This is a genomic window from Solimonas marina, from assembly GCF_012241385.1.
GTDB lineage: Bacteria > Pseudomonadota > Gammaproteobacteria > Nevskiales > Nevskiaceae > Solimonas > Solimonas marina.
Window position 1 is genome coordinate 113615 of the sequence record NZ_JAAVXB010000001.1, and the last position, 57671, is coordinate 171285.

Below are 57671 nucleotides of genomic sequence, written 5' to 3' on the forward strand. Positions count from 1 at the left end.
GGCTGGCGAAATCCTCTTCGCGATCGGCGCGCACGAAGTAATGCGCGCGCGCACCCGCGCGCTGCTTCCAGGCCAGCACCGGGCCGGCCGGCATACCGGCAGCGCGAACGATGACGAGGTCGACGGTCGCACGCGTGCCGCTGCTTTGCAGCGCCTCGAGCATCGCGCCATGCGGCTCGCGCTCGGCAGCGTCGATCACCAGCAGCACGCGATCGGCCTGGCGCATACAGCGCCGCGCCCAGGGCTGCGAGCCGGCATCGGCGAGGTAGACGGGCTGCACACCGCGCGCCTCGAGTACGTTCAGATATTCGATCAACCGCCGCGCCGCGTGCGCGTCGGCGCGCATCGCCTCGCGGTCGTCGGCATTGAAGGCCTGCTCGATCGTGCGCAGATCGACCAGCTGGGTCTCGCCGAGGCTGGACAAGGTCTCGACCAGGCGTTCGGCGACGAGACGCGCAGGGGCCGACGGCGTCGCCGCGACCACGGCAAGACTGTTGCGTTCGTTGACGGTCGCCGCGTGCGGCGCGACGCTGGCGTTCTGCCGCAGGCGGCGCGTAATCAAGCGCGTCAGGCGCAGCAGAGCATCCGGAAACGGCCGTAGCGCATCGAGCATCGCCGATGTCGGCAGACGCACGAGCACGCTGTCGCGGACCGCATAGACGTCGGCCGAATGCCGCTCACCGAGCACCGCACCGATCTCGCCGGTCGGCTGCAAGCGCGTGATGACGTCGGTGACGCGCCCATCGGCCAGCACCGCGCGCAGCCGGCCGGTGGCAACGATGAAGATGTGATCGGAGTCCTCGCCCTGCGCGAAAACCCGCTCACCGCTGGGCACGTCGACCAGCGTCGCATCGCCGGCCAGCGCGTCGAGCGCGCCGTCGTCGACGCCGGCGAACAGGGGGCACTGACCGAGAATCTCGCGGGCATTCATCCTGCGCCGGAGTCTAGTCCCGTGCCCCGGAAATATCGAAACACCACAGCGCGCTAGCGGTGCAGCCACCAGGCGCCGGCCGCGAGCAGCGCCACCAGCAGCAAGGCCCAGTGCCACCACGGCCGTCCGGGCGCACGTTCGACGCCGAGCCGCGCGTCGATGTGCGCGTCGAGCAGCGCCAGATTGCGGCGGTTGGACTTGAAGACGAAGTCGGCCAGATCGCCGGCCACCGGCACCAACCCCAGGAGCGCGTCGAACACGACATTGCCGACCATGCGCGCCAGCAGCGGCCGCGGCGCGCGCAGCCGCGCGGCCTCGATGACGAACCAGCTGCCGAGCACCGCGCCGGCAACGTCGCCAATGCCGGGAATCAGGCCGATCAGCGCCTCGACACCGATCTGCCACCGCGTTCCAGGGACGCCGATGCCGCTGTCGAGCCAGGTCGCGTAACGACGCAACCGAGCGCGTGTAGCGTGCAAGCGGGCCGGGTCGATCGCCGAACCGGGACCGGACCCGGCCGCTTCCGGTAAACTTTTTCCATTCATGGCGGGATGCGCGCCTGCGCACCGTATCGGCAAGGCACGGGCAGAGCCGCCCGCGACAGCAATTGTATTGAAGGAATCGCATGCGCGCTCTGTTGAACAGCGCTTTGTATAGCCTGGTCTGGTGGCTGTTCCGCCCGTTCAACGGGCTGGTCCGCTACAAGACCGCGCCGCACGCACTGCGCGACACGCTGAAGATCGACCCGACCAAACCGGTCGTCTACATTCTCGCCCAGCGCTCCTGGGTCGACATGTTCGTGCTCGCGCGGATTTGCCGTGAGCACGTGCTGCCACCGCCGAATCGCACCGGGTCGAACTTCCCGACCGTCGAGCGCGCCGGCGTGGTCTACATGGACGCCCTGCTCGAAACGCGAATGCGGCCGACCGCACTGACGCGGCTGATCGAAACCGGCATCGCGACCAAGAACTTCGACGCGCAGATGGTGCCGATCTCGATCTTCTGGGGGCGCGATCCGGGCAAGGAAACCAGCCTGTGGAAGCTGCTGTTCGCCGATAGCGTGCAAGCCGGCCGCGTCCAGAAATTCTTCATCATGCTGTTCAACGGCCGTAACGTGCTGGCCAACTTCGGCCTGCCGTTTTCGTTCCGAGAATACGTCGAGCGCACGCCCGAAGCGTCGATCGCGATCCGCAAACTGACGCGCGTCCTGCACTTCCATTTCCTGCGCGCGCGAACGGCCGCCCTGGGGCCGACGCTGCTGCGCCGCGGCGTCGTCATCGACGGCCTGCTCAACACCGAGAACGTGCTTCGCGCGATCGAACATGGTGCCGGCAAGCACGGCATGACGCGCGACAAGGCACGGGCCCACGCGCGCAAGTGCGCTGAAGAAATCGCCGCCAATTATTCGACGACGAGCATCAATTTCCTCGAACGCTTCCTCAACATCGTCGTCTTCAAGCGCGTGTTCGCCGGCATCGATGTGCAGGGCCTGGAACGCGTGCGCGAATTGGCGCAGCAGTACGAGTTGGTGTTCATGCCGTCGCACCGCTCGCACGCCGATTATCTGTTGGTCAGCTATTCGCTGTATCAGGCCGGCATCGCGCCGCCGCACATCGCAGCCGGCGTCAATCTGAACTTCTGGCCGGTCGGCAGTCTGCTGCGCCGCTGCGGCGCGTTCTACCTGCGCCGCAGCTTCTCCGGCGATCAGATCTACACCGCGGTGTTCCGCGCCTATGTTGCGGCGCTGATCCGCCGCGGCTACTCGATCGAATTCTTCCCCGAAGGCGGCCGCAGCCGCACCGGGCGCCTGCTGCAGCCGAAGACCGGCCTACTGTCGATGGTCGTCGAAGCCGGTCTGCGCCAGGACATTCGCCGCGTCGCCTTGATGCCGGTCTACATCGGCTACGACCGCGTCTGGGAAGTCGGCAGCTACACCAAGGAACTGCGCGGCGGCGCCAAGACCAAGGAATCGGCCGAAGGACTGCTCAAAGCCGGCAAGATTCTCGGCAAATCCTACGGCAAGCCGTACATCAATTTCGGCGAGCCGCTGGTGCTGCAGTCGTACGCGGACACGCATCTGCCGGGGTGGCGCGAAGCCGTCGCGCAAGACAGCGAGCAGATGCCGGCGGCGTTCAAGGATTTCGTCGCCAAGCTCGCGCTCGAAAACAGCCGCCGCATCAATGCCGCGGCGATCGCCAACCCGTCGGGTCTGGCGGCACTGGCGCTGCTGGCGTCGCCGCAGCGCGTCGTCGCGCACGACGAATTCGTCGAACAGATCGGTTCGCTGATCTGGCTGCTCAAGGGCGGACCGGGCGGCGAACAGCGCTACATCCCGCTGACCGCACCGCAGGCGGTCGTCGAATGGAGCAGCCCGATCGGTCAGATCGCCCGGGTTCCGCATCCGTGGGGCGATCTGCACGGCGTTACCGCCCGCGATGCCGTGGCGCTGACCTACAACCGCAACAACATCCAACACCTGTTCGCGATTCCGTCGCTGATCGCCAACCTGTTCCGCACGCGCCTGCTGCTGTCCGACGACGCGGTGATCATGGGCGTGCGTGCGCTCTACCCGTTCCTGCGTAACGAATACTTCCTGCGCTGGGAGCCGGAGCAGATCGAAGACGTGGTCAAGCAGTGGATCACGACGATGATCGGCCTAGGCCTGCTGTCACGCGAGAACGATCGCCTGCGCCGCCCGGAGGCCAACCAGCCGGCCTTCTCGACGCTGGCGATGCTCGGCCGCGTGCTCGGCGAAACGCACGAGCGTTATTGCATGACAGCGCTGCTGCTCGCCGAGGAGCGGCGTACGCAGCAGCCGCTCAAGCGCGAGAAGTTCGAAGACGATTGCCGCCTGCTGGCCGAACGCATGGCGATTCTGACCGGCCGCGACGCACCGGAATTCTTCGACAAGGCCTTGTTCAAGGGCTACCTGAACACCTTGATCGAGATCGGCATGGTCAGTGTCGCCGCCGACAAGACCCTGGCAGTGGATGCCCGCATCGACCGCATTGCCGAACGCTCGCAGGAGCTGCTGTCCGACGATGCACGGCAGATGCTGCTGCAGCTGCTGTCGCGCCGCCGGCTCAGCGAGCTGGCCGAAGAACAGGCCGTCGCAGTCGTCGACGAACCGGCGCAGGACGCCCCGGGAAAGCCCTCTCAAGAGCCGCCGGAAAAGCCGCTATAATCGGGCGGACCGGCGCGCTTCGCGCCTTTTTTGCATCCGGACCTTTTACATGAAGAACACTGTTCGCCTTTTGGCTATTAGCCTTGCCGCTGCCGCGTTCGTCGCCGGCTGCGCCAAGAAGGATGATGACAAGTCCGCCGCGTCGGCCGACGCGAAGGGCACCACCGACGCCTCGCTGCAGACCGACGCGCAGAAGTTCGGTTATGCGATCGGCGTTGACCTCGGCAAGTCGCTGCAGCCGGTCAAGGATGATGTCGATGTCGCCGCGCTGAAGGCGGGCCTCGACGATGCGTTCTCCGGCGCCACGCCGAAGATGGACGAAGCGGCGCGTGAAGAGATCAAGAACACCGTCGCCAAGAAGATGCAGGAGCGCCAGATCAAGGAGCGCGCCGAGCAGGCGACCAAGAACAAGGACGAGGGCGAGAAGTTCCTCGAAGAGAACGCCAAGAAGCCGGGCGTGAAGGTCACCAAGTCGGGCCTGCAGTACGAAGTCGAGAAGGAAGGCAAGGGCCCGCACCCGAAGGCCACCGACACCGTCACCGTCAACTACGCCGGCACGCTGATCAATGGCGACGAGTTCGACAGCTCGTACAAGCGCGGCCAGCCGGTCAGCTTCCCGCTGAACAACGTGATCCCGGGCTGGACCGAAGGCGTGCAGCTGATGACGCCGGGCTCGAAGTACAAGTTCTTCATCCCGTCCGACCTCGCCTACGGCGAGCACGGCGCCGGCGTGAAGATCGGCCCGAACCAGGTGCTGATCTTCGAAGTCGAGCTGCTATCGATCGGCAAGGATGACGGCAAGGCCGAGAAGTAAGGCCTGAAGCTCCGCAAAAACGCCGCCTCCGGGCGGCGTTTTTCGTTACAGCGCCTTGCGCAGGCGCAAACCGTCCATGCCGTCGTCGTAGTAACCGCGCATGCGGCAGGCCTCGATATAACCCAGTCGCGCATACAGGGCGCGCGCCGCGGCATTGTCCTCGCGCACTTCCAGCGACACGGTGCGCTTGCGCGCACGCCGCGCGGCCTGCTCGGCGGTTTGCACCAACTGCTGACCGATGCCCTGCCCGCGTGCCTGCGGTTCGACGACCAACGAATAGATGCGGGCCACCGAGGCGCCGCGCCGCGTCAGCAACACCAGGGCGCCCAGCACCGGGGCGCGGCCGTAAACCCAGATCTTTGCACTCGGTCGCCGCAGCAGCCGCAGCAGACCGGCGCGCGTCATGCGATCGCCGGGGAAATGGCGCTCCAGACCGAGAATGTCGTCGACGTCGCGCCGGGTCGCGCGACGCACGGCCGGCGCGACGTCTCTCATCGCGATTGCTCCCGTGTGCGCTGCTCGAGGCGTTTGATGAAGTACGCCATCACCTTGCGATAGATCTCGTCCTTCAGCACCAGATCCTCGACCCCGTGATCGATATTCGGGTTGTCGTTGACTTCGATGACCTTGACGACCTTGCCGAACTGCTTGAGATCGACGCCGTAAAGCCCCTCGCCAACGGCGCGTGCCGCCTGCACCGCGACATTGAGCACGGCGGCCGGCACCTCCTTGACGTCCAGCGTCTCGTGGCCGCCTTCGACGATCGCGCCATTGCCGGCACGCTTGACGACCTGCCAGTGATCCTTGGCCATGTAGTAGCGGCATGCATACAGCGGCTGACCGTCGAGCACACCGACACGCCAGTCGTAATCGGTGGGCTCGTAGGACTGCGCGATGATCAGGTCCGAGCGCTCCAGCATGTCGGCCGCCTTGCGCCGGAATTCGGCCTCGCTCTCGACCTTGATGACGCCTTTCGAGAATTGCGAATCCGGCTGCTTGAGCACGCACGGAAAGCCGAGATCGCGGCCGGCGAGCTTGACATTGCGCGAATGCAGCAACACCGTCTTCGGCTGCGGAATGCGATGGCGCTCCATCAACTGCGCGAGAAACACCTTGTTCGCCGCGCGCAGGATCGACAAAGGATCGTCGACCACGACCAGGCCTTCGCGCGCGGCGCGGCGCGCGAAACGATAGGTGTGATGATTGACGGCCGTGGTTTCGCGAATGAACAGCGCATCGAATTCGGCGACGTGGCCGTAATCGGATTTGTCGATGAATTCGACGTCGAAGCCCAGGTCCTCGGCGGCCTTCTCGAACGACTTCAGCGCCCGCGCGTTCGACGGCGGCTCCTTTTCATCGTCGTTGACGAGGATCGCCAGGTCGTAGCGTGACGACTCGCGGCGACGGCTCGGCGCCCGGCGCCGCGCGAAGTAGTCCTGCGCCGCCTCGTAGAGAAACTCCAGGTGCGAGGCCGGCACTTCGCCGAGCGCGATCGGACCGATGTTGTCGACCCGCCACTCGTCGCCACGATAGCTGAATTTGGCCTGCAGCAACGGCGCCGGAAACTGATTGAACAGCGCGCGCGCCAAGCGCTCGTGGCGCCGCGCCAGCGGCCGCCCGAAGTAGACGTTCATCACGTATTCGGCCGAGCCGATGCGCGCCAGCGATTTCTGGATCAGCTCGTCGATTTCATCATTGAGAATGCGCGACGAGTCGGCGAGCTTGAGGTCCTGGATCGTTGTGATTTCCGGCAGCGGCTTGTGCCCCCGCGCACCCGCCAGCAAGGACACGTAATAGCCGGTGGTCTGATATCCGAACGATCGACAGAGGTTGTAGACGCGCATCTTGCGCGCCCGCGTCAGCTCTTCCTGGGTCAGATAGTCCCAGGCCGTGACGACCTCGAAGCCCGGCACGTGAACCGGCCAGTCGCTGCGTTGATCGACAACGACGATGCCGCTCATGGCGGCGCTCGGCGCGAAGCGCCTTGATGAGGCAGAGGGTCTTCGGACGGCTCGGGCATGCGCGCTGCGCTTTGTCTTTGTTGATCGCGGCGCATCCTAGGAGGCTGTGCGACCGAAACGCAAGCGGCTTCGACTTCGCCGCGCGGCCACCGCCCGCGCGGCCGGTTGCGGCCGGCATTTGTTACGCTGGCAAACCTGTTCCAGCCGGTCGCCGTCTCCATGACTTTCGCTGTCGCCACCCGTCCACAACACGCCCTGCCCTGGCTCGCCGCTGGCCTGCTGTGGAGCGCCGCAGCGATGGCCGCGACCACCGGCAGCGGCGCCGGTGACAAGGCGGCTGCGCCGGACGCCAATATCTATGTCACCCGCGTCACCGGTCATGTCTTCGTGCGTCATCAAGGCGGTGCGACCGACATGCTGTCGGCGCGCGATCCGGTGCTGGCCGGCGACACCCTCGCCAGCGCGCCGGACGGCCGCGGCAGCTTCCGTCTCAATGGCGGCGGCAGCATCGTGATCGGCGGCAAAGCGGCACTGGTCGTCGACAACGACGAAGCGCCGCTGCCACCGGGGCGTTCGACACTGGCGCGCATCCGCCTCGGCGGCGGCGCCGTGCACGTCGACGCGCGCCGTCCCGAACAGGGCGGCGGGCCGGCCGACGTCTACCTGAACCTGCGCTACCTGCAGGCACGTTTCTACGGCACCGATGCCTGGGCACAGGCGACGCCGGCAGGCGACGAAATCTGTGTGATGGCCGGCGCCGCCGAGGTCGATACCCCGAAAGGCCATCAGCGGCTCGACGAACCCGGCAGCTGCCTGCGCTGGACCGCAAGTGGCATGCAACAGCTCAGCGCCGACGATGCCGGCAGCATGGCGCCGCGTCTGCTGCTGACCTCGTTTCCGGACGATTACAACCTGCAGTACGCCGCCGCACAGGCGGTCAAGAACGGCCAGAGCCGGCCGCTGCTCGGCAGCAACGGCGGCGTAATCGCCAGCGCCAAATCCGCAACGCAAACCGCTGCAAGCCCGGCGAAGCCAGCGACGCCGACCATCGAACTCGCCGAAACCGGCAAGCCGATCACCGCGCCGCCCCGCGCCGCCGACGCGAGCGCAGCATCCGCCAACGCTTCGATAGCCCCGGCGACCACGGCGGCGAACGAGACACCGGCAGCGGCCGAAACGACCGGAGCCGTAGTCGCACCGGCCGACGCAGGCTCGGCGCAAGCCGCGGCGGACACCGCCCCCGATGCCGCGCAACAGGGCGCCAAACAGGCCGCCAGCACCGCCACCGCCGGTGAAGCCGCCGCAGGAGCCGCCGGCGCCGGCAGCGCGATGGCGGGTGCTGCGGCCAGTGCGGTCGTGCTGGCCGACCTGCCGAAGGCCGATGATCATGCGACGGCATCGGACACCGATGCTGACCATCACCGCATGGGCGACGCCAAGACGTCCGCGAGCGGCTCGGCTGCGGCGCCAACGGCGAGCACCGCCCCGCAGACCGTGGCGACGGCAGACACGGCAGCCGCCGCGCCGGTTGCGACGCCACCAAGCGCAGGAATCCCTCACGATACGACGTCCGAGGCATCGCCAGACCCAAGCGCTGACACGCCCCATAACGACGGCAAGGAAGCGACATCGAATGCCGCGAGCGCGACTGCCGCCAGCGCCAGCGCCCCGGCCATCGCGAAGGCAACACCAGCAGCCCCAACAATGGACGATGGACAGCCCGTCGCGCCGCAAGACGCGGTGACAGGCACCGAGCCATCCGCATCAATGACCACGCCGGACGGCGATCGCCTTGCCGCTGACACGGCGCCCGCCTCGGCGGCAACGCCTCAGGCGCCGGCGACGCCGCCCATGCGCCCGGATGCGGCGCTGACCGCGACCACCGGAGCCGATACCGGCAGCGTCGTGGCCGATACGACACCGACAGCAGCGGCCGGAACTGACGAGGCGCCACCTGCGGCGACTGCAGCGCAGACAGCATCCGCGAACGCGGCGGACGGCTCGACGTCAGCCGAGACGGATGCCGACACGCAAACACCGGTCCCGGACAGCGCCAGCGACGTTGCCGTACCGCCGAAGACAGCCGACGCCCATACGGAAGCCGAACCCGCCGCCACGGCGAGCACCGCCGCCGCTACTAGCGGCTCGGATACGCCTGCGGTCATTGCCGCCGCGGGCGGTACAGCGACCAGCCTGCCGGGCGCTGTCGCTGACGCGGCGCAAGACGAATCGGCCGAGGCTACGGCCGCAGCGCAGGCGAACGAGACCGCCGACACGGCGCCAAGCGCCTCGCCAGCCGCTGCGCAAGACGCCCCGTCGTCCGTAAGTGCCGCCTCCGGAACTGAAGCGCCCCCTGAAGACGACGCGAACCTCGCCGCGACGACGAACACGCCGTCCAGCGATCGCACGAGCGCGGGTGCCACGCCGCCGGACGCGGCACTCCCTGCGGCAACCGACGCCGCAGACGACACCCACGCAGGAGAAGACGCCGACGCCGAGGGCGCCGAACCCGCGGCGGCGCAAGCAGCCGTCGTGGCGCCTGCGTTCTGGCGCGTCAGCCTCGGTGCCTACATCGATCGCCCGAATGCCGAACGCAGCGCCAAGGTCTGGAAGAAGCGAGGCGTCAGCACCGAGATCGCGCCCATCACGCGCAATGGCCGCACCGATTACCGCGTGCTCTACGGCCGCTACGACACGCCCGCCAAGGCCGAGCAGGCGCTGGCCAAGTTTCGCGCCGAGCCGGGCGCCGAGCACGCCAAGGTCGTCGGCATCGCACCACCACCGAATGCCACGCCGGTGGCACCGGCCGCCGCCGCAACAGCCGTCACCACAAGCGAAGCCGCGGTCACGCAAACCTGGCGCATCGCACTCGGCGCATTCATCGACCGCCGCAATGCCGACCGCGCGGCCGCCAGCTGGAAGCGTCGCCAGCTGCAAACCGACATCGAACCGATCGAATTCAACGACGGCAAGGCGTTCCGCGTCCTGCATGGCCATTACGCCAGCCGCGACGACGCGCAGGCCGCGCTCAAGAAGCTGCGCAGCAACCCCGGCTACGACAAGGCGCGCGTGATCGCGGTGCCCGACGAGCGCTCGTTGCGCTGAGGCCTACCAGGCGCGCTGGTATTGCACCGGCGCGTCAGGCGTCTGCCGCAACTCGAGCGCCGCGCGCCGCGGCCAGTACGGATCGCGCAGCATCTCGCGGGCGAGCAGCACCACGTCGGCCTGGCCGGTGCGGATCACGTGGTCGGCCTGCGCGGGCGCGGTGATCATGCCGACCGCGCCGGTCGCCACGTCGCAGCGCTCACGGATCGTTGCGGCGAGCGGCGTCTGGAAGCCGGCGCCGACCGGAATCTTCGCGCGCGGCAGCGTGCCGCCGCTGGACACGTCGATCAGGTCGACGCCGTCACCCTTGATGGCCTCGACCAGCGCGCAGGACTGATCCAGATCCCAGCCGGCACCGTCGGTTTGCGGGTCCGCCCAGTCGGTCGCCGAAATGCGCAGCCACAGCGGCAGCCGTTCCGGCCAGACCGCGCGTACCGCGGCGATCACACGGCGCAGCAAACGAATCCGGTTGTCGAAGCTGCCGCCGTAGTCGTCGTCGCGGTGGTTCGACAGCGGCGACAGAAACTCGTGCAGCAGATAGCCGTGAGCAGCGTGAATCTCGACGAGCTCGAAGCCGGCCGCCAGCGCGCGCTGCGCCGCCGCAGCGAAATCGGCGACCAGCGCATCGATGCCGACGCCGTCCAGCGCCTGCGGCACGATGCTGTGCTCGTCGAAGGCAAGCGCCGACGGCGCGACGATCGGCAACCAGCCGCCCTGCTCGGGCGCCACCGCACGGCCGCCATCCCACGGCGCCGCACAGCTGGCCTTGCGGCCGGCATGCGCGAGCTGCACGCCAGCCACAGCGCCGGCCTCACGGATGAACGATGTGATCGGCGACCAAGCCGCAACCTGCGCGTCGTTCCATAGACCGGTATCGCCCGGCGAAATGCGCCCGCCGGCCTGCACCGCCGACGCTTCGGCAATGACCGCGCCGGCGCCGCCAACCGCGCGGCTGCCCAGATGCACGAGATGCCACTGATTGGGCACACCGTCCTGCGCCGAGTACTGACACATCGGCGAGACGACGATGCGGTTCTTCAGCGTGACGCCACGCTGGACGAGTGGGGCAAACAAATTCATCGAGGCTCCGGGTCGGGGCGCCATGCGGCGCATCAGTCTGAACAGCGTACTGGAACCCGACAATCGGAACTCAATCCCCCACCTCCGGCGGCATCAGGCCGTAGCGCCACGCATAGCGACAGAGTTCGACGACGTTTCGCGCACCGAGCTTGTCCATCATGCGTGCGCGATGATTCTCCGCGGTCTTGGTGCTGACCCGCATGACCTGCGCACAGCGCCGCGTCGTATAACCCATGAGAATTAAATCGAACAGCTCGCGCTCTCGCGGCGAGAGTTCGTTGAAATATGGGGCTGGCCCAGCCGCACGGCAGGAACAGCAGGCACATGCCGCTGTCGAGGTCAGCGCCGAACGAGCGTCCTCCGCACGCCCGACACCACGGCGTTGCACGATGGATTCGAACACGAGGGCCATGCCACAAACTCAGGGCTTGCCGTCGGCAGGCTCAACCGGCGGTGGTGGGCCGCATTGCGCGAGCAATGCGCGGTCAGCAACCGACTGCGGCGTATCCAGCTCCGCGGCAGCGCACGCGAAGTCACGACGAAACGCTTCGACGCGCCGTACGCGCTCATAGACCGCCGTCGCAATCAAACGCCCCGCCGCCACGTCGCTCGGGAAATGAACGCCACAAACCAGGCGGCTCTCGCCGTAATCCATCCCACGCTGCAGAATCTGTTGAGCACGATTCGGCGCAAGCGCCGCCAAGACCTGCGCCGCCATCCATCCGTAGGCCGAGTGGCCCGAGGGATAGGAGGTTCGCTTGGCGACGTCCGGATCGGCGGTCGGTGCCGAGCTGCGCCCACAGACGCGTTCCAGCGGCAGGCGCTGATAGGGGCGCGCGCGGTGGTAAACCTTCTTCGCGGCGAACGTCGGGATTGCCACCGTTTTCTCGAGCCGGTTCAGCAGACGCACCGTGTATGGCGCATGCACGCGATCGATCGGCCGCCCGAACGCGGCAGAAAATTGTGCGTACAGTGCGTCACCATCCGCTTCCGCTTGCGCCCATCGGGCTGCCGACGTGGTCTGCTGCCGACGCAGGATACCTCTTACATCATCGAGGTCGGGAGGCGAACCTTCAGCCGGGGGGCCGGCAAGCACCAGAAATTTCAGGCCCACTTTGTCGATGTAAGGCGCAAAGGCCTTTCGATCGCTGGCTTCCGGGGTTTCCCAAGCTGGCGAACCGGCTGCCGCCACCCCCGAGATCAGACATATCGCCGCAGCCAGTGTGCGCGCCCGGACGCTCATCGCCCCGCTCCGGTGTTCGAAGCCTGCGAGGCGACATCGGCACCGCGCCCCAGCATGAAGCTCCAGTCCGACAGATACCGTGGAAGGCCGTGATCGTCGCGCGGCGTCGTGTAGTCGTTCGAAACACTGGTGTGTTCGCTACCGGCGCGAGCGGGCGCCAGCGTTGCCAGGCGAATGTGCGTGGCATCAAGGCCGAGCGCATGAAAAGCACGAGCGATGTCATCCGCATGCGGCTCGCGCACGTGATACATCGCATACCAACGGTCGACGGGCGTCACTCCGGTACCCGATAGCCATGGCGCGACACGCTTTTTTCCGTGATCTCCACTCTCGCGGTAGTAATCCCAGGGACTCGAGAACAACACGACGCGCGCGAGTTCGTGACGCTGCGCGATATAGGCTGCCAGGCCGGCGCCCTGCGAATGGCCCGACATCGCAATCCGCGACCAGACCAATTCGCCCACCTGCAGGTAACCGCCCCAGCCTTCGCTGGGATAGCGCTGTGCGAGCATCGACAGCATTGCCCGCAGCCGCGGCACCACGGCTTCGTTCGGCGCATCAGGAATGTCCGCCGTTACGTCATCGCCGAAAGCGCGCTTCTCGCGAAAACGAGCCGAGCAGCTCGGATCGGGGTCATGATGGCAGGCCTGATTGGTCGCCGGCATCGTGTCGTACATGAGGCTGATCGCGCGATAGCCGCTGGCGGCAGCGACCGCCAGCATCGTCTTGCTGCTGTCCGGCGATCCCGTCGTGCCCACGAGAAATACGAACAGGGGTGCGTCGTCGGTGACGGCACGGCGATCGATCATCGCGTAACTGTCGCGCAGGTAGTGCTTGACAGTGGGGTCCGCTTCGTCCGGCGCAACGGCATGAAATACGCGATCGGCGCTGACCGAAACGCCACGCTGCTGCTGCGCGGGCGTCGAGTGTTGCTGCAGCTTCAGATAGCCCTCACTTTGCTCATACGGCGCCACCATCTTCGCTTCAGCGGCGCCAACATAGAGCGTGGCCATCAGTAGCAAGCTACACCGTGCGACCCGCATCTTGAGGGCACGATCAATCATGATCGCCGTGCTCATCTGGAGCATCGTCGAAGGCTTCAATCCCCTTCGGCGCGATACCCTCCGGCGCCTGAGCGGGTTCATAGGTCCCACCGAGCACCTTGTCGACGAACCACTTCATCTGCACGTTGATCTGAAACAGGCGGTGGCGCAGCTCCTTGAAGTTGTGTGGCTCACGCGGCGCCAGATACAGCTGTGTTTCGACACCCAGCGCCTTGAGGCTGCGGTAGAGCATGACCGACTGCGTCCACGGCACCCGCTCGTCGCGCGCGCCTGCGAGGATCAGTACCGGGGTATGCACCTTGTCGAGCCGGCTCAAAGGCGAGTACTCGGTGTACAGATCGCGGCGCGCCTGCGTCCCGTAGGGGGGCGTATCAAACCAGGCTGTGCGCTGATAGCGCGCATCGGATGTCAGATACATCGAGGGCCAGTCGACCGCGCCGGCACCAGACACCGCGGCCTTGAAGCGATGCGTCACGGTCACGAGCCAGTTGGTCATGTGCCCACCTGCACTCCAGCCCATCACACCGAGGCGGTCGGGATCGGCCATTCCACGTGCGACCAGCATGTCGACGCCTGACAAGACGTCCTTGTCCGCGTAGCGGAAATAGCCGCCATCCATACCCTGCATGAAGGTGTCGCCATAACCGCTGCTGCCACGGTAGTTGACGCTGAGCACCATCGCGCCGTGCGCGGCAAGCAACGGCAAGTAGCGTCCGTACGCGAAGATATTGAAGACCTCGCTGGAGTGCGGCCCTCCGTGGTTTTGCACGATCAGCGGATAGCGCGTGCCGGGCTTGTAGCCGATCGGATACGTCAACAAGCCCTCGAGCGCCTGACCGTCCGGCGCCGTCCACTGGACTGCCTCCTGCTTGGGCAGATCGAACCGTTGTGCGAGATCGTCGTATTCGTGCGTCAGCGGCCGAGCCTTCGCCGACGCCCGGGGGTCAAGCTGGTACAGCTCGCCGGGCGATGTTGCGGAGTTCGCCACATAGGCGAGCGTGTGGCCATTACGAGACAGCGACCAGCCGGAGATCGCAAAATCACCGCGCACCAGGGGGCGCAGCCGATCGCCGTGCACATCGACGGCAAACAGCTCGCGGCGGACCCCCGTGGTAGCGACGAAGTAGATTTCACGGCCATCCGCAGACCAATGCGCGCTATCAATGTCGTATGGCAGTCCATGCTGAAGCTCGTGTGGCGCTCCACCGTCGACATCCATCACGAACAGGTTGGCATTGACGGTCGCATAGTGCCCGGCTTCTGCATTGGCCAGAAACAGCAGCTCGCGGCCATCCGGAGCATATTCGATGTCGCTCTCGGCATAGTCGTTGTGCGTCAACTGGCGGGCAGCACCACCGCCATTCAGAGGCTGCAGCCACAGTTCTGACTTCGGTCCGTCGTCGTGCAGCTCCGATGGCGCGCGTCGATAGACGACGCTACGGCCATCAGGGGCAAGCGTAAATGCCTTGACGTCGTAGCCGTCGCCGTGTGTGATCCGCTCGACGCTCCCGTCGGCGACCGTGACGCGCCACAACTCGCGCCGCCGCGTCGGGGTCTCGAACGGCACCATGTCGTCCTTCTGCTTGATGCGCTTCTCGAGATTCTTGTCGAGCGCAACATTCTCGAGGAAATAGATCTGCTTTCCGTCAGCAGACCAGCGCGGGGAAGAAATCGCGTGATGCCGCACCATGACACGCTGGGCGTCGCCGCCGTCAACCGCCATGACGTACAACTGGTCGACTTTGTCACCACCCAATCGCCCGACGAAAGCGAAGAAGCGTCCATCCGGCGACCATGTCAGTTCCTTGGCCGCCGCATTGAGCATATGCTGCCGCCCGCTGCCATCGCTGCCGATTCTCAGCAACTCCCAACGGACATGGTTCTTCTTCCAGTCATCTCTGGACCGCGCGTACAGCACCGTGTGCCCGTCAGGCGAAACCACCGGCGAAGAAAGATGCTGAAGATCGAGAAGATCGACCGCGTTCATCGCCTCTGGCGCAGCCACGACTCGGCCGACATACGCACACGACAAAAGGGAAAGCGACGCCGCGATGACGCGGCAGTGACGATGCGAACGAATGACTTCGAACACGGACAACCTCATGAGCGGAACACGGCGAGGGGGAGCAGGGCTGGAAATCCAGCCCTGCGTCCAGACAGGCATCAAAACTTGGCTTCGAGCCCCAACTGATAGGACAAGCCGCGGACGCCGTAGGTAGCGTTGTAGTTGTACTTGTTGCCGCTATCGGTGCCGTATGGGATGAACGGCCCGTATTGATTGAACACGTTGTTCACGACACCGAATACACGGAACGTGCGATCGCGGCCGAAGCTGTAGCTACCCATGACGTCATGACGCCAGTAAGACGAGAAGTGGTAGTACAGCGGATTGGTGATACCAGCCGATCGGTAATAGGCACCGAGCGTATTGCTGTCGACAGCCGCACCGTAATAGACCGCCGCCCATGACAAGCTCACAGGGCCCTTTGACCAACGAAGCTTGGTGCGCGCGCGATTCTTCGATGAGCCGACCTCGCCGTTGTAGTTGTCTGTTTCCTGCGTCACCGCCCCCTGGTAGGTCTCGTTCAGGTCAATGCGGTGCGAGTAGCTGAACGAAATCTTGAATTTGCCAGGGATGGACAACGACGTCAGACGGAAACCATATGCGAGTGCCGCGTCGATACCAGAAGCGCGCTCCTCGTCAAGATTCTGGTCTTCATTGACGATCTTCGTGATCTGGCCTTCGCTGTCGCGCGTCACTTCGGCACAGAACGCGTTATCGATTCCATTGGGATCGCCGTAGCATTCAGCCAACAGATCCGTGTTGCTAAGCGTATCGATCGCTCCCGCGATGCGGATGTCGTAGTAGTCGACACTCAACTGAAGATCTTTTGCAAATCGTGGCGTCACGACAACGCCTGCCGTCAACGTGTGCGCCGTTTCTTCGTGCAGATCCGCATTTCCGGAATTCGGGGCGTTGACCTCCGAGGACGCTTGCGTGAACGTCGTCGAGTCCTCTAGCGCCGCCGCGATACCCGGATCCATGCGGCAGTTGTCGTCATAACGTCCTGTCGACGTCTGCGTCACGCCGCTGCAAGGGTCGACAATCGTGTCGTAGTCATCGCGCGGCGGCGAATAGAGTTCGGTGGTATTCGGCGCGCGCTGCGCGGTGCTGTATTCGGAGCGGAACCGGATATCCTGGATCGGCGCCCACTGCAGGCCGAGACGGCCAGAGAAAACATTGTTGACGTTGCGTAGGTTGTAGTGCCCGAAACGTCCCGCGACGTCGAATGTCAGCTCATGGGCGAAAGGCAGGTCCTTGAGCAGTGGGAACGATGCTTCGGCAAAGACCTCCTTGGCCTCGATATCACCCGAGTATTCGGGGATGTAGGCGAAGTTGGTCAAGCCCGCCGTCGTTAGCGGATCGACTCGCGTCCGGGTCAGATCGCGATGCAGCTCGAAACCGAAGGCCGACTCGACCGGACCGGCCGGCAGGTCGAACAACGTCCCCGACATCGTGCCCTGAATGTCATCCTGACGGTTGTGCGGGCGATACCAGACGTTGGCACGGACGTAATCAGCAGCCGCATCGGAGATCGAACCGACGCCGAAGATATTGATCGGCACACAACCATCTTCACGCGCGTCGGCATCCGCACATTCGATTGTGCCGTCGCCCGTATTTTCCGAATCAAGCGCGTATGCCATGCGCTGTTCATTGATGCCGTTCCTGCGCACCTGAAAACCCGAATAAGCTCCGTAACCGTAGGTAAGATCCCAGTCCCAGTCATTGAAGACTGTACCCTTGAGGCCCAACCAGCCACGCAGGGTATTTCGCCGGTTGTAAATCTCGAGGTTGCCGACCTCAACCATCCGTCGGCGCCAAGTCACACCCGAACTGGACGAAGATGACGCGATCTCGCTGGGAACATAAGGATTGTCAAGCGAGATGCGGCCCACTTCATATTCGTCATCAACACCATATTCCGACGAATAGCTCATGAAATACGGTTCACGGACCGAATTGGTCTTGACCTGAGAAAACAGCAACTGACTCCAAAGTTGTGTGTCTTCGGTAAGGTCGTAACGTAGTTTCACGGCGGCAGAGAGGTTGTCGGCCGGGGTGATCAGCGTTCCGTCTTTACGATCCTCGTAGCCGTCGGCAGAGGTGTAGTTGGTCTGCAGTCCGCTCTCATCGTAGTAGTACGCACCGCTGTTGAAATAGCCGCCCGCCATGTAGGAGCTGGTATCCGGCGTCGTAACGGTATTGGTGTCCGGGTCGTATTCGAGCGAGCGCATCGCCCAGTTGCGATCCCGAGCGCGCAGGATCATCTGACGTGAATAGTCGAGACCGGCCATCACGTACAGCCGGTTATCAAAAAAATGCTGGCCAGCTCCAAACGAGAAGTTATCGTTGTCGCCACCACCATCCTTGGTACCACCACCGGTTACGCGCGCCTCAAATCCGTCGAGCTTGTCTTCGGTGATGATGTTCACGACGCCCGCGACGGCGTCCGCGCCGTAGACCGCCGACGCGCCACCGGTCGTGATCTCGACACGATCGACGAAATACTTCGGCAGCGAACTGAGGCTGACGGCATTGCGATTGCCTGAATTCGATACCGTCCGGTGACCATCGATCAGCGTCAGCGTACGATTCGAACCTAGACCGCGCAGGCTGATGACACTCAAGCCGTTGTTCTGTGTGTCTTCCTGGCTGGTCGACAGATTGATGCTCTGATCCACGCCGGGAATGTCGCTGAGCGCGTCACCCAGATCGACGTAACCTTCCTCTTGAATCGTCTCGCGGTCCGCTTCCATCACGGGAGTTGGACTGTCGAACGTCGAGCGCTTGAGGCGGCTGCCCGTGACGACGACTTCCTCGATGGGCCCGCCCAGGTATGACTGCTCCTGCGGCATCTGCAGCACGATCACGCCATCTGAGTCGGAGACGATCTTGAGGCCCGTATTGCGGATCAGTTGCTTCAGGGCTTCACGGACATCCATCTCCCCCTTGATCGCCGGGGTTCGAATGCCCTTGAGCTGATCAGCCGGGGCGATGATCTGGATGTCGCCCTGCCGCGCCAATTCCGGAATTGACGTGACCGCTTCCGCCTCCGGCACATTGAAGGCCCGCTGCTGGGCCAGCGCCACGGATGTGATTCCGCCCCAGAGGGCCAGCACCTGCAGCCCCCCAAGGGCCAACCTGTTTCGCTTCTTTGACTGCACAACGCGCTCCCTATGGTTGGATACGGGCACGCAGGCGCCCGGTCAGGAGCTTGATGATCGAATGCGCGAGTTCCGCCACTCGCTCAAGGATTTTTATGCAGCGGAAAGCAAAACAGCGTCGCTGGTGATCTTCAGGTGCAAGTCGTAACTGGTGGCCACCGCGCGCGCAAACCCAGCCGGATTGGTGGCCGAGAACAGCCCTGTCACCGTCCGCGATGCGACGCCCGGATCGTCGATGACGATATGCTGCCGGCTGTAGCGCGCAAATTCCGTCGCCGCCTGCGCCAGCGTCTCTCCCTGAAATGCGATCATGCCGTCGCGCCATGCCAGTTTGCGCTCGGCCTGCGCCGGCCCAACCGGCTGGCGCTGCAAGTCGCCGACACCTCCGATCTGCATCTCGACGTCAGCAGGGACGCGCACATCCTGACGCCCCCCGCCCGGATAGACATCAACCCTGCCAGAACTGACGAGCAGATTGACGCCTCGGCTCCGCTCACTGCGCACATTGAACTTCGCCTCGCCGGCCAGCAGCGAAACCGCACCGATAACGACCTGCAGCGGGATTCCGGCGCGGCGGCTGACGTCGAACATCGCTTCGCCTTGCAGCAACTCCACACGACGGACAGCGCTGGAGAATGCAACCTTGATGCGCGTGGCGGTATTCAGCGTAACGACCGAGCCATCGGCCAGCGGGACACGGCGGACTTCTCCGATCGCCGTCGAATAGCGCCCATCACGCCAGGCAGCAAAGCCGACGCCACCGCCCAGTACCAGTCCGGCCGCCAGCGCCCCACCCACGACAAAGCGCCGTCGTGAGGAGTCAAGCACTTCATCACGAGGTTCATTTGCCTGCAGAAATTGCGCTGGATCGAACTGGGGCCCCAGCGCGGGCGCCCGATCGAAGCTCGCAAATACGGCACGCGCACGCGCGTATGCACCAAAATGGCGCGCATCTGCAGCCAGCCAAGCCTCGAGGTCCGCACTCTGCTCGGCGTTGAGCGAGCCACGATCGAGCCGCGCCACCCAGTCGGCGGCGACCTCGTCAATCGACGGCTTTCCGTTTCTTCCAACCATAGCCACGTTGTTGCTCAAGCCCCTTGTCCGGGTTCTCATCGGCCGCCCCCGCGGCCATGGCCCCCATCAGCAGCCGCAGCCCCTTCGCCACGTGCTTTTCAACCGTATTCTCAGAAATCCCGACACGCGCCGCAATTTCGCGCTGCGACAAGCCCTCAATGCGGCGCAGCATGAAGACTTCGCGGCATTTCGGCGGCAGCTGCGCGATGATCCGTCCGATTCGGCGCAAATCCTGCTGCAGAGACAGCCGTTGTTCTGGCGTCGGATCGCGATCCGGAACGTTGTACTGCTCGATCTCGGAAATGCTCTCGATCGGCACGATACGCGAACGGCGCAGATGCTGAAGCATGATGTTGTTGGCAACCGTGAACATGTACGCGCGCGGATTCTGGATGCCGCTCACATCGTCCATTCCAGCTAACACGGCATAGGTCTCCTGCACGACATCATCGACCTCCATCATCATCGACGAACGTCCGTGCAGCCAGCTTCGCAATGCCGCCTCATGCGGCAGCACCTGCTGCGCGAGCCACGTCGCTCGCGCGTTTGAAACCTGCAACATAGGTTGCGGCCCTCCACTTCGAGTCCGAGCGCATGAGCAATTGCCGTGCCGACTATGCCGGAGCCCGCCGCTACGGTGCGCGAATCTACCGCCTCGGGCCGTCGAAGCGCCAGCCTTTCGTGCGCGTCCTGCATCCCGACGGTATCGGCGGAAACCGACGATGGCGGAAATTCGAGCGTCACGCATCTAAAACCGGAACGGGCTCGCCGACCTCGGGGAAATCGTGCGGCCCGCTGTCCACCGAACTGGCGCCGAAGTCTGCACCAGGAGCAAACCTTTGGGAGTGATGGGTATGAGACGCAGCACCGCCGTGTTCATCGGCATGGCACTAGTGATTCCGCTAGCCGCGGCAAGTCTTTATAAGACGCCGCAGCGCAATGACCGCAGTCCGCGCCTCCAGGCCGCTCGCCAGGCTTCGTCGGGCGAGCCCGCGCGTGCGCTGCAGTACGGCAAGATTCCGCTGCATTTCGAGCCCAATGAAGGTCAGGCGCCGCAGGACGTCCGCTATATCGCCCGTGGCGCAGGCTACGGCCTGTTCCTGAAAGACGACGAAGCCGTCCTCAGCCTGCTTCATCCTGCAGCCGACACGGGCCACCCGACTGCCGGCGCGGTGCTGCGAATGCAACTTGTTGGCGCGCAGAAGGCGAGCAGGCTTGAAGGTGAACAGCCCCTTCGCGGGCAAAGCAATTACTTGCAGGGCGGTAGCGCCGAGCGTTGGCAACACCATGTTGCGCACGTCGGCCGCGTCCACTATTCCAATGTCTACGATGGCGTTGATCTGGTTTATTACGGAAATCAGAACCAGCTCGAATATGACTTTATCGTGGCCCCCGGCAAGTCCCCCCAGGCGATCCGCCTGCACTTTGCTGGAGCCGACCACCTCAGCGTCGACACCGACGGCAATCTGCACATCGCCACCGCCGGCGGCGAACTCGTCGAGCACCAACCGGTCGTCTACCAGCGCCGCGATGGCCGGCGCGAGGCCGTGCAGGGAGCCTTCAGGCTTGAGGGGCGCCAGGATGTCGCCTTCGCGGTCGGGCCTTACGACGACACGCGCGAACTGGTCATCGATCCGACACTCGATTACTCGACCTACCTCGGCGGGGTCGGCACCGGCGCCGACTACGGGCGCGGCATCGCCGTCGACAGTGACGGGGATGCCTATGTTACGGGCTATACCGCATCGACCAACTATCCGACGACCAGCGGCGCCTATCAGGTCAGTGCAGGCGGAGGCAGCTACGATGCTTTCGTCACCAAGGTCGCGCCGGACGGTGAGAGCCTGATTTATTCGACCTATTTCGGCGGCTCTTCCAGTGACTACGGCCGTGCGATCGCCGTCGATACGGAAGGTCAGGCCTATGTCGCGGGCTACACCGCATCAAGCGATTTCCCCATCACTGCCGGCGCCTACCAGACCACATTTGCCGGCGGCAGCTACGACGGCTTCGTCGCCAAGCTGAGCGCCGATGGCTCCAGCCTGGTCTACTCGACCTACATCGGCGGCTCGTCCTCCGATTATCTGCGTGCGATGACGCTGGCGAGCGACGACTCCGTGTATGTCGCCGGTTATACGGGCTCCAGCGACTTTCCGACCACCAGCGGGGCGTACCAAAGTGCGCTCAGTGGCAGCTCAGACGCTGTGATCGCCCACCTGAGCGCAGACGGGGCCAGCCTGGTCGCATCGACGCTGCTGGGCGGTAGCGCCTACGACTATATCTACGACAACTCGATCAAGACCGACGCGGACGGCGCGGTATACGTCACCGGCATCACGTCCTCGACCGACTTTCCGATTTCGAGTGGCGCCTACCAGAGCAGCTACGCCGGCGATTACGACGCCTTTGTTGCCAAACTGAGCAGCGATTTGTCCGCGGTCAGCGAAGCAACTTACTTCGGCGGTAGCGACGAAGACTATGCCTACGCGCTGGCGCTGGACTCATCCGGCGACATCTATATTGGCGGCTATACCGAGAGTTCAGACCTGCCCGTCACTGACGGTGCGTACCAGACCGCGCTCGAGGCCGACAAGGACAGCGACATGTATGTCGCCAAGTTCGAAAAGGACCTTTCGGGGCTGGTCTACTCGACCTACATCGGTGGCGCCAGTTACGACTACCTTTACGGACTGGCCGTCGATGAGTACGGCTACGCCTATGGCGCGGGCTATAGCAATACCAGCGCAACCCCGCTCGTGGCCACCGACGATGCCTACCAAACCAGCATCAGCAGCGGCTACGATATTTTTGCGTTCAAGCTCAGCAAGGACGGCAGTACGCTCAAATACGGCACCTACCTCGGCGGCAACGGCACCGATCGCGCATATGCGCAGGCTTTTGCCAACAATGCGCTTTACGGCACCGGGCAAACCGTCTCGACGGATTTTCCGACGACCGATGGCGCCTACCAGGCCAGCAATGACGACGCCGCCAGCGATTCGCCGAGCTATCTTTACAAGCTGACCTTCCAGCCGATCAGTCTGGCCCCTTACCGGACCGATTTCGGTAGCGTCGGCGTCGAGACCACCAGTGACACGCAGACCATCACGGTATCGAACGCCAGTGAGGCGGCACTGAGTATTGATTCGGTCTCGGTGAGCAGCGGCTTCACTGTCGCCAGCGACAGTTGCACCGGCACGTCGCTGGTCGCGACCGATGACACCAGTGGCGGCGCCAACAGCTGCACACTGGAATTGACGGCAGCACCTGAAGCGCTCGGCAGCAACAGCGGCACGCTGACGGTGACCAGCGGCAGCACGACCGTCACCAGCGCGCTGAGCGCCACGGGCACACCGCTCGAACTGTCATCGCGCAGCATCGATTTCGGCGACCTGGCAGTAGGCGACAGCGCGCAGCAGACCATCACGGTGACCAACAAGGGCGAGTCGGCCGTCAGCATCTCGTCGGTCTCCGTCACCAGCATCTACTCGCAAAGCAGTGACTGCGTGCAGACCCTGGCCGTAGGCAGCAGCTGCACGATCGACGTCAGTGTCAGTCCGACCTCGGCTGGCACATTCAGTAGTGCCGTGACGATCGTCAGCGACAGCGTCTCGAGCCCGGATACGGTGTCCCTCAGCGTGACCGGAACCGGAACCGCCGGAACCGACACCTCCGGCACCGCCGGTGGGGGCGCACTTGGCGGGGGCACATTGCTGATGCTCGGCACCGCCGCGCTGCTGCGCAGACGTCGTCGCCTGCACTAAACGCAGGCCTTGGCAAGACGCCCGTACCAAGCGGTACGGGCGTTTTTTATTGATCGTCGCTGTCAATTCAACATCGGATAGCACTCCATGCCCCATGCCGCCTTACATCTCGGCAGAATCAGTCTGTGTGTCGCGATGCTATCGCTCGCGCGCATCGCTCTGGCGACCGACACATTCGGCTATCAACTACCACCGTCGCCGATTCCGCAGATGCTCGATGCCCCACAGACCCCAGCGGTCGGCCTTGACCGCCAGCACCACCGCCTGGCGATCTATGGCCGTGAAAGCATGCCTTCGATCGCGGCACTTGCCGAACCGGTGCTGCGCTTAGCCGGTCATCGCATCAATCCGCGTAACGACGGCCCTACCGACGCACGCAGCAGCTGGATGAACCAGCTGATCCTCGAGGACATCGCGTCTGGCGCCCGACATGACGTCACACTCCCCTCCGACGCACGCTTTACCAATCCGTCGTGGTCTCCAGACGGCCGCTGGCTGGCACTGACGCTGGACACTGCGCAAGGCCTCGAGCTATGGGTGGTCGATAGCGAGAACAACCGGGCACAGCGTCTGTCCACCGTCATGCTCAACGCAACGCTGGGGCGCGCGTATCAATGGCTGCCGGACAGCTCGGGTCTCGTCGCGCGGACGGTGGTTACCGATCGCGGGCCAGTGCCGGCCGCTCCAACGGCGCCTGAAGGCCCCATCGTTCAGCAAAGCAACGGCGTCTCGGCCGCGACACGCACGTATGAGGATCTGCTGAAAGGCCCATACGACGAGGCGCTATTCGACTATTACTTCACCAGCCAGCTCGCGCGCATCAGCATCGATGGCGGCGTGCAGAAGATCGGCGCGCCGGCCGTCATCGCCGATGTCGACATCTCTCCAGACGGTCGCTATCTACTGATCGCCAGTCACCATCACCCTTACAGCTATCTGGTGACGTCGTCCCGCTTTCCGACTCGTTTCGATGTCACCGACTTGCGTGGCCAGCTGATCCACACCATCGTCGACCGCCCCCTGGCCGAGAACCTGCCGGCTACATTCGATGCCGTCGTTGCGGGCCCGCGCGCAATCGAGTGGCGCAGCGATGCCCCGGCAACCCTGATGTGGGCACAAGCCCAGGACGGTGGCGATCCTCAACGCAAGACTGCGATCCACGACAGGCTTTACCTGCAGGCGGCGCCGTTCAATGGCCCCGCTCGCGTGCTGGCCGATCTGGCAGAACGCTATCGCGACATCGCCTGGGGCAACGGGGAGACTGCGCTGGTGACAACGCGCTGGTGGAAGACCCGCCACGAAACGCGGCTCATCGTGACCCCGGCACATCCCGGAAAGGCCCGTGTGCTCACGGCACGGAACTACCAGGACGCCTATCACGACCCCGGCGATCCATTGCTCGAAAGCAACGTGGCGGGCCATTCCATCATGCACTTCAGCGTCGACGGGCGTAGTGTGCTCGTCCGCGGCGACGGCGCGACGCGCGGCGGTACGTTTCCGTTCCTCGCTGCACTCAATCTCCACACCGGCACGTCGCAGCGCCTATGGCAAAGCGCGGCGCCCTATTACGAAAGCGTCGTCGCACTTGCGGACGACAGTGGGCGCGCGCTGATCACCCGGCGAGAGAGTGCCGATGACGTGCCGAACTACTATCTGCGCCAGCTTGATGCACCGCCGGCGCAAGTACCGCGTGCACTGACGATGTTCGCCGATCCGGCGCCACAGTTCGCCGGGGTCACCAAACAGTTGATTACCTATCGACGCGCAGACGGCGTGCAGCTGTCCGGCACGCTCTATCTCCCCGCAGGCTACGACGCAAAGCGTGATGGCCCGCTACCGATGCTGATGTGGGCCTACCCCACCGAGTACACCGATGCCGCCGTCGCCGGCCAGGTCGTCGACAAAGGCAATCGCTTCACGCGCCCTTCGGGTGCCAGCCCGCTATTCCTGCTGACGCAGGGTTACGCAATTCTCGAACGTCCGGCGATGCCCATCATTGGCGCCCACGGCGCCGAACCGAACGATACCTACGTCGAACAGCTCGTCGCCGACGCCCAGGCGGCAGTCGACGCGGTCGTCGCGCTCGGCGTCGCTGATCGCCACCGCATCGCCATCGGCGGTCACAGCTACGGCGCCTTCATGACAGCCAATCTGCTCGCGCACAGCAATCTATTCCAGGCCGGCATTGCCCGCTCCGGCGCCTACAACCGGACCCTCACACCGTTCGGCTTCCAGGCCGAGCAGCGCACGTACTGGCAGGCGACGGGGACTTACACGCTGATGAGCCCGTTCACGTACGCCAACAGGATCCACGCCCCGATCCTGCTGATTCACGGCATGGCCGATGACAACTCTGGCACCTTTCCGATCCAGAGTGAGCGCTTCTATGCTGCGTTGAAAGGCAATGGCGCGACGGTGCGATATGTGCAGCTGCCCGACGAGGCGCACGGCTACCGCGCGCGCGAATCGGTCCTGCACACACTGTGGGAGATGAACCGCTGGCTCGATCTTTACTTGAAAGGCGCTGCGCCAACGTCACCCTGAGCAGCCCGTTCCGGCTCGTATCTTGCGGGGCAAGTGTGCATAACTTGCGGGCCCGGATTTGCATCCGAGCCCGCAAGCTTTTTATGTTCGCCCCTTCACGCCGACAAAACCGACCTGACTCATGCGCCTGCCCCGCCTCAGCCTTGCTTGGCAAATCCTCATCGCCCTGGTGCTCGGCATCATCACCGGCAGTGTGCTGCACGGCATGGGGGACTCCAGCCAGTGGCTGATCACCAACATCCTGACGCCGGCCGGGCAGATCTTCATTCGCCTGATCAAGATGATCGTGCTGCCGATCGTCATCGCGTCGCTGATCGTCGGCATCGCCGGCGTAGGCGACGCCAAGAAGCTCGGGCGCATCGGCCTGAAGACCATCATCTACTTCGAGATCATCACGACCATCGCGATTGTCGTCGGCATGCTGCTGACGGATACGCTGCAGCCCGGCGCCGGCATCGACATGAGCAGCCTGGCGACGTCCGACATCTCGCAGTACACCAAGACCACCGCCGAGGTGCAGCACGGCCCGCACAGTCTGGTCACGACCATCCTCAATCTGATCCCGTCGAACATCTTCGAGGTCATCGCCAAGGGCGAGATCCTGCCGGTGATCTTTTTCTCGGTGATCTTCGGTCTCGGCCTGTCGTCGCTGCCGGCCGAGCATCGCGACCCGCTGGTGCAGACCTTCCGCAGCATTGCCGAAACGATGTTCAAGGTCACCAACATGGTGATGCGCTATGCGCCGATCGGCGTGTTCGCGCTGATCGCCGTCACGGTCACGACCTTCGGCTTCGCATCGCTGATTCCGCTGGCCAAGCTCGTGGCGCTGGTTTACGCGGCGATCCTGTTCTTCGCGCTGGTCGTGCTCGGCGGCGTCGCCAAGCTGTTCGGCTTCAACATCTTCACGCTGATCCGCCTGCTCAAGGACGAGCTGATCCTCGCCTACTCGACGGCCAGCTCGGAGACCGTGCTGCCGCGCATCATGGAGAAGATGACGAAGTACGGCGCGCCGCAGTCGATCTCCAGCTTCGTCATTCCGACCGGCTATTCGTTCAACCTCGACGGCTCGACGCTGTACCAGAGCATCGCGGCGCTGTTCCTCGCCCAGTTGTACGGCATCGACTTGTCGCTGACGCAGCAGATCGTGCTGATCCTGACGCTGATGGTGACGTCCAAGGGCATCGCCGGCGTACCGGGTGTGTCGTTCGTCGTGTTGCTGGCAACGCTCGGCAGCGTCGGCATCCCGCTCGAAGGCCTGGCGTTCATCGCCGGCGTCGACCGCATCCTCGACATGGCGCGCACCGCACTGAACGTGGTCGGCAACTCGCTGGCGGCGATCGTCATCGCCAAATGGGAAGGGCAGTACGACGCCGAGAAGGGCGAACGCTACAAGCTCGAACAGCTCGGCTGAGCGGCGTCCGGCGACGGCCGCGCCGCGCCGGGGGGCATTTGAGGAACGCAGTGGCGGAATCTGCTTGGCCGTGCATCTAACAGGGTCCGCACCGGCTGCCTGCCGGTGCTCCGATCCCAGGGCTCTTGCGATGCGCTACTACGATTACCCGACGAATCGCTGGCGGTTCAAACGCCGATACGTGTGGGCATTCTGGTCGGCAGCCGCATTCTTCGCCGTTGGCTTCTACCTGGGCGCCCGCTTCGCCTGAGCTTCAGCCTCGCAACAGCAGCCCGGCCGCGATCGCCCACATTGTCGCGGCGATGACGAGATCGAGCAGGCGCCAGGTCACGGGCTTGCGGAACAGCGGCGCCAGCCACGCGGCGCCATAAGCCAGCCCGTAGAACCAGAGCCCCGACACGGTGGCGGCGCCGATCGCGAATGCACTGCGCGGCGCCGTTTCGTAACGCCCGGCGAGACCGCCGACCAGCAGAACGGTGTCGAGGTAGACGTGCGGATTGAGCCAGGTCAGTGCCAGCGCGGCGGCCACGGCGCGGCCGCGCGCCAGCGGCGGCTCGCTGCCCGGCTGCAGCACCTGCGTCTGCAGCGCGGCACGGACGCTACGCAGACCATAGACGATCAGGAACGCGGCGCCGATCCAGCGTACCGCCGTCACCAGCGGCGGATGCGCCTGCACCAGCGCGCCGAAACCGCCGCAGCCGAGCGCGATCAACAGCGCGTCGGACACGAAACAGATCGTGGCCACGACGAACACATGCTCGCGACGCAGTCCCTGGCGCAGCACGAACGCGTTCTGGGCGCCGATCGCGATGATCAGTCCGGCGCTGAGTGCGAGGCCCTGCAGGTAGGCGGAAAGCAGCATGCATCCTCTTTCGGGCGCTAAAAGCGCTTTAACCGCAGATTTCGCAGATGGGCGCAGATGAGAAGCGCAATTCTTCCGGGAGAAATTTTTGACGTCGCGCAGCGACCGCCCGGAGGTGGCCGCCAGGGATGGCAGGCCCCAAAAATGCGTGCCTTCAATCTGTGAAATCTGCGGTTCTACGTTTTTGCCGGTCGCGGCTCGCGCCGCGCCTATGGGCCGATACGAAAAAGGCGCACCGGAGTGCGCCTTCGTCTCAAGCTCAGTCGTCGCGGCTGGAGCGCTTGCGCTCGTGCTCCTTCAGGAACTTCTTGCGCACGCGGATCGATTCCGGCGTCAGCTCGACGAGTTCGTCGTCGTTGATGAATTCCAGCGACTGCTCGAGGCTCATCTTCACGGCCGGGGTCAGGATGACGTTTTCGTCCGAACCCGAAGCACGCATGTTGGTCAGCTTCTTGCCCTTCAGCGCGTTGACGACGAGGTCGTTGTCGCGCGAATGGATGCCGACGATCTGGCCTTCGTAAACCTCGTCGCCCGGCTCCGCCATCATGCGGCCGCGCTCCTGCAGGTTGAACAGCGCGTAGGCCAGGCACTTGCCCTGTTCGTTGGCGATCATCACGCCATTGCGGCGCTGGCCGATGTCGGCAGCCTCGGCCTTCGGACCGAAGTGGTCGAAGTTATGGAACAGCAGACCGGTGCCGGACGTCATCGTCAGGAACTGCGTCTGGAAGCCGATCAGGCCGCGCGACGGGATCATGTACTCGAGGCGCACGCGACCCTTGCCGTCCGGCACCATGTTCTGCATCTTGCCGCCGCGCTCGGCGAGGCCCTGAATGACGCCACCCTGGTTGGCTTCCTCGACGTCGGCAACCAGCGTTTCGTACGGCTCGCAGATCTCGCCGTCGATTTCCTTGAGGATGACCTGCGGACGCGACACGGCCACTTCGTAGCCTTCGCGGCGCATGTTCTCGAGCAGGATGCCGAGGTGCAGCAGGCCGCGGCCGGAGACGCGGAACTGATCGCCGGTTTCCATCGGTTCGACGCGCAGCGCGACATTGGTCTTCAGCTCGCGCGTCAGGCGATCGCCGATCTGGCGGCTGGTGACGAACTTGCCTTCCTTGCCCGCGAACGGCGACTTGTTGACCTCGAAGATCATGCTCATCGTCGGTTCGTCAACCTGCAGCGTCGGCAGCTGCTCCGGCACCTTGGCGTCGCAGACGGTCTCGGAAATGCCCAGCTCTTCGATGCCGGTGACCGCAATGATGTCGCCGGCCTGCGCTTCCGGCACTTCGATCTTGTCGAGGCCCATGAAGCCCAGCACCTGCAGCACGCGGCCCTGGCGCACGGCGCCGTCACGGCCGACCACCGAGACCGGCGTGTTGGTCTTGATGCGGCCGCGCTTGACGCGACCGGTGCCGATCACGCCGACGTAGCTCGAGTACGCCAACGACGTGACCTGCATCTGGAACGGACCTTCCGGGTCGACTTCCGGCACCGGCACCTTGTCGACGATGGTCTGGAACAGCGGCGTCATGTCGCCTTCGCGGATGTCCGGCGAATCGCCGGCGTAGCCGTTGAGGCCGGAGGCGTAGATGAACGGGAAGTCGAGCTGCTCGTCGGTGGCGCCGAGGCGATCGAACAGATCGAAGACCTGGTCGACGACCCAGTCCGGACGCGCGCCCGGGCGGTCGATCTTGTTGAGCACGACGATCGGGCGCAGGCCCATCGCGAACGCCTTCTGCGTGACGAAGCGGGTCTGCGGCATCGGGCCGTCGACCGAGTCGACCAGCAGCAGCACCGAGTCGACCATCGACAGCACGCGCTCGACCTCGCCGCCGAAGTCGGCGTGTCCCGGGGTGTCGACGATGTTGATGCGGTACTCGGTGCCGTTGCGCGGGTCGGTCCAGCGGATCGCCGTGTTCTTGGCGAGGATGGTGATGCCACGCTCGCGTTCGAGGTCGTTGGAGTCCATCACGCGCTCGCCGAGCTGCTCACGGGCGTCCAGGGTCTGGGACTGACGCAGGAGCTTGTCGACCAGCGTGGTCTTGCCATGGTCGACGTGGGCGATGATGGCGATGTTGCGAAGGTTCTGAATCACGGGGGTGGCTCGGACGGACAACTAAAGAATAAAGAAGGGCGCGGATTGTACGCGGCGGCCCGTTGCAGCGATAGGGCAAGTTTTGCTCACGGTGCTAGAATCGGCCGCTTTCGTGGCCTCCGACCCCTCGAATGCGTGTGCTGCCCAGCGTCCGGCGCCTGATCCTCGGCAAGAAACTGGACCCCTTCGATCCCAAGACGCGCCGGCACATCGTGCTGGTCGCGCTGTTGGCGTGGATCGGACTCGGCGCCGACGGCCTGTCGTCATCGTGTTACGGCCCAGAAGAAGCGTTCCTGGCGCTCGGTGACCACACCCCGATCGCCCTCTACCTGGCCGGCGCCACCGCCCTGACGGTGTTCATCATCTCGCTGGCCTATAACCAGGTCATCGAACTGTTTCCGTCCGGTGGCGGCGGCTACAAGGCTGCCACCCAGCTGATCGGGCCGTACGCCGGCCTGATCTCCGGCTCGGCACTGATCGTCGATTACGTATTGACTATCGCCATCTCGGTGGCCAGCGGCGCCGACGCGATGTTCAGCCTGCTCTCGCCCAGCGCCCACGAGTTCAAGCTGGGCGCCGAGCTGGGCCTGATCATGCTGCTGATCGTGCTCAATCTGCGCGGCATGAAGGAATCGATCCTGGTTCTGGCGCCGATTTTCCTCGGCTTCTTCGCCACCCACGTCTTCCTGATCGTCTACGGCATTCACTACCACGCCGATTCGCTGCACCTGGTCGTCGAATCGACGGTGCGCGAAACCATGACACTGTCCAAGGAGTCCGGCTGGCTGTTCACCGTGGCGCTGTTCCTGCGCGCCTACTCGGTGGGCGCCGGCACCTATACCGGCATCGAGGCCGTTTCCAACAACATCAACATGCTGGCCGAACCGCGCGTACGCACCGGCCACCTGACGATGTTCTACATGGCCCTGTCGCTGGCGTTCACCGCCGGCGGCATCATCCTGCTCTACCTGCTCTGGCACGCGGTGCCGGCGCACGGCCAGACGCTCAACGCGGTGACCTTCCGCTCCATCCTCAACAGCCTGCCGTGGAGCCCGCACGCAGTCGACGTGTCGATGTGGATCGTGCTGGCGCTGGAGGCTGGCCTGCTGCTGGTCGCCGCCAACACCGGCTTTCTCGGCGGCCCGGCAGTCCTGGCCAGCATGGCCGCCGACCACTGGGTGCCGCGCCAATTCCGCCAGCTGTCGAGCCGCATGGTCACGCAGAACGGCGTGCTGGTGATGGGCATCGCGGCGCTGGTGATCCTGCTGCTGACGCGCGGCCAGGTCGGCCTGCTGGTGGTGCTGTACAGCATCAACGTGTTCCTGACCTTCTCGCTGTCGCTGTTCGGCCTGTCGCGGCACTGGTGGGAGCAGCGCCTCTACCGGCTCGACTGGAAGCTCAAGTTCGCAATTTCCGGCGTCGGGTTCGTGGTCTGCGTGGCGATCCTGCTGGTGATCCTCGCCGAGAAGCTGATGCTCGGCGGCTGGGTGACGGTGGCGCTGACCAGCGCCGTGGTCGGCTTCTGCCTGGTCATCCATCGCCATTACGAATACACACGCAAGCTGATGCAGCGCGTCGACCAGGTCTACGCGCTGAAGCCGGACTGGGACGAGGACGTCAAGCCGATTGCCGCAAAGGCCGAAGCCGAGACCGCGATCATCCTGGTCGGCAACAGCCGCGGCGCCGGCATGCACGCGCTGCGCTGGGTGCTCGACACCTTCCCCGAGCGCTTCCACAACTTCGTTTTCGTCTCGGTCGGCGAAGTCGACAAGGACGCGTTCAATAGCGAACGCACGCTCAAGAGCTTGCGCGCGCGCATCGAGAACTCGCTGGCCTACTTCACCAGCTTCTGCAGCAGCCGCGGCCTGGCGACCGCGTCCTACCAGGTCTACGGCGGCGACCCGTTCGCCGAGCTGATGGCCCTGCTGCCGCAGGTCTTCGCCGACTTCCCGAAGTCGACGGTGTTCGCCAGCAAGCTGGTGTTCGGCCATGAAACCCTGCTGACGCGCTGGTTGCACAATCAGATGCCGCTGGCGGTCCAGCAACGCCTGGAGGCGGAGGGGCATCCGACCCACATCGTGCCGCTGCCGGTACCCAAGCCGGCGCCGCCACCGCCCCAGGTCGATATTCGCTGATCCCATCGATAAGGATGGGGGCGGCCGACCGTTGGTCGTCAGGGTTTCCTGCAGCGCAGCACGCTGATCTGCGCGGGGCCACCGTTCAGCGCTGAAAAAAGCCGTGAAACCCTTGCCCCGCTTACGATTGCGGCATGCAAGACCTGCCTGTCCACCGCTACCGCCGGCTCAGCAGCTGGATGCCGTTTGATCGCATCAGCGATCACTTCTACGGCGTCCTGGTGTTCACCTGTGCGCTGCCCCCTGTGGCGGCCGCGGTCTGCATGCTGGCCGGCCTGACGGCGCCGGCCGCACTGGTCGCCTGGGTCGGCGGCGCTGCCTGCGTGTCGCTGGCGATCTCCATCTGGCTCATGCACGGCCTGCTGGCACCAGTGTCGCTGGCCCGTGAGGCGCTGCGCGCCTACCGTCGCGAGCAGCGCGTGGTCCCGTTGCCACTCGATCTCGGCGGCGAAGGCGGCGGCCTGCTCAACGACCTGCGCGCCACGATCGAGACCTGCGAGCGCCAGCGGCAGATCTTCTCCGAACAGGTCGAATGGGCGTTTCGCAGCAAGCCATCGCCGCTGCTCGACGACCTCGGTGCGCCGCGCCGCGCCCCGCTGACGACCCCGACAGCGACCCCGGTGGCATCGGTCGACTGAACGGCCTGTTGTCGCTCAAAAGCGGCCACTCATCCGGAGCACCCGTTTAATTCAATAGGTGCGTGTAGGTTTTATCTCACATACCTTGCGGTGTTCCGCCATGAACGTGACTGCCGGTCCCTCCGCGTCGCTGCGCCCGCAGCTTCGCCGCATCAGCGCCATCGGCTTCGACTGGCGCGCCGAAGTCTCGCTCAAGGAGACGCTGGCATTGCTCGGTGGCAAGACCACCGACCGCTGGCAGTACACCGAAGATCTGGTCGCCGACGTACTCGTCTATGACGCCGGCAACGCGCTCGCACAGGCCGTGGTCCGCCGGCAAATCGCGTCGGGGCATCCGTGTATCTGCATCCCGTCGACCGGTGACGCCGGCGACGAGCTGGTGTTGCGCTATCCCTTCGGCGCCACTCGCCTGATCCGCTGCCTCGACTACGCCTCGACCCGCCTGACAGGCCAGAGCGCCGCAACCGGCGATGGCAGCGACAGTGTCTGCCAGCGCCTCGATGTCGCCATGCGCACGCCGGGCGCCGAGGCGCTGGTACTGCGCAGCGGTAATCACGAGGGCCTGCTATGGGTCGCCTCGCAGCGCATCGCATGGCCGGTGTCGCTGGATCTCGACGAATGCGCCCGCATCCTCGCTGGCGACGTTGAAATCGAAGTCCTGCACCGCGGCGACGCAAAGCTCAAGTCGACGGCCGCCGGCGCCGCGCTGCAGAGTGCCGAACCGCTGCTGTGGGCCATCGGCATCGCCCGCTCCGGCGGACACCCGCTGCGCCGCCTGCCCGCCGGTCAGCGCTATCGCCTGCGCCGCTGGCCGGACTTCGGCGTGATCGGTCGTCGCAGCGCCGATCTGCGCTGCGCTGCGCTGCTGATGCAGCGCGCGCTCAGCGGCACCGAGCTGGCCTCGTTCTCCGGCCTGCCGATCGGCGTGGTCCAGGTGTTTCTGAATGCAGCGGCGCTGTGCGGCGTCCTCGTCGCCGACGCTGAACGCGTGGTGATGCCGGCCCGCGGCGCTGCCAGCGGACGTTCGCCGTTCGGCAGCGTGCTGCATCGCATCCGCTCCGCGTTCGCGATGACGTCTGCTGCATGAGCCGCGAATACAAGCTGCTGTTTGCCGGGCCGATGGGCGCCGGCAAGACCACGGCGATCGGCGCGATCAGCGATCACGCGCCGATCGCCACCGAGGCACTCAACAGCGATCTCGCGCAGCACAGCAAGACGCACACGACGGTCGGCTTCGACTACGGCGAAGTCGCGCTTGACGGCGGCGACCGCCTGCGCCTGTACGGTATGCCCGGTCAATCGCGCTTCGACTTCGTCTGGAAAGTCGCCAGCGAAGGTGCACTCGGCGTGGTGCTGCTCGCCGACAACACCCGCCCGGACCCGCTCGCCGACCTTGCCGTCTACGTCGAGGCATTCCGTCCGCTGGCCGACGCCGACGCGATGGTGATCGGCATCGGCCGCAGCCAGCAGGGCACGACGTCGATCGACGATTACGCGCATTGGCTCAGCGAACGCGGCCATGCCGCGCCGGTGTTCAGCGTCGACGTGCGCCGCCGCGACGACGTGCTGCTGCTGCTCGAAGCCTTGCTCAGCCAGATCGAGACACGCGAACTGTTCGCCACCTCATCCCAGCCCTGAATCCCCGCCCCATGTTCGCCGACACGCCGATGCCGACTCCGTACGACAGCGCTCTGCAGTCGCTGTTCAACCAACTGCCTGACATCCACAGCGCCGTCCTGGCGCGCAGCGATGGCTTCGAGATCGCACAGGCGACGCGCGGCACCGTTGCGGCCGCACGGCTCGCGGCACTGGCCAGCTCGATGCTGGCGCTCGGCACCGCAGCGTTGCGCGAGCTGGGCCTTGGCAGCAGCGGCAGCGTCCTGATCGAAGGCCAGCGCGGCAAGTTGTTGTTGCTCGACGTGCCGGTCGACGGTCAGCCGCTGGTACTGGCGGTCGTCGGCAGTGACAGCGTCATCACCGGATCTCTGCTGTGGGTCGCTCGTGACTGCGTGCGACAAATCGTTGAAACCACCCCAAACCAAGGAATCACTTCATGAGCAACATCCAGGAATCTCTCGACGGGCTGCTGACCATTGACGGCGCCATGTGCTGCGCGTTGGTCGACGCCAACAGCGGCATGATGCTCGGTCAGGCCGGCTCCGGCCTGGATCTGGAACTGGCCGCGGCCGGCAACACCGAGGTCGTGCGCGCCAAGCTCAAGACCATGGCATCGCTGAAGCTCAGCGACAGCATCGAGGACATCCTCATCACGCTCGGCAAGCAGTACCACATCATCCGCCTGGTCTCCGGCAAGCCGGGCCTGTTCCTCTATCTCGTGCTCGACAAGTCGCGCGCCAACCTCGCCCTTGGCCGCCGCAAGGCCGCCGAAATCGAAGCCGGCCTGCAGCTCTGACCGCCGCGGCGGGTCGGCGCCTCGCGCCGGCCCGCCCCATGCGTGCGGCAGCTCGCTTATCCTGTCGATCCGCAATCGATCGACAGCACGCACGCATGAGCGACTCCATCATCGACGTCCTGCAGGGACGCGTTCGCGATCTCGGAGACGGCGACACCGTCCGCCGTGTTCTGCCGATCGGCCATCGCCTGATGGTCGGACCGTTCATCTTCTTCGATCACATGGGCCCGTGGAACTTCACGCCCGGTCGCGGCACCGACGTGCGCCCGCATCCCCATATCGGCTTGGCGACGGTGACCTATCTGTTCGACGGCGCGATCGACCATCGCGACTCGCTCGGCAGCGTGCAGACCATCCGCCCCGGCGATCTGAACTGGATGACCGCGGGCCGCGGCATCGCGCACTCCGAACGCAGCCCCGCCGACGATCGCGCGCACGGCGCCCGCGTGCACGGCATCCAGGCCTGGGTGGCCTTGCCCACGGACGCCGAGGAATGTGAGCCGCGCTTCGAACACTACCCCGGCAGTGCACTGCCGCAGCGTGACGCCGACGGCGCGCGCATCCGCGTCATCGCCGGCAGCGCCTATGGTCTCGAATCGCCGGCACGCGTTGCGTCGCCGACTTTCTACGTCGAGGCCAAGCTCGATGCCGGTGCCCGCCTGTCCATGCCCGGCGGTCATCCCGAACGCGCGCTCTACGTCGTCAGTGGCGCCGTCGACATCGACGGTCGCCGCTTCGGCGAAGGCGACATGCCGATCTTCGCCGCCGACGCGGATGTCACGCTGCACGCAACATCCGATGCGCATTTGATGTTGCTCGGCGGCGCGCCACTGGGCACGCGCAAGATCTGGTGGAATTTCGTCTCCAGCCGCGCAGAACGCATCGAGCAGGCCAAGGCCGACTGGAAGGCCGGACGCTTCGACAAGGTCCCGTGCGAAACCGAATTCATCCCGTTGCCGGAACCGCACTGAGCGGGTACCGGCCACACCTCAAGCAACGTCCGGTAGGAGCTGCCGATGATCGTCGTCACCACTGAAAACGTCGCCGGATACCAGGTCACCGAAGTGCTCGGCCAAGTGTTTGGCGTTGTCGTTCGCAGCCGCGGCATCGGCGGCAATTTGATGGCCGGCTTGCGCTCCATCGTCGGCGGCGAGATTCACGAATACACCGCGATGCTCGAAGAAGCGCGCCGCCATGCCGTCGACCGTCTGGTCAAGAACGCCAGCGCGATGGGCGCCGACGGCGTGGTGATGATGCGCTTCGATTCGTCGGAGATCGCGCAGACCATGAGCGAGATCGTCGCCTACGGTACCGCCGTCAAACTGCAAAGACGCTGACGCACGATGCTGCGCACGGTCCTGATCACGCTCGGCGTGCTGATGCTGATCGGCGCTGCCGTCGCCGCCGGCTTCGGTGCCTGGGGCGTGGTCCCGCAACTGCTGATCGGCGGCGCCATCTTCTCGGCCGGCGTGGTATGGGAACGCTGGCGCTATCGCCGCCTCGACACGACTCACCCCCAGCCTGGCTGGCAAGCCACCGGCGAACGCTTCGTCGACCCGGAGACCGATGCCCTCGTCGAAGTCTGGTATGACCCGGTCAGCGGCGAGCGTCACTACCTGCGCGTACCGCCCGGCGGTTGAGCCTGCCCATCAGCCGCCTAGCCCCGCCCAGAAATCGAGCTCACGGACGATGTAATGGGCGGTCGCCTGCGCAGGCGTCGGCCAGCGCTCGCGGCTGGCCATCCGATCCAGTCGGCCCAGCACATCATGCTGCAGGTACCAACCACCGGCCGTGCGCTTGTCTTCGGAGTACGCCTGCCACTGCGTCACCAGCGCCGGCTCGCGCTCGACGAGCAGCAGCAAATCGTCGGCCTCGAAGTGCTCGCGCCACTGCAGATACTGCACCTGCGTCAGCACGTCACGCATGGTCAGTCCGCACTCACGCTGCAACTCGGCAACGTGGAGAATCCGGCACAGGGCGGCCTGCCGGTCCATCGCGCGCTTTAGTCGACGAGCTTCAACGGCTCAGCGGCGCGCCGCGCCTTGGCGCGCGCCGCGTCGACGTCGTCGGCCAGCGCCAGCGTCACCGCCATGCGCCGCTTGCCGATGATCTCCGGCTTGCCGAACAGGCGCAGTTGCGTGTCCGGTTCGGCGAGCGCTGCGGCGGCGCCGGCATAGCGCGGCGCCTTGCGGTCACCTTCGAACAGCACCGCACACGAAGCGGCCGCGCCGCGCGTGCGGATGTTCGGAATCGGCAGGCCGAGGATGGCACGCGCGTGCAAGGCGAACTCGGAAAGATCTTGCGAGATCAGCGTCACCAGGCCGGTGTCGTGCGGGCGCGGCGAGACTTCGGAGAAGATCGCCTCGTTGCCGCGCACGAACAGCTCGACGCCGAACAGGCCGCGGCCATTCGGTTCGCACAGCGCATCGACAACCTTGGCGGCGATGTCCTGTGCCTGCGCCAGCACCACGTCGCTCATCGGCTGCGGCTGCCACGACTCACGGTAGTCGCCGTCGATTTGCAGATGGCCGATCGGCGGGCAGAAGCTGATGCCACCGGCATGCTTCACGGTCAGCAACGTGATTTCGTAGTCGAACGGCACGAAGCCTTCGACAATCACGCGCCCCTGTCCGGCGCGGCCGCCGGCCTGCGCGTAATCCCAGGCGTGCTGCACGTCGGCCTCGGTCTTGACCACCGACTGTCCCTTGCCGGACGACGACATCACCGGCTTGACGACGCAAGGCACGCCGAGCGCGGCAACGGCGTCGCGATATTCCTCGACACTGCCGGCAAAGCGGTACGGCGAGGTCGGCAGGCCCAGTTCCTCGGCGGCCAGGCGACGGATGCCCTCGCGATCCATGGTCAGGCGCGTGGCGCGCGCCGTCGGAATCACCGTATAGCCCTCGGCTTCGAGTTCGAGCAGCGTCGGCGTGTGGATGGCCTCGATCTCCGGCACGATCAGATCGGGCTTTTCGAGCTCGATGACGCGCCGCACCGCGGCGCCGTCGAGCATGTTGATGACATGACTGCGATGCGCAACCTGCATGGCCGGCGCGTTTGCGTAGCGATCGACGGCGATGGTCTCGACCCCATAGCGCTGCAGCTCGATCACGACTTCCTTGCCGAGCTCGCCCGAGCCGAGCATCAACACCCGTGTTGCACCGTCCGCGAGCGGGGTCCCGAATACCGTCATGCCATTCTCCGCATTCACCATTGCTGAAAAATCATGCCTCGCCATGCCGCCATATCGGCGTCATCGGCATAAACTGCCCAGGCATCGACGCCAATTGTATTCGGAGTAACGCGCAGACCATGGCCCGTAGAACCAAAATCGTCGCGACCCTCGGCCCCGCCACCGACGACCCCGACGTCCTGCGACGGGTGCTCGGCGCCGGCGTCGACGTCGTTCGCCTGAATTTCTCGCACGGCCGCGCCGACGATCAGCGCCGCCGCGCCGAACAGGTACGCGTGCTCGCCACCGAACTGGGGCTCGACATCGGCATCCTCGCCGATCTGCAGGGACCGAAGATTCGCATCGAGTCGTTCGCCAATGGGCCGATCGAACTGCAGGAAGGCCAGGGTTTCACGCTCGACACCGCACTCGACGCGCAAGCCGGCGATCAGCACGCGGTCGGCTGCGCGTACAGCGAGCTGCCGCAGGATGTCGCGGCCGGCGACGTGCTGCTGCTCAACGACGGCGCGATCGCGATGCGCGTCGATGCGGTCGACGGCACGCGCATCGTCTGCACCGTGCAGGTCGGCGGCGTGCTGTCCAACCGCAAGGGCATCAACAAGCAGGGCGGCGGCCTGTCGGCGGCGGCGCTGACCGAAAAGGACAAGGAAGATCTGCGCACGGCGGTGTCGCTTGAAGTCGACTTCATCGCCGTGTCGTTTCCGCGCGCGGCGGCCGACATGCTACAGGCCCGCGAACTGCTGCGCGCGATCGGCAGCGACTGCAGCCTGGTCGCCAAGATCGAGCGCGCCGAAGCCCTGCCGGTGCTGCGCGAAATCGTCGAGGCCAGCGACGCGGTGATGGTCGCGCGCGGCGACCTCGGCGTGGAGATCGGCGACGCCGAGCTGCCGGGCTGGCAGAAACGCATCATCGCCGAGGCCATCGAGCAGAACAAAATGGTGATCACAGCGACGCAGATGATGGAATCGATGATCAGCAGCCCGATCCCGACGCGTGCCGAAGTGCTCGACGTCGCCAATGCGGTCATGGACGGCACCGATGCGGTGATGCTGTCGGCCGAAACCGCGACCGGCCGCTATCCGATCAAGGTCGTCGAGGCGATGTCGCGCGTCTGCATCGGTGCCGAGGCGGCGATGCCGGCCGCGCAGCGCCGCAGCCTGTCGTTCGACACACACTTTGCGCGCACTGACGAGGCCATCGCCATGGCCACCGCCTGGACCGCCAAGCACATGCACGCGCGCGCCATCGTCGCCATGACCGAATCGGGCGCCACGGCGCTGATGATGTCGCGCAGCGAGAATCAGATTCCGATCTATGCGCTGACGCCGCACGAAAAGACGCGCCGGCGCATGGCGCTGTGCCGCGGCGTCTATCCGATCGCGTTCACGCCGAGCCGCGACGACGCGCCGGGCCTGGCGAAGACCTTCGAGGCCCTCGACATCCTCAAGTACCGCAAGGCCATCGACGACGGCGACCGCGTGCTGGTCACCAAAGGCGATGGCGTCAGTGCCGGCGGCACCAACACCATGAAGATCATGACGGTCGGTGAGGCGTGAGGCGTGAGGCGTGAGGCGTGAGGCGTGAGGCGTGAGGCGTGAGGCGTGAGGCGTGAGGCGTGAGGCGTGAGGCGTGAGGCGTGAGGCGTGAGGCGAAAAAGCATGGACTGGCGGGGCGCAGAGTCAACATGGAGCGGATGGCGATGACGGACGCAAAAAAAAGCGCACCGTTGACGGTCATCGGCCATCGCGGCGCGCGCGGACATGCGCCGGAGAACACCCTGCTGGCGCTCGACACCGGCATCCGCCTCGGCGCCGACTGGCTGGAGTTCGACGTGCAGCTGGCCGACGGCGAGCTGTGGTTGATGCACGACCTGAGCGTCGATCGCACCACCAACGGCCATGGCCTGCTGACGGCGATGTCTGCCGACGCGATCCGCGCGCTCGACGCCGGCGAGGGCCAGGCGGTGCCGACATTGCGCGAAGCGCTGGACCTCATCGACAACCGTGCCGGCGTCAACATCGAACTGAAGACCTGGAACGGCTGCGCGCAGGCGGTCGCTGCCGTGCTGCGCGATGTCATCGCCGACGGCTGGCCGGCCGAGCGCTTCCAGGTCTCGTCGTTTCATCATCCGGAACTGTGGGAGTTCCACGCACTGCTGCCACAGGTGCCGATCGGCGCACTGATCTGCGGCGTGCCGCTGGATTGGGCGGCCTGCGCCAGCGAGCTGGGCGCGCAGATCCTGTCGGTGTCCAGCGAGTTCGTCGACGACAAGCTGGTCCGCGACGCGCATGCCCGCGGGCTGCGCCTGTACGTCTACACCATCAACGAGCCGGCAGAGATGCAGGCATTGCGAGCACTGGGGGTCGACGGCCTGTTCAGCGATTTCCCCGACCGCGTCCCTCGCTGAATATCATGTGTCTTACGCATTGAGTATCAGGTGTCTTACGCATTCCCGCCGTTGCGCCCTGCGACTATTATCATTGCGGGACGGCTCTGATCGGGCCGTCGCCGGTCACCGCCCCTTCAACGAAGAAGAAGAATCGGAGCCTTTTATGCGACGCGCCCCCGTCACGTCGTTGGCGATGCGTGCAGCCTTCGCCGCCGCCGCCGTTACTCCCCTCGTTCCGCTCGCCGCACATGCCGATCCCGGCTGGTACGTCGGCGTCGAGGGTGGCGTCAGCTGGCAGCACGCCCAGGAATTCAACGTCTACAACTACAACGTACCGCTGAGCGACGTGCCGGACGGCACGCGCATCGGCCGTGCGCAGTTGCATCCGGGCTGGCTCGGCGGCCTGAGCTTCGGCTATGCGTTCAGCAACGGCCTGCGCAGCGAGCTTGAACTGTCGTATCGGCGCAACGAATTCAAGAGCCTGTACCGCGACGACCTCGGCCTGCTCAGCAGCGCCGGCAATACCAAGGATGTCGACGGCAACGAGAACCTGGCGACGGCGATGGCCAACGTCTGGTACGACCTGCTGCCGAACAAGCGCTATCACCCCTACCTCGGCGGCGGCATCGGCGTCGCCCGCATGGCGATCAACGACGCGCGCTGGGACAACACCGAGCTGCGCGACCGCTACGACACGGCGCTGGCCTGGCAGTTCGGTGGCGGTATCGCCTATGACATCAGCCCGCACTGGACCGCCTCGGCCGACTACCGCTACATCAAGCTGAGCGGTGGCAGCTCGTTCGACCTGCTCGAGAACCAGCCGGATACGCATGTCGAGGCCGGCTATCAGGCGCAGTCGGCGATGCTGACGTTGCGCTACAGCTTCGGCGCCCCGACCCCGCCGCCGGTGCCGCCGGCGCCGGAGCCCGAGCCGCAGGTCGTGCCGGTGGTCGCACCGCCGCCGCCGCCACCGCCGCCGAAGTGCGAACAGCCGCAACCCGGTCAGGCGCTGAGCCTCGACGGCTGCAAGGTCGGCGACAAGCTGGTGCTCAACGGCGTCAACTTCGACTTCGACAAGGCGCGCCTGACGCTGAACGCCAAGACCCTGCTCGACCAGGTCGCCGCCGAACTCAAGCGCCACGCCGATATTGAAGTGGAGGTCGACGGTCACACCGACTCGAAGGGCTCGGACGCCTACAACATGAAGCTCTCGGAGCAGCGCGCCAAGGCGGTCAAGGCGTATCTGGTCGATCAGGGCATCGATGCCTCGCGCATGACCACTCGTGGCTATGGCGAGACCATGCCGATCGCCGACAACGGGACCGACGAGGGTCGCGAAAAGAACCGTCGCGTCGAACTGAAGATCACCGCCGGCGGCGCCGGCAGCGGCGGCGACGGCGGCACATCGGCCGATGCGGGGGGCGACCCCGTCGCCCCGCCACTGACGCTCAGCGATGGCCCACGGCCGCCGCTCGCTCCAGCCGACCCGCTGGCCGAGCCGGCGACCCACTGATCGTCTTCCGCCTCAATGAAAAAGCCCGCCGATCGGCGGGCTTTTTCGTATGGCTGATCGCGGCTCAACCGCCCAGCAGCTGGCGTACGGCCGGCTCCATCGCCCGCAAGCCGGCACGGCGGCCGATCTCGATCGCCTCGTCGACCGACTTGCCATCAAGCTTTGCGGCCTTCACCGCAAACAGCGCGCCGACGCGATTGCTGCTCGCGCAATGCACGAGTACCGCCCCGCCAGCATCGTTCAACGCGGCGGCCAGCGTGCGCGCATTGTCCTCGTTCAGATCGCCGGCACCGGCAACCGGGATGTTCACGTAGTCGAGGCCGAGCTGCGACATCAGCTCCGGCTCGTCGTAGCCGCACGGCTCGCTGTGCGGGCACAAATTGACGACGCGCGTAACGCCGCGCGACTTCGCCAACGCAAACTGTTCCACGCTCGGGCGGCCGGCGGTCGCAACGCCGTCCCACGGCTGTCCGGCATTCGGCAATTCTGGCAGCAGCATGATCAGTCCTCGAAGTGGTGGGCGGGCCGCCAGTGTAATGCGGCCCGCAACCAAGCCGTTACGGCCGCGACGCGGCGTCGACCTGCTCGGCCGTGACGGCCTGCTGCTGACGCTGGGCCTGCGCAAGGGTGTGCTCGTTCCAGCCGCCGCCCAGCGCCTTGTACAAGGTCACCAGGTTCTGCAGCCGCGCCAGCTTGACGGCGACATAGCCCTGCTGCGCCGAGTACAGCGAGCGCTGCGAGTCGAGCACCGTCAGGTAGTCGTCGACACCGCTCTTGAAGCGCGCCTGCGCCAGATCGTAAGCGTCCTGCGTGGCCTGCACGAGGTTCTGCTGCGCCTTGAGCTGGTCGTCATAGGTCGCGCGTGACACCAGCGCATCATCGACTTCCTGGAACGCGGTCTGGATCGCCTTCTCGTACTGCGCGACGTAAATGTTCTTCTGCACGTGCGCGAGATCGAGATTGGCCTGATTGGCGCCGGCATTGAAGATCGGCAGCGTGATCTGCGGCGCGAACGTCCACGCCGACGAGCCCTTGTCGAACAGCCCGTCAAGCTCGCTGCTGGCCGTGCCATAGGAGCCGGTCAAGGTGATCTGCGGGAAGAACGCCGCACGCGCGGCACCGATGTTGGCATTGGCGCCCTTCAGATCGTGCTCGGCCGCGAGCACGTCGGGGCGACGCGTCAGCACGTCGGACGGCACCCCGGACGGCAATTCGGCGAGGAAGTCCTGCTTGGCGAACTGCTCGGCCGGCGGCATCTGCGCCGGCAACGGCCCACCAACCAGCACCGACAAGGCATTGCGGTCCATCGCCACCTGACGCTGATACTGCGCCAGGTTGGCGCGCGCGGTTTCCAGCGTGGTCTGCGCCTGGCGTAGGTCGAGCGCACTGGCGGCGCCCGCATCGAAACGTTGCTTCGACAGATCGTACGACGACTGCTGGCTCTTCAAGGTCTCCTGCGTTACGCGCAGCAGCTCCTCGTCGGACAGCAAGGTCAGATAGGCGTTGGCGACCTGCGCCACCAGGCTGATCTGTGTGCTGCGCTGCGTTTCGGCCAGACTCAGATACTGCTCGAGCGCTTCGCGCTTGAGGCTGCGCACACGGCCGAACAGATCAAGCTCGTAAGACGTGATGCCAACACCGACGTTGTATGAGCGCGCGACGTAGGAGTCGCCGGTCGACGACAGGTCAGCCGGGTAACGCTCCGAGGTGTGCGAACCGCTGGCATCGATCGCCGGCACCAGGTCGGCGCGGCGGATGCGGTACTGCGCCTGCGCCGCCTCGACATTGAGTGCGGCAACGCGCAGGTCGCGGTTGTTCTGCAGCGCGCCGGCGATCAACTGCTGCAGATACGGGTCGGTGAAGAAATCGCGCCAGCCGATCGCGTCGGCCGCGGTCTGCTGCGTACCGGCTGTCGCGGCGGCGTCGAAGTTCGACGGCACCGGCGCCTCGGGACGCTCGTACTTCGGCGCCAGCGAGCAGGCCGTCAACGCGGCCGCCGCAATGGCGGTGAGAACAAACTTCTGCATATCAGTGCTCCGGACGCTGAGCGTGCTCAGCGGAAGATTCGAGACGGACCTTGTCGCGTTCCGCCCATTTACGGACGACGACGAAGAACACCGGCACGAAAAAGATCGCCAAAATCGTCGCCGACAGCATGCCGCCGATGACGCCGGTGCCGATCGCGTTCTGGCTGCCCGAACCGGCGCCGCTCGACAGCGCCAGTGGCAGCACGCCGAGGATAAAGGCCAGCGAGGTCATCAGGATCGGTCGCAGACGTTGGTGCGCCGCCTGGATCGTGGCGTCGACCAGCCCCATGCCGGATTCGTAGTTTTCCTTGGCAAATTCGACGATCAGGATGGCGTTCTTCGCCGCCAGGCCGACCGTCGTCAACATGCCGATCTGGAAGTAGACGTCGTTCGACAGACCGCGCACCAGTGTCGCCAGCACCGTGCCGATGATGCCGAGCGGCACGACCAGCATCACCGACGCCGGAATCGACCAGCTCTCGTACAGCGCCGCCAGACACAGGAACACAACGATCAGCGAGATCGTATAGAGCGCTGGCGTCTGCGAGCCGGACTTCTGCTCTTCATACGACATGCCGGTCCACGAGTAGCCGATGCCGGCCGGCAGTTTCGCCGCCAGCTTTTCCATTTCGGCCATGGCCTGCCCGGAGCTCACGCCCTCGGCCGGCATGCCCATGATTTCGTACGACGACAGGCCGTTGTAGCTTTCAAGCTTCGGCGATCCGTAGACCCAGTTACCGGTCATGAACGCCGACATCGGCACCATGCTGCCGCTGGAATTGCGGACGTACCACTTGCCGATGTCTTGCGGCTGCATGCGCGCTTCGGCGGCGCCCTGCAGGTAGACGCGCTTGACGCGACCACGGTCGATGAACTGGTTGACGTACGACTGTCCCCAGGTGGCGCCGATGGTGTCGGTGATGTCGGAAATACTGACCCCGAGCGCGGCGGCCTTTTCCCAGTCGACGTCGAGCTTGAACTGCGGCTCGTCATTCAGGCCGTTGGGGCGCACCAGCGCCAGCTTCGGGTCCTTGGAGGCCATGCCGAGCAGCTGGTTGCGCGCGGCATAGAGCTTCTCGTGACCGAGGTTGCCCTTGTCCTGCAACTGCAGATCGAAGCCGTCGGCCATGCCCAGCTCGGGTACGGCCGGCGGGATCAGCGCAAAGATCTGCGCATCCTTGTAGCCCATGAAGCGGCCCATGATGCGACCGACCACAGCGGTCGCGTGTTGCTTGGCGCTGCCGCGCTCGCTCCAGTCCTTGAGGCGGATGAAGCCCATGCCCGAGTTCTGGCCGCGGCCACTGAAGTTGAAGCCGGAGACAGTGAACATCGACTCGACCGAGTCCGCTTCCTTCGTCATCACGTACTCGCGCACGGCGTTGAGCGCCGCATCGGTGCGATCGCGCGTGGCGCCGACCGGCGTGGTGACCTGGACCATGATCATGCCCTGGTCCTCTTCCGGCAGAAACGCGGTCGGTATCCGCAAGAACAGCACGGCCATCGCCACGACGATGACGCCGTAGATGAGCAGATAGCGCCCGCTGCGGCCGATGACATGGCGCACGCCGCGTTCATAGCGGCGGTTGCCGGCGGTGAACACACGATTGAACCAGCCGAAGAAGCCGTGGCGGCCGTGTTGCTCGTGATCGACCGGCTTGAGCAGCGTCGCGCACAGCGACGGCGTGAAGATCAGCGCGACGATCACCGACAGCGCCATCGCCGAGACGATGGTCACCGAGAACTGGCGATAGATGACGCCGGTGGAGCCGCTGAAGAACGCCATCGGCACGAACACCGCCGACAACACCAGCGCGATACCGATCAGCGCGCCGGTGATCTGGCCCATGGATTTTCTTGTCGCCTCCTTCGGCGACAGCTTCTCCTCGGTCATCACGCGCTCGACGTTCTCGACGACGACGATGGCGTCGTCGACCAGCAGGCCGATCGCCAGCACCATGCCGAACATCGTCAGCGTGTTGATCGAGTAGCCGGCGACCGAGAGGATGCCGAAGGTGCCGAGCAGCACCACCGGCACCGCGATCGTCGGGATCAGCGTTGCGCGCAGGTTCTGCAGGAACAGATACATGACGAGGAACACGAGGACGATGGCCTCGAACAGCGTCTTGACCACTTCCTCGATCGAGATCTTGATGAACGGCGTGGTGTCGTACGGATAGACGACCTTCAGCCCCTTCGGCAGGTTCGGCCGCAGATCGTCGATCGTCTGTCGCACCGCCTCGGCCGTGTCGAGCGCATTGGCGCCGCTCGCCAGCTTGATCGCGATACCACCGGCCGGCTTGCCGTTGAACAGCGGATTGAATGCGTCGGTTTCGCCGCCGAGCTCGACGTCGGCGACGTCCTGCAAGCGCACCTGCGAACCGTCCTGCTGGACCTTGAGCAGGATGTTGCGGAACTCCTTGACCGACGTCAGCCGCGACGGACCGATGATGGTCGCATTGAGCTGCTGCCCCTTGACCGCCGGCAGACCGCCCAACTCGCCGGCCGCGACCTGTACGTTCTGCGCCGAGATCGCGTTCTTCACGTCGACCGGCGTCAGGCCGTAGGCATTGAGCCTGTCCGGATCGAGCCAGATACGCATCGCGTACGACGTGCCGAAGACCTGGAAGTCGCCGACACCCTCGGTGCGGCTGATCGGGTCCTGCACGCTGGAGACGATGTAATCGGCGATATCGTCGCGCGTCATGCTGCCGTCGTCGGAATAGAAGCCGACGACCATCAGGAAGTTCTTGGTGGCCTTGGCCACCGTCACGCCCTGCTGCTGGACAACGGTCGGCAGCTGCGACATCGCCAGCTGCAGCTTGTTCTGCACCTGCACCTGCGCAATGTCGGGATCGGTCCCCTGCTCAAAGTTCAGGGTGATCGTCATGCTGCCGTCCTTGTCGGACTCGGACGAGAAGTACATCAGGTGATCGATGCCGCTGAGCTGCTGCTCGATGACCTGCGTCACCGTGTTGCGCACGGTCTCCGCCGACGCGCCGGGATAGCTGACGGTGATCGACACCGCCGGCGGCGCGATCGCCGGATACTGCGCAATCGGCAGCGACAGGATCGAGATGCCGCCGAACAGCATGACGACGATCGCCAGGACCCACGCGAAGATGGGTCGATCGATGAAGTAATTGACCATGGCTGCGGGCTCTTACTGCTGCGCCGTCGGCTGCGCGCTCTTGCCGCCCGCCTGCCCGCCGCCCGACGCGGCTGCCGCAGCGCCGCCGTCGGCCTGATTCGGATCGCCTTCGACCGGCTTGACCTGCATGCCCGGCTTGATCTGCTGCAGCCCGGTGAAGATCACCCGGTCACCAGCCTTGAGGCCGTCGCTGACCAGCCACTGATTGCCGATGCTGCGCGTGACCTTCACCGTGCGCTGCTCGACCTTGCCGTCGGCGCCGGCAACCAACGCCGTCGCATCGCCGGTCGGATCGCGCGTCACCGCGCGCTGCGGCACCAGGATCGCGTTCGGATCGGTCGCTTCCTGCAACTGTTCGCGCACGAACAGACCCGGCAGCAACAGACCGTCAGGATTCGGGAATTCGGCACGCATCGTCACCGAGCTGGTCGTCGGGTCGACCTCGACCTCGGCAAACTGCAGCTTGCCCTGATGCTCGTAGTCGCTGCCGTCGTCGAACTTCAGATGCACGTCAGCCTCGTCCTCGCCGTTGCCCTTGAGCGTGCCGGCGGCCAGTTCGCGGCGCAGCTTGAGCAGCGTCGAGCTCGGCTGTGTGACATCGACGTAGATCGGATCGAGCTGCTGGATGGTCGCCAGCGCGGTGGTCTGCTGCGCCGTCACCAGCGCGCCCTCGGTGACCGACGAACGGCCGATGCGGCCGGAGATCGGCGCTAACACCTTGGTGTAGGTCAGGTTGATGCGGGCCGTCTCCAGCGCCGCCTTGGCCGACGCGACATCAGCCTGCGCCTGGTCGTTCGACGCCACGGCGTTGTCGTAGTCCTGCTTGCTGACGGCATTGGTCTTGACCAAGGACGTATAGCGGTCGGCGAGCAGCTGGGCCGACGTCGCACTGGCCTGAGCCTTCTTCAAGGCAGCGGCGGCACTGTCGTAAGCCGCTTTATAAGGTGCCGGATCGATCTGGTAGAGCGGTTGCCCCGCCTTGACCTCGCCGCCTTCCTTGAAGGTGCGCTTGAGCAGCACGCCGCTGACCTGCGGCCGCACTTCGGCGACGCGGTAGGCCGTGGTGCGGCCCGGCAGCTCGGTGGTCAACGGCACCGACTGCGCCTTGAGCGTGACCACGGAGACTTCCGGCGGGCCGGACTGCGGCGCCTGCTGCTTGCCGCCACAGGCGGCGAGCAGGGCCAAGGTGATACCGGCAATGAACAACGGGCGGGGGAACGCTGTCTGGTTTTGCATGTTGTTTTGGGGCACGACCCTGTGCAGACGAACAAGCGGCAGTGTCGACAGACGCAGTCGGGGGCTGCGCCGCGCACCGGCTCCAGAACCAAACCGGAGTCAGTGTGCGGGGACGTCGAGACCGGCGCAAGAAATTAGAATGAACGTTCATTCTAATTGCGGATAGAATGGCAGGCAAGCCAGGATTCTTCTCAGGAGACATGACCCAGCGATGACCGATCCAGACAAGGACAGCGGCGCCAGCGACCGTGGCGAGCAACGCCGCCAGCAGATTCTCGCGGCGGCGCAGGACTGCTTTCAGCGGCGCGGCTTTCACGCCACCAGCATGTCGGAGCTGTCGAAGGCGGCCGGCATGAGCGTCGGCCACATCTATCACTACTTCGAGAACAAGGAGGCGGTGATCAAGGCGATGGTCGACGCCAAGGCCGACTTCGTCGTCGGCAAGATCGAGGACATGCGCCGCAAGGGCAATGTGCTGTCATCGATGGTCGACGACGTCCGCGAGCACATCGACGACAAGACCGGCACGCCGGATGCCGCGCTGCGCATCGAGATCCTCGCCGAAGCGACGCGCAATGCGCCGGTCCTGGAGCGCCTGCGCGCCGCCGACGCGCGTTCGAAGACCAAGTTCCAGGAAGCGCTGCGCGAGGCCTATCCCGAAGGCTGCGCAGACGACGCGACCCTCGAAGGCATCACCACGGTGGCGGCCGCCCTCTACGAGGGGCTGGCGATCCGCGCGCTGGTGGCGCCCGACTTCGATCGCGAAGCGACCATCCTGGCTGTGCAGCGCGCGCTCGAAGGCCTGCTCTACGGCAAGTGCAGCAATTGAGGAAGCGCCGACGAGGCGTCGCAACGATGCGCGCGAGCCCGCGCTCGCGACGCCTGCTCCGCGCTTCCTGAAAGTCGCTGTCTTGCGGCGCGGCGCCCTGCCGCGCGATTACGCCGCCGGCAGGCGGCGACCGGTCTGCGCCAGGCGGTGCGCGGTGATGTTCGGCGCGGTCTCGAACGGCGTGACGATTTCGAACACGCGCTCGTAGGTCGCGCGCTGTATCAGCCAGCGGCCGTCCTGCTTGACGTAAGTGTCGCGGTAGAACGACGTCCCGTCGGTATAAATCTTGTGCCGCAGGTCGCAGAACCAATCCTTCAAATACCAGACGCCGGTCGCTTCGGTCGGCGAGACGAAGTCGATCTCCGGATGATTGACGTGATGCACGGCGATCGCTTCGGCATGAAACGCATTGGCGATGGCCTCGATGATGGTGTCGCGGCCCTGCGCCTCGAACACATAGCTGCCGCCGACATAGCGCACGCTGGCGTCTTCGGTGAACAGCGTCTTCAGCTCATCGAGATTGGCCGTGTCGATGCAGCGGCAATACGCGTACTTGAGGCGCTTGATCAGCTCCAGGTCTTCGAGCGGCAGCGACATGTCTTCTCCTTGTGCAATGCCCGTCCGGTCGAGGCGCCGGCCGGTGCGCGTGACTGTCGCGCGGTGCGGCGCCTGCGGCCTCCCGCATCCGGATGAAGGCCGATGCCGTCATCCGCGTCTAGACGCCGAAGCCACCGGAAACGTTGATCTGCTGACCCGTCACATAGTCGTTGGTGGCGAGAAAGACCGCGGCACTGCCGATGTGTTCAGGCTGGCCCCAGCGCTTCAGGCACAGCAGCTTCTGCGTCTCGTCGATCCAGGCCTGATCGAAGACACCGCGCTTCGTCAGTTCCAGGAACATGCCGGCCTCGATGACGCCGACCAGCACCGAGTTCGCGCGAATGTTGTGCCGCCCTTCTTCCTTGGCGATGCCCTGCACGAAGGCCTCGTTGGCCGCTTTCGGCACGACCGACAGGCCATCGCGCGGCGGAAACCACACATGCCCGGCCGAACCCAGGTGCACGTAAGAACCGCCGCCGGCGGCGCGCATTGCCGGCAGCGTCGCCTGCACGGCGTGATAGAAGCCATGCACCTCGATGTCGATCGAACGCTTCCACAGCGCCTCGCCGGCCTCGGCCAGCGGCACCTGCTCGACGACCGGGCCGGCGGCCCAGACCACGGTGTGAATGCGGCCGTGCGCGGCCAGCACGTCGGCAACGGTGGCACGCACCTGCGTCGCGTCGGTGACGTCGGTGGCATGCACGGTGGCCTTGCGGCCTCGCGCCGTGATCTCGGCTGCCACGCGGTCGGCCACCTCTTTTTTCGAGCGGTAGACGATCGCGACATCGGCACCGGCCTGTGCGAAGTGCAGCGCTACGCCCTGACCGATCCCGCCACTGCCGCCGAACACCAGTACCGCACCGTCCGCGAATGCCGTCATGCTGCGCTCCCGATCGTGAATCGAACGCGGGCGATCATGCGCAGCGCGGCCCCGTGACGGCCTCCCCCATAGGGACGAGCGCTGGCCGCCCCGGCTTTGCAGCCGCAATCGAAGCACGCTTTAATCGCAGCCCCTCGCCGCTCATATGCTCCTGGAGACCGCATGAATCCCGCCCCGCAACGCAGCGCCGGCCAGATCGTCCGCAATCTCGCGATCGGCATCCGCGTCGGCACCTTGATCGGTGTCGCCTGGATGGCCTACGGCGTCTCGTTGCTGGCGCCGGCGCCACGCATGCTGGCCGGCGTCATCGGCATCGTCATCGCCCTGGTGTTGTCGAGCCGTTCTCGGCGCCTCGCCGATGTCGGCGCGCGCATGCCGCCGCCAAGCTCCGAACAGCGCGCCGCCGGGCGCCGCGTGTGGATCCTGTTCTGGATCAACTTCGCGCTTGAACTGGTGCTGCTCAATATTGCGATCCGCGTGCTCGGCGCGCCGCAGTTTCACCTGTACTGGATACCCGCGATCTCGCTGATCGTCGGTCTGCACTTCCTGCCGATGGCGTCATTCATGAAGGTGCCGTCGTACTGGTTCTGCGGCGGCGCGATGATGATCGCAAGCGTGGTCTTCGCGGTGCTGCTGCATCTGGGCATCGCGACACCGACGCTGCTGCTGGCGATCGAAGCCCTGGTCAACGCCGCGCTGCTGTGGATCGTCGCCGCCTGGGGATTGCGCAACGCCGCAGCGCTGGCGCGGCAAGTCGGCGGCGCCACGCGTTGAGCCACCGCGCGATCCGCCCGCTACGGCAGCATCGCTACTCGACCAGCACCTGCAGCCGCTCGAGGCGCGTCTCGGCGATACGCCACTGCCCGCCGACGCGGCGATAGCGGTCGTGGTAGTAGCCCCAGCCGCGCAATGCGCGAAACGGCAGGCGGCAGCGCTCGGCGTCGACGACCCAGATGCGATCGTGCATGGTCCAGCGCCCCAGCGCTTCGTCGGCATCCAGCAACTCGATCTCCGGCATCGCCGCGCTGTGCACGGTCACCGTGCCGTCGAGCAACGCCAGCGTCTTGCGCACGAACGCATCGGGATCGCGCTGCAACAGCGCCGCGTCGCGGTCCGGTGATTCGCTGCGAAAGTCGGTGATCGCACCGTCGACGAACACCTCGCGCAGCAAGGCTGCATCCTTGCCGTCGACGCCGCGGAAATAGCGCGCCTTGACGCCGCGGATCGCCTCGATGGCCAGCAGCCGCTCAATGCCGTCCATGGTCGCCTCCTTCGATCGCCTGCCTGGCGCGCTGCACCGCCTCGACGATTGCCGCACGCGCGTCGCCGCGGCGGTAGCCGAGCAGCGCCCGTTCGCGCTCGTCGGCATCGTAGTGGAACAGCGTGCCGCGACCGGCATAAAGCATGGCGTCCGGCAACAGCGGATGCTCCTGGTCCAGTGCCGGCACCGCCTGCGGCCTGCCGGCGGCTTCGAATACCGTCGACAGATAATCGGAGAACGTCAGGTTCTCGTCACCGACCAGATACGCGGTGCCGGCGTGACCGCGCTCGAAAGCACCGGTAATCGCTTCGGACAATGAACGCGTCGAGATGAAGTTGACGCCACCGGCTGGCGCATAAACCGGAATCTGCGGCATCTGACCCAGCGCATAGCGCGTGTAGATATCGAACATCGGCACCTGCAGCCCCGGCAGGCTGCCGACCACGAACGGCGCGTTGACCGAGCAGACGTGAAAGTCGGGATCGGCCAGCTCACGCACACCAACGTCCGACAGATGCCGCGAGCGCACGTACGGCGCGCGATCGATCAGCGACGGGTCGACCTGCGGATAGAAGCTGCCCACCAGCACCGCACGACGGATACCGGCATCGCGCGCACGTCGGAAGAAGCGCGGCACGCCGTCGACGTTGGCGCGCTGCCAGTGCGCGTCGGCATCGGCGTCGCGCGCGACGTGGCGGATATCGTTGCCGGCGGCGAACAACAGGGCGTCGAACGACGACAGCTGCGCGGCAGAGAAGCCGCCGCGGCCCTCGTCCTCGATGTAGTCGCCGGCCAGAAACGGCAGATCGGCGAGCGCGCTGCCGGCCTGCGCCGGCTTGCGCGCGCCCAGCGTCACGCGGTGCCCCAGCGACTGCAGATGCAAGGCAGCGTGGCCGCCGATCAGTCCGGTCCCGCCAAGCACGAGTACGTTCATCATGATCTCCCTTGGCGCCACGCTAGTGCGCGGGCAGGCGGCAAAAATCGTCCATGTGGATCACTTCGAACAGACGAGCATGCGATCATGAATACCGTCAGCGCCGACGCGGCGCGTGCGGTCCGATGACATCACCGGGAGTGACCATGAACCTGCTGTTGAGCGGTCTGCATACGCTGATTGGCCTGGTCGTCATCGTCAATCCGTTGCTGGGCGCGTCGGCAATCGCGACGCTGACCGTCGGCGACAGTGCGGCGCACCGCGCTATCACCGCGCGTTATGCGGCAATCACCATCGCCGTGGTCCTGATCATCTCGGTACTCGCCGGTGAATTCCTGCTACACCTGTTCGGCATCAGCATCCCGGAGTTCAAGGTCGGCGGCGGCATCCTGATCCTGCTGATGGCGATCGCCATGCTCAACGCCAAGGCCGGCCACACCCGGCAGACTCCGGAAGAGCAAAGCGAAGCACAGGACAAGCAGCAGGTCGGCGTCGTGCCGCTCGGCATCCCGCTGCTGGCCGGCCCCGGTGCGATCAGTGCCGCGATCATCTACGCGCAGAAGGCCGGCGGCCTGTTCGGCACCGCCATCCTGATCATCGACATCCTGATCGTCGCCGCACTGACCTGGGCGGCGCTGCGTTCCAGCGACTACATCACCGACCTGATCGGCCAGACCGGCCTCAACATCGCCACGCGCATCATGGGCCTGATCCTGTCGGCGATCGCCATCAGCTTCATCGCCTCGGGTCTGCTGGTGCTGTTTCCGGTCCTGGCCAGCCCCGCGCACTGAGCCTCGCGGCAGGCCGCCGTTCGGCGCCTCATCTTCATTTGGACGAGGAGCGCCCTCGAGCGAGGCGTAAGCTCGAACGGTCAGCACGGCCCGCCATCATCTGGCGACAGCCGGCACGAGGGGAGCAACGATGTCGCAGGCGGCAGACGAGGCGCGAATCGACGCGATGCATGGCTTTTCGTCGAGCGAGGCCGGACAACTCGCCGAGTTCGAGCGCCTCAACCAGGTCTTCACGGCGATCTACGAAGGAGCCAGCGAGGATCCGCCGCTGCGCTCGTCACTGCAGGCCCTGCGTGAGCTGTTCGACGCCAAGCACGCGACGCTGATCCTGCGGCCAGCCACAGCGCAGAACGCCGGAGCCATCATCAACAGCGACACCGTCAACCTCGCGACTTCGGAGTCCTATCGCACGCATTTTCACGCGCTCGATCCCTTCGTCGACCTGCCCGACGGTCAGGTCGTGACGCCGGAAGAACTGATGGGCTCGAGCTGGCAGCGCTCGATGTTCTACCGGCAGTTTCTGGAACCGGTCCAGGTCGGCCATCTGATCGGCGCCGACCTGCATCTGGACAGCGGCGTGCTGTGCCGCTTCCGGGTCTCGCGCGACATGCACGCGGCGCCATTTTCCGAGAACGACAAGCTGATCGCGCGCATGGTGCTGCCGCACATCAAGCGCGCGCTGCAACTGCACGTGCGGCTCGATGACCTGAGCAACGAGCATCAGCTGTTCGCCGGCACCCTGAACCGCCTGCAGTTGGGCACGATCAGCATCGCCCGCGACGGCACGGTCATCGACCTGAATCCGGAAGCGCAGCGCATCGTCGGCGAGCACGACGGCCTGCTGCTGCGGGCGCAGCATCTGAGCGCCGACAGCGCCACCGAGCGCCGCGAGCTGCAACGCGTGCTGCGCCAAGCCCTCGAAGACCGACCGCGCAGCGGCCCGTCGGTCATCGATTCGCTGTCGATCTCGCGCCCTTCCGGACGCGGCAAGCTGTGCCTGGTGGTCCGCACAGTGCCGCGCGGCCTGCGCCCCGATTCGCAGCAGAGCGCGGCGGCGGTCGTGTTCCTGCGCGATCCGGAGGCGATACGCATGCAGGGCGCCAACGAGGTCGTGCGTCGCCTGTTCAACTTCACGCGCATGGAAGCGGCGCTGGCTCTGCTGCTCGCCGACGGGTTGACGCTGGACGAAGCCGCCGAGAAGCTCGGCGTGCGCCGCAACACCGCGCGCACCTATCTGCGCTTCATCTTCTGCAAGACCGGCGTGACGCGGCAGACGCTGCTGGTGCGCATGCTGCTCAACAACATCGTCTCGCTCGCGTAAGCGCGCGCTACCACTCGATCGCGTATAGCGCCACGTCGTGGTCGTGGGCCTTCATGCGCACCGTACCCTGTGACTGCAGCCCCAGCTTCTGCAGCAGATGGATGGAGCGTTCATTGTCCGGCGAGACGATCGCCAATACCCGGCGATAGCCCAGCGCATCACGCGCGTGGGTCAGCGTCGCGGCGGCGGCTTCGCGCGCATAGCCCTGGCCTTCGTAGGCCGACAAAAAGGCGTAGCCGACATCCGGCGCATCGAGCTCTTCGCGCTTGAGCAGCCCACACAGACCGATGGTCTCGCCGCCTTCGCGACGCTCGACGGCATACAGGCCGTGGCCGTGCTTGCGGTAGCTGGCCTGCACACCGTCCTCGATATAGCGCGTCGCGTCGTCGAGGCTGCGGACCTTGCGATCACCGATATGGCGAATGAAGCCCGGCTCGTTGAGCAGCGCCAGCACGAATGGCTCGTCGCCGCGATCGAGATGGCGCAGACGCAGGCGCGGCGACGTCAGGGCCCATGCCGGCGGTGCGGTCGTCATATCTGGTAACCGGCCGGGCCGACCTGCTGCCGCCACTCGGCGACGCTGTGCACTTCCAGATGCTCCCGTTCGTCATGGGCGATGCCGATGTCATAGCCACTGCGCAGCGTCACGGCAATGACGTCGACCGCATTCGGATCGTCGAGATAGATCAGCGCGGTGCGTGCCGCCTGCGAGAAGCGGATCGGCTCGTCGACATCGCCGTCGCGAACGTCGACCGACAGCGCCAGCACGTGCAGCGTCGTCGCACCGCCGAAACTCAGATAACGGCGCGCGCCATGCAGCACGCGCGCGTCCGCCACCCATGGCTGCGCGGCGAGCGCGGTCTGGATCGCATCGAGTGTGCCGCTGCCGCTTTGCGACGTCGCGCGCATCAGCGTCGCCGGCCCGGCGCCGGTGACGAGCAGCAGCGCCAGGCAGACGATCCAGTGCCCGTGCCAGAACGGCCGGCGCGCCGGGCCGTTGCGGGCCATGACGTAAGTACCAGCCAGCAGATCGTGCAAAGCCTGATGCGTCGCGCGATTGAACAGCAGCAGGTAGGCACCGCACAGACCGATGCCGAACACCAGCGCCGACAACGGCACGCTGTTCAGCACGCGGTCGTCCCAGTCCGGCAGCACCATGCCGTTGATGAAATACGGAACGCCGAGCGGCAGAAAGCGCCACAGCGCGCGCAGCATGGAAATCGCGCGGCCTTGCGCGTCGACGACACGCAGGCCCAGCGCCAGCTTGCCGATCGTGCCGCTGCGACTGTCGAGTACGGCGAAATAGGCGGCGGCAATGACGAAGCCGACGAGATGCCCCCAGACGCCGAGCCGCGCGAACCAGTCGCCGTACCAGCGACCCAGCACCTCGCCGATCAGCATCAGGATCAACGCATCGATGACGAAGGCGACGATGCGCCGGCGGGCGCCGGCCAGTGACAGTGTCGTCGTCGACGACGAGCTTTCGGTTTCCATTGCGGCCGCTGAGCAGGTTCGGCACACAGCATGCCGCAAGCCGCGCGCCGCTGTCGCGTCAGCGGCGCTTCAGGTGGGCGCAACGGTGCGAAAGCCGACGTGCTCGCTCGGCAGATCCGCTTCCTGGCCCTGGCGCGACGATGCGCGCGCCCGCGCGCAATAGTTGGCGGCGCACAGGTACGAGCCACCCTTGATCACACGCCGCGGCGCTGAGCCACGCGCCGGCATCACCGCTGCCGCCTCGGCCTCTTCAGCCGGCGCGTGGCGGTCGCGATAGCGGTCAGTGGTCCATTCCCAGACATTGCCGACCATGTCGTACAGCCCATCCGGGTTGGCGGCGAAGCAGCCGACCGGCGCGCGGCCGGTATAGCCGTCGTCGCCACGATCGTTGAACGGGAACAGGCCCTGCCAGAAATTGGCGAGCGGATGCCCCTGCGCGTCGCGCAGCGCACGATCGGCATCGGCATTGTCGCGTCCGGCCTTGGCGGCAAACTCCCACTGCGCCTCACTC

49 protein-coding genes (2 of these 49 running past the window's edge) are annotated in these 57671 nt (G+C 65.5%); 22 read left to right on the forward strand and 27 right to left on the reverse strand.

Translation table 11 applies throughout. The features are described 5' to 3' along the window. Nucleotides 1-931: the 5' portion of a cyclic nucleotide-binding and patatin-like phospholipase domain-containing protein gene (locus tag G7Y82_RS00555; RefSeq protein ID WP_168146048.1), read on the reverse strand. The gene continues 842 nt to the left of window position 1, outside the view; 931 of the gene's 1773 nt are visible here — the first part of the coding sequence; it begins with the start codon at nt 929-931; its stop codon lies beyond the left edge, outside the window. Nucleotides 932-984: 53 nt separating this feature from the next. Then, a complete protein-coding gene (locus tag G7Y82_RS00560; protein ID WP_168146049.1) occupies nt 985-1476 on the reverse strand; it encodes a DUF4112 domain-containing protein in 492 nt (163 codons plus the stop codon). Between the two features lie 80 nt (nt 1477-1556). Here G7Y82_RS00560 and plsB point away from each other — a divergent pair, with 80 nt between their 5' ends. Beyond that, the gene (gene plsB / locus G7Y82_RS00565) at nt 1557-4115 is read left to right on the forward strand and encodes a glycerol-3-phosphate 1-O-acyltransferase PlsB (RefSeq protein WP_168146050.1); all 2559 of its coding nucleotides are present in this window, start codon (nt 1557-1559) and stop codon (nt 4113-4115) included. 49 nt (nt 4116-4164) lie between these two features. Further along, on the forward strand, nt 4165-4929 hold the full coding sequence (gene bamJ / locus G7Y82_RS00570; protein WP_168146051.1) for a BamJ family beta-barrel-assembly machinery protein: 765 nt from the start codon (nt 4165-4167) through the stop codon (nt 4927-4929). A 45-nt stretch (nt 4930-4974) separates the two neighbouring features. Here bamJ and G7Y82_RS00575 read toward each other — a convergent pair whose 3' ends face one another. Together G7Y82_RS00575 and G7Y82_RS00580 are read right to left on the reverse strand one after the other, a co-directional pair. Next, a complete protein-coding gene (locus G7Y82_RS00575) occupies nt 4975-5424 on the reverse strand; it encodes a GNAT family N-acetyltransferase (RefSeq protein WP_168146052.1) in 450 nt (149 codons plus the stop codon). Further along, nucleotides 5421-6890 (reverse strand): RimK family ATP-grasp domain-containing protein, encoded by a 1470-nt coding sequence (locus G7Y82_RS00580; protein WP_168146053.1) that lies wholly within the window; start codon nt 6888-6890, stop codon nt 5421-5423. Before G7Y82_RS00580 ends, G7Y82_RS00575 begins: the two co-directional genes overlap by 4 nt. A 219-nt stretch (nt 6891-7109) precedes the next feature. On the opposite strand from G7Y82_RS00580, the gene G7Y82_RS00585 reads away from it, so the two are divergent. Beyond that, nucleotides 7110-9995, forward strand: a complete 2886-nt coding sequence (locus G7Y82_RS00585) for an SPOR domain-containing protein (protein ID WP_168146054.1) — start codon at nt 7110-7112, stop codon at nt 9993-9995. Nucleotides 9996-9998: 3 nt separating this feature from the next. On the opposite strand, the gene G7Y82_RS00590 is transcribed toward G7Y82_RS00585, so the two are convergent. The 8 genes from G7Y82_RS00590 to G7Y82_RS00625 all read right to left on the reverse strand — a co-directional run bounded on the left by G7Y82_RS00590 (nt 9999) and on the right by G7Y82_RS00625 (nt 20247). After that, nucleotides 9999-11075 (reverse strand): NADH:flavin oxidoreductase/NADH oxidase, encoded by a 1077-nt coding sequence (locus tag G7Y82_RS00590; RefSeq protein WP_168146055.1) that lies wholly within the window; start codon nt 11073-11075, stop codon nt 9999-10001. A 70-nt stretch (nt 11076-11145) separates the two neighbouring features. Beyond that, on the reverse strand, nt 11146-11487 hold the full coding sequence (locus G7Y82_RS00595) for a response regulator transcription factor (protein ID WP_168146056.1): 342 nt from the start codon (nt 11485-11487) through the stop codon (nt 11146-11148). Nucleotides 11488-11496: 9 nt separating this feature from the next. After that, nucleotides 11497-12318: an acid phosphatase gene (locus G7Y82_RS00600; protein ID WP_168146057.1), complete on the reverse strand. Its 822-nt coding sequence runs from the start codon at nt 12316-12318 to the stop codon at nt 11497-11499. Beyond that, complete coding sequence (locus G7Y82_RS00605; protein ID WP_168146058.1) at nt 12315-13331, reverse strand: BPSS1187 family protein; 1017 nt, start codon at nt 13329-13331, stop codon at nt 12315-12317. The genes G7Y82_RS00600 and G7Y82_RS00605 overlap by 4 nt, the downstream gene beginning before the upstream one ends. A 43-nt stretch (nt 13332-13374) precedes the next feature. Next, a complete protein-coding gene (locus tag G7Y82_RS00610; protein WP_168146059.1) occupies nt 13375-15474 on the reverse strand; it encodes a S9 family peptidase in 2100 nt (699 codons plus the stop codon). Nucleotides 15475-15545: 71 nt separating this feature from the next. Beyond that, a complete protein-coding gene (locus G7Y82_RS00615) occupies nt 15546-18611 on the reverse strand; it encodes a TonB-dependent receptor domain-containing protein (protein ID WP_168146060.1) in 3066 nt (1021 codons plus the stop codon). A 93-nt stretch (nt 18612-18704) separates the two neighbouring features. Next, nucleotides 18705-19703 carry a FecR family protein gene (locus tag G7Y82_RS00620; RefSeq protein ID WP_168146061.1) on the reverse strand — a complete coding sequence of 333 codons (999 nt, stop codon included), beginning with the start codon at nt 19701-19703 and terminating at the stop codon, nt 18705-18707. Then, nucleotides 19654-20247, reverse strand: a complete 594-nt coding sequence (locus tag G7Y82_RS00625; RefSeq protein ID WP_168146062.1) for an RNA polymerase sigma factor — start codon at nt 20245-20247, stop codon at nt 19654-19656. Before G7Y82_RS00625 ends, G7Y82_RS00620 begins: the two co-directional genes overlap by 50 nt. A gap of 292 nt (nt 20248-20539) precedes the next feature. Between G7Y82_RS00625 and G7Y82_RS00630 the strand changes: the two genes are divergently transcribed. The 3 genes from G7Y82_RS00630 to gltP all read left to right on the forward strand — a co-directional run bounded on the left by G7Y82_RS00630 (nt 20540) and on the right by gltP (nt 27404). Next, nucleotides 20540-23449 (forward strand): DUF7948 domain-containing protein, encoded by a 2910-nt coding sequence (locus tag G7Y82_RS00630; protein ID WP_168146063.1) that lies wholly within the window; start codon nt 20540-20542, stop codon nt 23447-23449. A gap of 135 nt (nt 23450-23584) precedes the next feature. Next, nucleotides 23585-25993 (forward strand): prolyl oligopeptidase family serine peptidase, encoded by a 2409-nt coding sequence (locus G7Y82_RS00635; RefSeq protein WP_206370184.1) that lies wholly within the window; start codon nt 23585-23587, stop codon nt 25991-25993. A 121-nt stretch (nt 25994-26114) separates the two neighbouring features. Beyond that, a complete protein-coding gene (gene gltP, locus G7Y82_RS00640; protein ID WP_168146065.1) occupies nt 26115-27404 on the forward strand; it encodes a glutamate/aspartate:proton symporter GltP in 1290 nt (429 codons plus the stop codon). A 253-nt stretch (nt 27405-27657) separates the two neighbouring features. Here gltP and G7Y82_RS00645 read toward each other — a convergent pair whose 3' ends face one another. Next, complete coding sequence (locus G7Y82_RS00645; RefSeq protein WP_168146066.1) at nt 27658-28266, reverse strand: LysE/ArgO family amino acid transporter; 609 nt, start codon at nt 28264-28266, stop codon at nt 27658-27660. Between the two features lie 259 nt (nt 28267-28525). After that, on the reverse strand, nt 28526-30361 hold the full coding sequence (gene typA, locus G7Y82_RS00650; RefSeq protein WP_168146067.1) for a translational GTPase TypA: 1836 nt from the start codon (nt 30359-30361) through the stop codon (nt 28526-28528). A 131-nt stretch (nt 30362-30492) separates the two neighbouring features. Between typA and G7Y82_RS00655 the strand changes: the two genes are divergently transcribed. The 9 genes from G7Y82_RS00655 to G7Y82_RS00695 all read left to right on the forward strand — a co-directional run bounded on the left by G7Y82_RS00655 (nt 30493) and on the right by G7Y82_RS00695 (nt 37187). Next, nucleotides 30493-32496, forward strand: a complete 2004-nt coding sequence (locus tag G7Y82_RS00655; protein ID WP_168146068.1) for an APC family permease — start codon at nt 30493-30495, stop codon at nt 32494-32496. A gap of 134 nt (nt 32497-32630) precedes the next feature. After that, complete coding sequence (locus G7Y82_RS00660) at nt 32631-33134, forward strand: hypothetical protein (protein WP_168146069.1); 504 nt, start codon at nt 32631-32633, stop codon at nt 33132-33134. A 100-nt stretch (nt 33135-33234) separates the two neighbouring features. After that, on the forward strand, nt 33235-34221 hold the full coding sequence (locus tag G7Y82_RS00665) for a hypothetical protein (protein WP_168146070.1): 987 nt from the start codon (nt 33235-33237) through the stop codon (nt 34219-34221). Next, a complete protein-coding gene (locus tag G7Y82_RS00670) occupies nt 34218-34772 on the forward strand; it encodes a GTP-binding protein (RefSeq protein WP_168146071.1) in 555 nt (184 codons plus the stop codon). Before G7Y82_RS00665 ends, G7Y82_RS00670 begins: the two co-directional genes overlap by 4 nt. A gap of 11 nt (nt 34773-34783) precedes the next feature. Next, nucleotides 34784-35191 (forward strand): roadblock/LC7 domain-containing protein, encoded by a 408-nt coding sequence (locus G7Y82_RS00675; RefSeq protein WP_168146072.1) that lies wholly within the window; start codon nt 34784-34786, stop codon nt 35189-35191. Further along, nucleotides 35188-35547 (forward strand): hypothetical protein, encoded by a 360-nt coding sequence (locus tag G7Y82_RS00680; RefSeq protein ID WP_168146073.1) that lies wholly within the window; start codon nt 35188-35190, stop codon nt 35545-35547. Before G7Y82_RS00675 ends, G7Y82_RS00680 begins: the two co-directional genes overlap by 4 nt. 95 nt (nt 35548-35642) lie before the next feature. Beyond that, entirely contained in the window at nt 35643-36518 is an 876-nt protein-coding gene (locus G7Y82_RS00685; RefSeq protein WP_168146074.1) for a pirin family protein, read from the forward strand. A gap of 45 nt (nt 36519-36563) precedes the next feature. Then, the gene (locus G7Y82_RS00690) at nt 36564-36884 is read left to right on the forward strand and encodes a YbjQ family protein (protein ID WP_168146075.1); all 321 of its coding nucleotides are present in this window, start codon (nt 36564-36566) and stop codon (nt 36882-36884) included. Between the two features lie 6 nt (nt 36885-36890). Beyond that, a complete protein-coding gene (locus tag G7Y82_RS00695) occupies nt 36891-37187 on the forward strand; it encodes a hypothetical protein (protein WP_206370186.1) in 297 nt (98 codons plus the stop codon). 9 nt (nt 37188-37196) lie between these two features. Here the strand turns inward: G7Y82_RS00695 and G7Y82_RS00700 are convergent, their stop codons facing one another. Then, a complete protein-coding gene (locus G7Y82_RS00700) occupies nt 37197-37541 on the reverse strand; it encodes a hypothetical protein (protein ID WP_168146076.1) in 345 nt (114 codons plus the stop codon). An 8-nt stretch (nt 37542-37549) separates the two neighbouring features. Next, nucleotides 37550-38740 (reverse strand): formate-dependent phosphoribosylglycinamide formyltransferase, encoded by a 1191-nt coding sequence (gene purT / locus G7Y82_RS00705; RefSeq protein WP_168146077.1) that lies wholly within the window; start codon nt 38738-38740, stop codon nt 37550-37552. Between the two features lie 119 nt (nt 38741-38859). Between purT and pyk the strand changes: the two genes are divergently transcribed. The 3 genes from pyk (at nt 38860) to G7Y82_RS00720 (ending at nt 42642) form a co-directional block, all read left to right on the forward strand. Further along, nucleotides 38860-40296 carry a pyruvate kinase gene (pyk, locus tag G7Y82_RS00710; protein WP_168146078.1) on the forward strand — a complete coding sequence of 479 codons (1437 nt, stop codon included), beginning with the start codon at nt 38860-38862 and terminating at the stop codon, nt 40294-40296. A gap of 143 nt (nt 40297-40439) precedes the next feature. Continuing rightward, complete coding sequence (locus G7Y82_RS00715) at nt 40440-41147, forward strand: glycerophosphodiester phosphodiesterase (protein WP_168146079.1); 708 nt, start codon at nt 40440-40442, stop codon at nt 41145-41147. A gap of 145 nt (nt 41148-41292) precedes the next feature. After that, nucleotides 41293-42642: an OmpA family protein gene (locus tag G7Y82_RS00720; RefSeq protein ID WP_168146080.1), complete on the forward strand. Its 1350-nt coding sequence runs from the start codon at nt 41293-41295 to the stop codon at nt 42640-42642. 64 nt (nt 42643-42706) lie between these two features. Here the strand turns inward: G7Y82_RS00720 and G7Y82_RS00725 are convergent, their stop codons facing one another. Genes G7Y82_RS00725 through G7Y82_RS00740 form a run of 4 tightly spaced genes read right to left on the reverse strand, consistent with a single transcriptional unit; the run spans nt 42707 to nt 49053 of the window. Further along, nucleotides 42707-43141 (reverse strand): protein tyrosine phosphatase family protein, encoded by a 435-nt coding sequence (locus G7Y82_RS00725; protein ID WP_168146081.1) that lies wholly within the window; start codon nt 43139-43141, stop codon nt 42707-42709. 58 nt (nt 43142-43199) lie between these two features. Further along, nucleotides 43200-44669 (reverse strand): AdeC/AdeK/OprM family multidrug efflux complex outer membrane factor, encoded by a 1470-nt coding sequence (gene adeC / locus G7Y82_RS00730; RefSeq protein WP_168146082.1) that lies wholly within the window; start codon nt 44667-44669, stop codon nt 43200-43202. 1 nt (nt 44670) lies between these two features. After that, on the reverse strand, nt 44671-47817 hold the full coding sequence (locus tag G7Y82_RS00735; protein ID WP_168146083.1) for an efflux RND transporter permease subunit: 3147 nt from the start codon (nt 47815-47817) through the stop codon (nt 44671-44673). A gap of 12 nt (nt 47818-47829) precedes the next feature. Further along, nucleotides 47830-49053 (reverse strand): efflux RND transporter periplasmic adaptor subunit, encoded by a 1224-nt coding sequence (locus tag G7Y82_RS00740; protein WP_168146084.1) that lies wholly within the window; start codon nt 49051-49053, stop codon nt 47830-47832. 211 nt (nt 49054-49264) lie between these two features. Between G7Y82_RS00740 and G7Y82_RS00745 the strand changes: the two genes are divergently transcribed. Beyond that, the gene (locus G7Y82_RS00745; protein WP_168146085.1) at nt 49265-49882 is read left to right on the forward strand and encodes a TetR/AcrR family transcriptional regulator; all 618 of its coding nucleotides are present in this window, start codon (nt 49265-49267) and stop codon (nt 49880-49882) included. A 108-nt stretch (nt 49883-49990) separates the two neighbouring features. On the opposite strand, the gene G7Y82_RS00750 is transcribed toward G7Y82_RS00745, so the two are convergent. Together G7Y82_RS00750 and G7Y82_RS00755 are read right to left on the reverse strand one after the other, a co-directional pair. Further along, complete coding sequence (locus tag G7Y82_RS00750; protein WP_168146086.1) at nt 49991-50479, reverse strand: nuclear transport factor 2 family protein; 489 nt, start codon at nt 50477-50479, stop codon at nt 49991-49993. A 118-nt stretch (nt 50480-50597) separates the two neighbouring features. After that, the gene (locus tag G7Y82_RS00755) at nt 50598-51359 is read right to left on the reverse strand and encodes an SDR family NAD(P)-dependent oxidoreductase (RefSeq protein WP_168146087.1); all 762 of its coding nucleotides are present in this window, start codon (nt 51357-51359) and stop codon (nt 50598-50600) included. Between the two features lie 162 nt (nt 51360-51521). Here G7Y82_RS00755 and G7Y82_RS00760 point away from each other — a divergent pair, with 162 nt between their 5' ends. Then, on the forward strand, nt 51522-52133 hold the full coding sequence (locus tag G7Y82_RS00760) for a hypothetical protein (protein ID WP_168146088.1): 612 nt from the start codon (nt 51522-51524) through the stop codon (nt 52131-52133). Nucleotides 52134-52167: 34 nt separating this feature from the next. Here G7Y82_RS00760 and G7Y82_RS00765 read toward each other — a convergent pair whose 3' ends face one another. Next, a complete protein-coding gene (locus tag G7Y82_RS00765) occupies nt 52168-52620 on the reverse strand; it encodes a nuclear transport factor 2 family protein (RefSeq protein ID WP_168146089.1) in 453 nt (150 codons plus the stop codon). After that, nucleotides 52607-53554, reverse strand: coding sequence for an NAD-dependent epimerase/dehydratase family protein (locus tag G7Y82_RS00770; RefSeq protein WP_168146090.1), 948 nt, complete (start codon nt 53552-53554; stop codon nt 52607-52609). Before G7Y82_RS00770 ends, G7Y82_RS00765 begins: the two co-directional genes overlap by 14 nt. Before the next feature lie 146 nt (nt 53555-53700). Between G7Y82_RS00770 and G7Y82_RS00775 the strand changes: the two genes are divergently transcribed. Continuing rightward, nucleotides 53701-54345 (forward strand): MarC family protein, encoded by a 645-nt coding sequence (locus G7Y82_RS00775; RefSeq protein ID WP_168146091.1) that lies wholly within the window; start codon nt 53701-53703, stop codon nt 54343-54345. A gap of 130 nt (nt 54346-54475) precedes the next feature. Then, complete coding sequence (locus G7Y82_RS00780; RefSeq protein ID WP_168146092.1) at nt 54476-55666, forward strand: helix-turn-helix transcriptional regulator; 1191 nt, start codon at nt 54476-54478, stop codon at nt 55664-55666. Between the two features lie 7 nt (nt 55667-55673). Here G7Y82_RS00780 and G7Y82_RS00785 read toward each other — a convergent pair whose 3' ends face one another. The 3 genes from G7Y82_RS00785 to G7Y82_RS00795 form a co-directional block, all read right to left on the reverse strand. Next, on the reverse strand, nt 55674-56201 hold the full coding sequence (locus G7Y82_RS00785) for a GNAT family N-acetyltransferase (protein WP_168146093.1): 528 nt from the start codon (nt 56199-56201) through the stop codon (nt 55674-55676). Continuing rightward, nucleotides 56198-57160: an RDD family protein gene (locus tag G7Y82_RS00790; protein WP_168146094.1), complete on the reverse strand. Its 963-nt coding sequence runs from the start codon at nt 57158-57160 to the stop codon at nt 56198-56200. The genes G7Y82_RS00785 and G7Y82_RS00790 overlap by 4 nt, the downstream gene beginning before the upstream one ends. A gap of 69 nt (nt 57161-57229) precedes the next feature. After that, a protein-coding gene (locus G7Y82_RS00795; protein ID WP_168146095.1) for a formylglycine-generating enzyme family protein crosses the window boundary here: on the reverse strand, nt 57230-57671 show its 3' portion. The gene runs 545 nt beyond the window's last position; the window shows 442 of its 987 coding nt (coding positions 546-987); its start codon lies beyond the right edge, outside the window; its stop codon occupies nt 57230-57232.

Coding starts and splice junctions, on each gene's coding strand:
- G7Y82_RS00635 (WP_206370184.1), top strand. CDS start 23,585: ATGCTATCGCTCGCGCGCATCGCTCTGGCGACCGACACATTCGGCTAT.
- G7Y82_RS00595 (WP_168146056.1), bottom strand. CDS start 11,487: ATGGCCCTCGTGTTCGAATCCATCGTGCAACGCCGTGGTGTCGGGCGT.
- G7Y82_RS00785 (WP_168146093.1), bottom strand. CDS start 56,201: ATGACGACCGCACCGCCGGCATGGGCCCTGACGTCGCCGCGCCTGCGT.
- G7Y82_RS00665 (WP_168146070.1), top strand. CDS start 33,235: ATGAACGTGACTGCCGGTCCCTCCGCGTCGCTGCGCCCGCAGCTTCGC.
- bamJ (WP_168146051.1), top strand. CDS start 4,165: ATGAAGAACACTGTTCGCCTTTTGGCTATTAGCCTTGCCGCTGCCGCG.
- G7Y82_RS00585 (WP_168146054.1), top strand. CDS start 7,110: ATGACTTTCGCTGTCGCCACCCGTCCACAACACGCCCTGCCCTGGCTC.
- G7Y82_RS00625 (WP_168146062.1), bottom strand. CDS start 20,247: ATGTTGCAGGTTTCAAACGCGCGAGCGACGTGGCTCGCGCAGCAGGTG.
- G7Y82_RS00660 (WP_168146069.1), top strand. CDS start 32,631: ATGCAAGACCTGCCTGTCCACCGCTACCGCCGGCTCAGCAGCTGGATG.
- plsB (WP_168146050.1), top strand. CDS start 1,557: ATGCGCGCTCTGTTGAACAGCGCTTTGTATAGCCTGGTCTGGTGGCTG.
- pyk (WP_168146078.1), top strand. CDS start 38,860: ATGGCCCGTAGAACCAAAATCGTCGCGACCCTCGGCCCCGCCACCGAC.
- G7Y82_RS00790 (WP_168146094.1), bottom strand. CDS start 57,160: ATGGAAACCGAAAGCTCGTCGTCGACGACGACACTGTCACTGGCCGGC.
- G7Y82_RS00580 (WP_168146053.1), bottom strand. CDS start 6,890: ATGAGCGGCATCGTCGTTGTCGATCAACGCAGCGACTGGCCGGTTCAC.
- G7Y82_RS00695 (WP_206370186.1), top strand. CDS start 36,891: ATGCTGCGCACGGTCCTGATCACGCTCGGCGTGCTGATGCTGATCGGC.
- G7Y82_RS00630 (WP_168146063.1), top strand. CDS start 20,540: ATGAGACGCAGCACCGCCGTGTTCATCGGCATGGCACTAGTGATTCCG.
- purT (WP_168146077.1), bottom strand. CDS start 38,740: ATGACGGTATTCGGGACCCCGCTCGCGGACGGTGCAACACGGGTGTTG.
- G7Y82_RS00780 (WP_168146092.1), top strand. CDS start 54,476: ATGTCGCAGGCGGCAGACGAGGCGCGAATCGACGCGATGCATGGCTTT.
- G7Y82_RS00675 (WP_168146072.1), top strand. CDS start 34,784: ATGTTCGCCGACACGCCGATGCCGACTCCGTACGACAGCGCTCTGCAG.
- G7Y82_RS00715 (WP_168146079.1), top strand. CDS start 40,440: ATGACGGACGCAAAAAAAAGCGCACCGTTGACGGTCATCGGCCATCGC.
- G7Y82_RS00700 (WP_168146076.1), bottom strand. CDS start 37,541: ATGGACCGGCAGGCCGCCCTGTGCCGGATTCTCCACGTTGCCGAGTTG.
- G7Y82_RS00760 (WP_168146088.1), top strand. CDS start 51,522: ATGAATCCCGCCCCGCAACGCAGCGCCGGCCAGATCGTCCGCAATCTC.
- G7Y82_RS00725 (WP_168146081.1), bottom strand. CDS start 43,141: ATGCTGCTGCCAGAATTGCCGAATGCCGGACAGCCGTGGGACGGCGTT.
- G7Y82_RS00745 (WP_168146085.1), top strand. CDS start 49,265: ATGACCGATCCAGACAAGGACAGCGGCGCCAGCGACCGTGGCGAGCAA.
- G7Y82_RS00755 (WP_168146087.1), bottom strand. CDS start 51,359: ATGACGGCATTCGCGGACGGTGCGGTACTGGTGTTCGGCGGCAGTGGC.
- G7Y82_RS00590 (WP_168146055.1), bottom strand. CDS start 11,075: ATGAATTTGTTTGCCCCACTCGTCCAGCGTGGCGTCACGCTGAAGAAC.
- G7Y82_RS00775 (WP_168146091.1), top strand. CDS start 53,701: ATGAACCTGCTGTTGAGCGGTCTGCATACGCTGATTGGCCTGGTCGTC.
- G7Y82_RS00735 (WP_168146083.1), bottom strand. CDS start 47,817: ATGGTCAATTACTTCATCGATCGACCCATCTTCGCGTGGGTCCTGGCG.
- G7Y82_RS00670 (WP_168146071.1), top strand. CDS start 34,218: ATGAGCCGCGAATACAAGCTGCTGTTTGCCGGGCCGATGGGCGCCGGC.
- G7Y82_RS00655 (WP_168146068.1), top strand. CDS start 30,493: ATGCGTGTGCTGCCCAGCGTCCGGCGCCTGATCCTCGGCAAGAAACTG.
- G7Y82_RS00685 (WP_168146074.1), top strand. CDS start 35,643: ATGAGCGACTCCATCATCGACGTCCTGCAGGGACGCGTTCGCGATCTC.
- G7Y82_RS00770 (WP_168146090.1), bottom strand. CDS start 53,554: ATGAACGTACTCGTGCTTGGCGGGACCGGACTGATCGGCGGCCACGCT.
- G7Y82_RS00645 (WP_168146066.1), bottom strand. CDS start 28,266: ATGCTGCTTTCCGCCTACCTGCAGGGCCTCGCACTCAGCGCCGGACTG.
- G7Y82_RS00690 (WP_168146075.1), top strand. CDS start 36,564: ATGATCGTCGTCACCACTGAAAACGTCGCCGGATACCAGGTCACCGAA.
- G7Y82_RS00605 (WP_168146058.1), bottom strand. CDS start 13,331: ATGGCCACGCTCTATGTTGGCGCCGCTGAAGCGAAGATGGTGGCGCCG.
- G7Y82_RS00680 (WP_168146073.1), top strand. CDS start 35,188: ATGAGCAACATCCAGGAATCTCTCGACGGGCTGCTGACCATTGACGGC.
- adeC (WP_168146082.1), bottom strand. CDS start 44,669: ATGCAGAAGTTTGTTCTCACCGCCATTGCGGCGGCCGCGTTGACGGCC.
- gltP (WP_168146065.1), top strand. CDS start 26,115: ATGCGCCTGCCCCGCCTCAGCCTTGCTTGGCAAATCCTCATCGCCCTG.
- G7Y82_RS00575 (WP_168146052.1), bottom strand. CDS start 5,424: ATGAGAGACGTCGCGCCGGCCGTGCGTCGCGCGACCCGGCGCGACGTC.
- G7Y82_RS00720 (WP_168146080.1), top strand. CDS start 41,293: ATGCGACGCGCCCCCGTCACGTCGTTGGCGATGCGTGCAGCCTTCGCC.
- G7Y82_RS00750 (WP_168146086.1), bottom strand. CDS start 50,479: ATGTCGCTGCCGCTCGAAGACCTGGAGCTGATCAAGCGCCTCAAGTAC.
- G7Y82_RS00600 (WP_168146057.1), bottom strand. CDS start 12,318: ATGAGCGTCCGGGCGCGCACACTGGCTGCGGCGATATGTCTGATCTCG.
- G7Y82_RS00560 (WP_168146049.1), bottom strand. CDS start 1,476: ATGAATGGAAAAAGTTTACCGGAAGCGGCCGGGTCCGGTCCCGGTTCG.
- G7Y82_RS00765 (WP_168146089.1), bottom strand. CDS start 52,620: ATGGACGGCATTGAGCGGCTGCTGGCCATCGAGGCGATCCGCGGCGTC.
- G7Y82_RS00740 (WP_168146084.1), bottom strand. CDS start 49,053: ATGCAAAACCAGACAGCGTTCCCCCGCCCGTTGTTCATTGCCGGTATC.